Genomic DNA, 40,875 nt, shown 5'->3' with positions numbered 1-40,875 from the left:
GGGCAACCCGGCATGGATGCCGGGTTAGCCGCCCCCGGCCAGGGATGGCCGATGGCGGCGGGCCCACGGAGCAGGACCGGAGCGAGGGCATGGCGAGCATTAGCGAGCCACCGAGCGAAAGGGGCAAGAGCGCTTTGGTTACTTTGGGGCTTTTCCAAAGTGACTCGCCGTAAGGGCGAAACCAATACCAGCCATCACAAAAAAAACGGATATACCCCCAACCTAACCCCCAACCAAGCGCAAAGCCAAAGCCTTGGCCTGACTAGCCACGTCAGTCACTGCCGTACTCTCCCACCACATCCCCCGCAACGGCGGCCCCATGGCAAACAGTCGACTCGCAACCTGCCCATCACCACCCAGCACCGCGCCATCAACCGCCGCCGCAATCCCCAGCGCCAACGGCCCCGGCCGCACCAACCCACGGGCCAACAGCTGCTGCGGCAACGGTCGCGCCACCCGTCGCCAGTCATACTCAATGCCACTGGAATTGATCAACGCCGCGCCACTGACGACAACCGTTTGCCCTTCACCACGTCGACGAATACGGATACTCACACCACCCGAAGCCGGCTCCAGCCCTTTGAACGAAGCCGCCTGAATCCGCAACCGCCCTTCCCCGTGCAATCGCGCAACCAACTGCGCACTCAACGGCGGCGACCGGTGATGATGACTTTCCCACCACGGCCGCACATGCCGCACAAACTGCCGACGCTGCCCATCCGTCGCCTGACTCCACAACCGACCGATATGCGCCCGCACCGTATCCAGTGGCGCCTGCCAGTCGACACCCTGCGCAATGGCATCCCGACAATGCCGACGCAGTGCTCGCACCAACTGTCGCGGCGTACGAATGCTGTGATCCTCGGCAAGAAAATCCACCCACGCCGGTGGTTGTCGACGCACGTGCGGCAGCAAGCCATGCCGGGAAAACACTTCGATCGGCCCGCGATGCCCGGCCTGTTCCAGCGACACCACGGCATCGACCATGGTCAGGCCCGAACCGATGATCAACACTGTCGATTGCGGATCCAGCTCACGCATCGCGGCAACATCCCAGGGATCAAGCGCCGCAGCGTTCAAGCCACTGGACTCGGTCTGTGGCGTGCGCGCAGCCGGAAACATCCCGGTCGCCAGCACCGCATAAGCGCCCCGCAACCGCTGGCCGTCACTCAAGCTCAGCCGCACCGAATCATCCAGCGTCTGCAAGTCCACCACCTCGGCCCGCACATGCTCGACCGTCGAGCCATTCAACGCCCCCAGCGCTTGCGCTTCGGCCAACCGTTGCTGCACGTACAACCCGAAAATCCCCCGGGGCGGAAATAGCTCGCTGACCGGCACATGCTGCTCATCGGACTCCGGCCAGCCACCGCCAGCGATGTACCCGGTCAGCCATTGAGTCAAATCGTCGGCGTTGTCCGGGTCGACGCTCATGCGCGCCGCGTTGCCGTTGAGCGTATGGCCCAACTCGACCGCGCTGTAGGCCTCGCCCCGTCCAAGTTCTGCCCGGGGTTCGATCACCAGCAACGAGCGTTTACCGGGCAGGCGCAACAACTGCGCCGCCAGCATCGCGCCGCTGAGGCCACCGCCGACGATCAGGATGTCCGCGTGGCGGATGGCGTCGGTCGCCTGTCCGCGTTGGGTTTCAGTCATGGCGTTCTCACTGCTCAGTGTTTACCTAGATAAAAGTCATGCAGATCGCCCCGCGCCAACAGCGACTCGCTGCTGCCGGACAACACCACCCGGCCGGTGTCGAGGACATAGGCCTGTGAGGCGTACTTGAGCGCCACATTAATGTTTTGCTCGGCAATCAGAAAGCTCACCTGCTCGTCGCGATTGAGCTGGGCGACGATCTCGAAAATCTCCTGGACGATAATAGGCGCCAAACCCATGGAAGGTTCATCAAGCAGTACCAAAGTAGGACGTGTCATCAACGCCCGGCCGATGGCGACCATCTGCTGCTCGCCACCGGACGTCAGCCCGGCCTGGGTCTTGCGCTTGGTTTTCAGGCGCGGGAACCAGGCGTAAATCCGCTCCAGATCCCGGGCCAGCTCCTGGCGGTTCAAGCCGCGCACGAAGCCGCCACTGCGCAGGTTGTCTTCGACCGTCAACTGCGGGAACACGTGGCGACCTTCCAGCACGTGCACCATTCCTTGGCGCACCCGCAGACTGGGATCGACACCCGCCGTATCGCGGCCGAGAAACTCGATCGTGCCGCGACTGACTTGCGCCCGCTCGGCCCGCACCAACCCGGAAATCGCCTTCAGCGTGGTGCTTTTTCCCGCGCCGTTGGCACCGAGCAACGCGACGATGCCGCCCTTGGGCACCGTCAGCGAAACCCCGGCCACGGCCAGGATCGCGCCGTCGTAGATCACCTCGATGTCGTTGACTCGCAACAGGTCATTGGCGGCAGTGTCGCTGGCGGCTTGGCTCATGGTTTATTCATCCCCAGTGCAGGTGCGTGGCGTCAGGCCTTTTTCCTTGGCGAACGCGGCGGATTTTTCATCGATCAACGGCCGCAACAAGGCACGGTCGGCGGCGATCCAGTCGCTGATCAGCGTCCAGTTCGCGCCGTCCCACTGCTGCACCCGCGCCGAACCGCCGCCCTCGTGATCCTTGCAGGACAATTTGAGGTTTTGCATCAGGCCGAAATAGCCCATGTCCTTGAGCCGCGCATCGTCGATGTTCAAGTGTTCCAGCCCCCAGCGGCCTTCTTCGCCGTTCAACGGACGCTTGCCGAATTTTCCTTGCGCAGTACGGATCGCTTCCACCATGACTGCGGCATTCACCAGCCCGGAGTTGTAGTAGACGCTGCCGAAATTCTTCAGGTCCTTGAGGTCGCTCTTGCCCTTGTCGAGGATGAATTGCTTGAGGCGTTTGTGGATCTCGAAATCAGCGCCAGCGGGGTATGGCGTCAGCGCCAGATAACCCTTCGCGGCGGCGCCTGCGGGCAACACGTCTTCGCTGGAGCTGGCCCAGATGTCGCCGACGATGTGGTCCACCGGGAAGCCGAAGCGTGCGGCGGTTTTAACCGCGACCGGCGTCGACACGCCCCAGGTGCGCAGGAACACCCAGTCCGGGTTGACCTGGCGAATCTGCCGCCATTGCGCCGATTGCTCGTTACCCGGATCGGCCACCGGAATCTGGATGTTCTCGAAGCCGTATTTCTCCGCCAACAGTTTCAGCGGGCCGAGGGTTTCCCGGCCATACGCGGAGTCGTGATAGACCGTGGCAATCTTCTTGCCCTTGAGTTTGTCGAAACCGCCCTCGCGCTGAGCGATGTAATTGATCAGGCTCGACGCCTCGCTGTAGAAGGTCAGCATCACCGGGAAGTTGTACGGGAACACCGTGCCGTCGGTGGCTTCGGTACGCCCGTAGCCGAGGGTAATCAGCGGGATCTTGTCGACTTCCGCGCGCTCGCTCAGCGCATAGGCCGCCGGCGCGCCGTTGGGTGAATAGATCGCCACTGGCGCGCCATCCAGGCCCTTCTTGAAGCGCTCATAGCACTCGATGCCCTTCTCCGCCGTCCACTCGGTTTCGCATTCCTGCCACACCAGTTTGACGCCGTTGATTCCGCCTTCCACGTCGTTGATGTAGTTCAGGTAATCGAGCATCCCGGCCCACACCTGCACGCCGCTGGAGGCGTAGGCGCCGACGCGATAGGTGGCCAACGGGAAGAATTGCTGGTCGGCCGAGGCCTGGACCACCGGCACTGCACTGCTGAAAACGGCCAGCGTCAAAGCGGCGCCGACCAACGAACGTTTCAAGGATGCACGCATGTTGTCTCTCTATCTAATAATGGAAAGGATTCAGAAGCGCAGCGGCCAGTGACTCAGCCGTTCACGAAGGTTGCCCAGCAGGCGGATCAGGCCTTCCGGTTCCTTGATCAGGAACAGGATGATCAGCACGCCGAAGATGATTTTTTGCAGGTTCTGCAACTGCCCGGCGTCCACCGAACCACCGAACAAGGCTTGTCCGGCGTGGCTGAGCAGGATCGGCAACAGGCTGATGAACGCCGCGCCGACGAAGTTGCCGGCGATGCTGCCCATGCCGCCGATAATGATGATGAACAGGATCTGGAACGACCGGTTGATATCGAAACTGCTGGCGCTGGCAGTACCCAGGTAGGCGAAGGCCCACAGCGCACCGGCGATGCCGAGGTAGAACGAACTGACGGCGAACGCCAGGTGTTTGTAGCGCACCACCGGAATGCCGATTACCGCTGCGGCGGTGTCCATGTCGCGGATCGCCATCCAGTTGCGGCCGATCTGGCTTTTCACCAGATTCACCGCCACCCAGGTCAGCAACAATACGATGGTCAGGGTCAGCAGATAACGACCGAGTGGCGTATTCAGGTCGTGGCCGAACAGCGCCAGTTTCGGCGCGGAAATGGTCCCGGACGAACCGTAGTTGTAGAACCAGGGGAATTTGACGAACAGCCACTCCAGGAAAAACTGCGCCGCCAGCGTGGTGACCATCAGGTAAAAGCCTTTGATCCGCGAGCTCGGCAGGCCGAAAACAAACCCCACCACCGCGCTGATCAGCCCGCCGCCGAGCAGCGCGACGGGCAAGCCCAGTTCAGGCAAGCGCAGCAAAAATCCATACGTGGCAAACGCCCCGACCGCCATGAACCCGGCCGCGCCGACCGAGGTCTGGCCGGTGTAACCGGTGAGCAGATTCAGGCCGAGCCCGGCCAGGGACAGCACCAGAAACGGGATCAGGATTGCGTTCAGCCAATAGTCGTTGCCGGTCAGCGGCACGATCACGAAAGCGATCAACAACAAAGCGAGCAATCCGAACGGTATACGACGCTGGATCAACACCGACGGCGCGGTTTCGCGGGCAAGGGAAATGGTCATGGGTTCAGACTCGCTCGATGGCGCGCTCGCCGAACAGGCCGGCGGGACGGATGTACAGGAAGGCCAAAGCCAGGACATAGGCGAACCACGGGGTGATGCCGCCGCCGATCAGCGGACCGACGTAGACCTCGGCGATGTTCTCCGCCGCGCCGACAATCAGTCCGCCGACGATGGCCCCGCCAATCGAGGTGAAGCCACCGATGATCAGCACCGGCAACGCTTTGAGCACCACCAGCGACAGCGAAAACTGCACCCCTTGGCGAGCGCCCCAAAGCAGTCCCGCCACCAACCCGACAACCCCGGCCACGGCCCAGACGATCTGCCAGATCCGGTTGAGGTTGATGCCGATCGACAACGCGGCGGTGGTGTCATCCGCCACCGCCCGCAACGACACGCCGATGCGGGTCTTGTTGAACAGCAACGCCAGCACCGTCACCAACACAATGGCCGCCGCCGCGGCGATCAGGTCGAACTGGCTGACCATCATCCCGCCGATGAACACCGGCACGTCGTCTATCCCTAAGTCCAGCGCCCGCACTTGCGAGCCCATCAAGCCTTGTGCCAGGCCTTCGATGATGAAGGACAGCCCAAGCGTGGCCATGAACAAGGTGATCTGCGAGCGATTGACCAATGGCCGCAGCACCAGCCGTTCGATCAGCAACGCGCCGATGATCATCACCACCACGGTCAGCAACAACGCCAGGGCAAACGGCACGCCCTGATCGTGCAGGCTGACGAAGGTCAGCGCGGCGAACAACAGCATCGCGCCCTGGGCAAAATTGAACACGCCGCTGGCCTTGTAGATCAGCACGAAGCCGATAGCGACCAGCGAATACATGGTCCCGGCGAGCAAGCCGCCGAGCAGGGTTTCGAAGAAAAATGTCATCAGTGCACCACTCCCAGATACGCCGCGATCACTTCGGGATCGGCCTGCACTTCGGCCGGCGTGCCGTCGCCGACCTTGCGCCCGTAATCGAGGACCACGACGTGGTCGGACAGGCCCATGACCACGCTCATGTCGTGCTCGATCAACACCACCGTGGTGCCAAGGTCGCGGTTGATGTCGGCGATGAAACGGGCCATTTCCTGTTTCTCTTCGGCGTTCATTCCGGCCATCGGCTCATCCAGCAGCAACAGGCGCGGGCCGGCGATCAAGGCGCGGCCGAGCTCTACGCGTTTTTGCAGGCCGTAGGACAGATTGCCCACCGACACATCGCGATGCGCCTGCAGCTCAAGGAATTCGAGAATGCCCTGGGCTTGTTGGCGGAAAACTTCCGCCTCGCGGCGTGCTCGCGGCAGGTTGAGTGCCTGTTCGATGAAGCTGCTGCGCAAGTGCCGCGACAGGCCGGTGAGGATGTTGTCGATCACGCTCATTTTCTTGAACAACGCGTTGTTCTGGAACGTGCGGCCAATGCCTCGGCGCGCAGCGGTCAACGGGTCGATGCGTTTGAACGGCTGTTGCTCGAAGACAATTGAACCGGCGTCGAAGCGGTACACGCCGTTCAGCACGTTGAGCAGCGAACTCTTGCCCGCGCCGTTGGGGCCGATCAGCGCGCAGATCTCGCCCCGACGCACGTCGAAGGACAGCTCGTTGATCGCTTTCACGCCTTTGAAGGACAGGGAAATGCCGCTGACTTGCAGGATGGAATCGGTCGAAGTCATGCGATGTCCCGTTTGAATTCAGTGAGCCAGGTTGGCGCGGCTTTCACCTCAGGCGTGCGCGTGGCTTGCCAGATGTAATGCAGGTTGTGAAAACCGAGCAGTCGCCGAACGCGGTTCTTGATCAGGCGTTGCAGGCCTTTTTCCGGGTGAGCGATGGCCCACTCGCAAAGACGTCGACGCCAGGTGCCTTGCGCGGCGAGGCGGCTGTCGATTTCCTCGGCCAGCAGTTGCAGGCGTTCGGCCGACAACAGCAACCCCGATGGCGCCACCTCACGCCGGTCGCGACTGGCACTGCCGGGGCTTTCCGGGAAAGCCAGGGATTGGCCGCTGCTCAGCCATTGCTCAAGCAACACCGTCAGGCCGGCCTGCCATTGCGTGCCCTCTTCGCTCCACAGTTGCGCGCTCTGGCGCCAACGGTTGAGGCGCTGCGGAGTGTCCACCGGGCCAAGCAGGTCGTTGAAGTTGAGCAGCGTTTGGCCCTGATTGAGCCACAGTTGCCGGGTCTGCCGGCCCTGAACGAAGGCGTGCGTGGGCCCGCTGCGCCAGAGGGTTTTGTGCAGGGATTCGGGGTCGAGGTTGTCCGGCAGGGTCAGCAATTGCCCGCCAATGTGTTGTGCGGCCAGGGCCAGCAGCAACAGATTCGGTTCGAACGCACCGCTGAGGGCCAACCTCGAATCTTCGGTAAAACCTTGTTGGCGCAAGCCGTCGGCCAAACGCTCGACATCGCGCAGGGCATCGATCCAGCGCAAGACAAACCACTGGCCGTGGCGCTTGTGACGCAGCGCCGGCTGCAACGGACTGACCTGCGCCCAGTGACGCAATTGCTCCAGCGCCGTGGGCAGCTCGACCCGCCACTCGGCGGTGTCCGCGAGGGGCGGACGTTTGAGTTCATGCACGCTCATGGGTTGACCTCCTGTTCATGGGCAAAAGCGTGCGGTGGTCCGCTGGGCCAAAAAATCTCTAAATCACCACCATCCCCTGTAGGAGCCGGCTCGCCGGCGATAGCGGCGTGACAGCCGACACCAATGCTGGATGTACCGGCCTCTTCGCGGGCAAGCCTCGCTCCTACAGGGTTTTGTGTCGTCCACGGAAATCACCGGCAACACGAATCCTGTAGGAGCCGGCTTGCCGGCGATGGCGGCGTGACAGCCGACATCAATGCTGGATGTGCCGGCCCCTTCGCGAGCAGGCTCGCTCCCACAGGTTTCGTGTCGCCAGCGATATTTGTGCACGACACAAAACCCTGTAGGAGCCGGCTTGCTGGCGATAGCGGCGTGACAGCCGACATCAATGCTGGATGTACCGGCCTCTTCGCGGGCAAGCCACGCTCCTACAGGGTTTTGTGTCGTCCACGGAAATCACCGGCAACACGAATCCTGTAGGAGCCGGCTTGCCGGCGATGGCGTCTAGGCAGACACCACTTTCTTCCCCTGCTGCCGCAACCCCGCCAAATCCCGATACCCCGCGCCCGGATGTATCTCCGGCAACCGCGCGCCCTCCCCGAACAACTTCTCGCGCAAGGTCCCCGGTGCGTACTCGGTCTTGTAGACCCCACGCTTCTGCAACTCCGGCACCAGCAGTTCCACGGCGTCGATAAAGGTTTCGTGCGTCAGCGCATAGGCCAGGTTGAAGCCGTCCACATCGGTCTCTTCAACCCACTCCTGCAAAAGATCGGCAACCGTCTCGGGGCTGCCGACAAACAGCGGACCAAACCCGCCAATCCCGACCCAGTCGGCCAGTTCATTCGGCGTCCAGACCTTGTTCGGATCGGCCGTGGAGAACGCTTCCACCGCCGATTGGATGGCGTTGGTGTGCACATGCTTGAGCGGTTCATCCGGTTTGAACTGACTGAAATCGATCCCGGTCCAGCCCGAAATCAATGCCATCGCACCTTCATAGCTGACCCAGGTTTTGTATTCCTCGAACTTGGCTTTGGCCTTGGCGTCGGTCTCACCGAGGATCACCGTTTGCAGGTTGAAGATCAGGATCTTCGACGGATCACGCCCGGCCTCGGCGGCGCGACGACGAATGTCGGCCACGGTCTTTTTCAGCAGCACTTTCGACGGCGCTGCCACAAACACGCATTCGGCATGTTCAGCGGCGAACTGCTTGCCGCGACTCGATGCACCGGCCTGGTACAGCACGGGCGTGCGTTGCGGTGACGGTTCGCAGAGGTGAATGCCCGGCACCTGGAAGTGTTTGCCGACGTGCTGGATTTCGTGGATTTTGCTCGGATCACTGAAAATCCGACGCTCGCGATCGCGCAGGATCGCGCCCTCTTCCCAACTGCCTTCCCAGAGTTTGTAGCAAACCTCCAGGTACTCTTCGGCGAAGTCGTAGCGGGCGTCGTGTTCAGTCTGGTTTTTCTGCCCGAGGTTCTTCGCACCGCTTTCCAGATACGAGGTGACGATGTTCCAGCCAGCGCGGCCCTTGGTCAGGTGATCGAGGGTCGACAGGCGTCGGGCGAACGGATACGGGTGCTCAAACGACAGCGACGCAGTCAGGCCGAAACCCAGATGTTCGGTGACCAGCGCCATCGGCGGAATCAGTTGCAGCGGATCGTTGACCGGCACCTGCGCCGCCTGACGGATCGCCGCATCACCGTTGCCGTTGTAGACGTCGTAGATGCCGAGCACGTCGGCGATGAACAATCCGTCGAACTTGCCGCGCTCGAGGATTTTCGCCAGGTCGGTCCAGTATTCAAGGTCTTTGTACTGCCACGAACGGTCCCGTGGGTGCGCCCATAAACCGGGCGACTGGTGACCGACGCAGTTCATGTCGAAAGCGTTGAGGCGGATTTCACGAGGCATCAGGCAATACTCCTGAAAACCGCGCTGATGAAATAAGGATAAAGCCGGGGGGTGGCAGAGGTGATCGACATGATATTAAGGCTCCAGATGGATATAGGAGTCTTAATGCACAAGTCAGGCCAATAGAGATGAGGCGCGTGGTTTCGATACTTTGAGAAGTATCGACGTGAGATATTGATCTATTCAACAACACAAACTGTTTTAGTACTGTTTGTGGGGCAACACCTATAATTAGAAGTGCTCAAATCTTCAGCGAAAAAAGAGCACTCATTGTTATGGCTTTTAGAATCTCAATAAGGAATAAGTGGCATCACCGCACCTTCAGACTCAGTGCTTCCAGACTCTGTCCTGCGGGTGCAAACGAAAATGACGGGGTTGGGGAGGCCCTGAGTGTTCCATGCAAGCTGAGCGCTAAGCCCTTCACCATCTCTCAGAGCTATTTTGTGGGCAAAAGTAATGAGCGCGCTGTCTTTAACGTATTGCAAATAAATTTCATTTCCAGACCTAATCTCGCTGTTAAAAGATTCAGTCGTGGTAGCCACGTAGACCTTCTCTTCCCGCAAGGCCACTACTTTAGGTGCATCCAGATATCCCGCCATTTCGCAATCCTCTTAAAATCATCAACAATGGTTTCCCACAGCTCTTGGCTGAAGTTCTCCGCTGTTCAGCGCACCCATTGCACTGGATCATGATTTAAGGCCCATGACAAATAACTGTCTACTGTCAAAAGTAACAGGCATGCAGGGATATTGGACGGACGGTAATTTGCAGTCAGATCAAAATGCGGTGCAAAAACTTCAACGCGACAACGCCTGTCGTTGCGACAGGCGTGAGGTCGATAAGCAGCAGAAAACTGCTGAACTCATCAGGGGTCATCCGTGAATTAGGCAAACTTCGCCGGATGTATGCCATTCAGTCGAAAATTGCCAATAAGGTGAAGCTTCCAGCGCAACGGATCCTGCAGAGATCCAGGCAACACAGTGCGCTGCCCAGTCAGTTCGAATTCAGCATCGCTAACCGCGCTCAGCGCCTCTGCACTGGCAAGGTGAGACTCGGCAATGGCGACGCTGACCTCAGTGGCGTCTTCATGGCTATTCAAAAACTCCTCCGCACGTTCGAGCAGCGCGGCGGCGACTTCGATGCGGATGTGCACATCGCCGAAACGGCTGATGACAAACGGATCGTTCGTGGTTTTGCTCTGCTGACGAACGAAGCGCAGGGTCGCATCGAGCAAACTGCGGGCGTTGTGCAAGTCGTGCTGACTTTTGGCCAGGGGTTGTCCGGCAGCAATCGGTTGGGTCAAGGCATTCATGATGGACTCCTCAGTTCCAGGCGTGGCGCGCAGGCTTGACGCCGTTGAGCAGGTAGTTGCCGATCAGGTGGTATTTCCAGCGGGCCGGGTCGTGCAGCGTGTGGGTGCGGGCGTTGCGCCAATGGCGGTCAAGGTTGTGCTTGCCGAGCACCGAGCGGGTCCCGGCCAGTTCGAAAAGTTTGCTGCTGGCGAGCAGCGCGATTTCCGCCGAGAGAACTTTGGCCTGGGCGACCACCACCGACGCGTGGGCCACCGTGTCTTCATTGGGATTGAGCAACGCCGCGTCAATGGCTTGCCCGGCTTTCTTGAGGATCGCTTCGGTGCCGTGGACCCGCCATTCGAGATCGCCGATGGCGGCGATGCTGAACGGGTCCTGCCAACCGTGATCCTGTCCGCTGTCGATCCATGGCCGGGATTCACGGGCATAGCGCTTGGTTTCTTCCAGCGCGCCGACGGCGATGCCGGTGTCCACTGCGGCTTGAATGATCTGTGAAATCGGGCCGTCGGCAGTGGGTTCGTCAAACGCTTTGTGAGCAGGGATCACCGCACTCAACGGCACCTTAACCGCATTCAACGTGACGCCACCGCTGGCGGTGGTGCGCTGGCCAAAACCGTCCCAACTGTCGATCACGGTCAGGCCGGGATTGTCGCGCTCGATGAACGCGATGAACGCCTGGTTCTGCTCGTTGACCGCCACCGCCGGGACGATGTGCGCAAACAGCGCGCCGGTGCAGTAGAACTTCTCGCCGTCGATCTGCGCGGTGTCCTTGTCGAAACGAATGCGGGTTTCAAAGGCCCCGGCGTTTTTGCTTTTGGACTCGGAGAAAGCGTTGCCGAAACGGTAACCCTGCAAGACTTTGCCGAAGTAGTAGCGCTTCTGCTCTTCGCTGGCGGTTTGCAGCAGGATGTCGAGCACGCCGAGGTGGTTTTGCGGGATCTGGCCAAGGGAAGAATCGGCGGCGGATATGATCTTGATCACTTCGGCGACGGTCACGTAGGAAACACCGGCGCCACCGTATGCCTTGGGAACGGTGATGCCCCAGAGGCCGCTGGCGGAAAACTCGTCGAGCTCGGCGACCGGCAAGCGGCGCTCGCGATCACGCACGCTGGCCTCGACGGCGAAGCGTGCAGCGAGTTTGTGAGCGACGGCGATTGCCTCGGCATCCGAATGGATGACGTGGACGGTGCGAGGGGGTTGGGCTGAGATTGTCATTACGCGACTCCAGCGTCAGGTGAATACCCAAACACCTCTACAGAAGTCGTGCCAATATTTTGAATCCTTATTAATCAGCACGTTACCGAAAAAACTTAAATGACTTAACTAAATGAAGCGAGACAATCTGTGGATTTACTGTTGCTCGACAAACACTTCTGACAGCAAAACGCTCGCCCCTTTCATAGAGGTCGAGCGCTTTGTTATTCCACTCAATCAAGAACGCAAGATCTCGTAATTTATTGAATCAGAGAGGTCTCCGGTCGCGTCATGCCAGATGATGTATTTGAACTGCTTGTTCGGCCCTACATGATCAAGCAAAGTACTTTTTGGTACTTTTACTTGATAATAGCCATCGGTCGGCACGCCGAGCTTCAGCAGATACTCCTGACGCTCAATAAACACGCTGACATCTTCACGGGGAAAATTATTGTCGGGCTCAGGAATGAGGGCCGTAGCGCCATCCGCCGGAACATCTGTAAGTTTAATCACCCCACCTACAGCTTCTTTCATTTGGAGCGCTGGTAATAAAGCCATTTATCCAACTCCGTTCAGTGGACGGTCGGGCAAACCCTACCCGGCAGTCAGGGCAAGTCACGAGTACAACGTACTGAACGATATTTAAAGAACAATCACCCCGCCCGCCTACTGTCATAAATAACAGGTAGCGCATCATTTCAGATGAGCGGTATCCGAAATCAGATCACCACATTTCGCACAAATCGCGTCGCCACTTCCCCATCGTTGCGATAGGAATGAGGCTGGTTGCTGGCGAACATGAAAAACTCCCCCGCGCCGATGTTATGTGGCGTGTCGCGCACCATCAGCGTCAGGCAACCTTCGAACACGTAAATCTGTTCGCTCCAACCTTCTGCATCCGGTTGCGACGGATAAATCTCCCCTGGTTGCAGGCACCACTCCCACTGTTCCACTTCGCGGGTGGCGGTGGCTTTGGACAACAACACGGCTTTGCTGCCCGGAATCACCCCGGCCCAGGCCACTTCATTGATGCGGCTCGGGTCGCGGGCGTCCGGTGCCTGGATCAGATCGCTGAAGGCCACGTCCAGCGCTTCGGCCACGCGGTCGAGGGTGGTCAGGCTGACGTTCTTCTCGCCGGCCTCGATGGCCACCAGCATGCGGCGGCTGACCCCGGACTTTTCGGCGAGCGCGGTCTGGCTCATGTCGGCGGCGTGGCGCAGACGCCGAACGTTCAGGCTGACGTGCTGAAGAACCGAAGCCCGCTGCGTTGAATCTTTGTGCACTATATTGCTCACTTGGTGGAGTTGGGCAGTATACTGCGCAACATTCGGCGCATTGTGCGTCGCCCTCAGGTAGCGCGCAAGGTCATGACGTCGTTGAACTCCTCCCCGGCTTCTTCCCGCAAATTCAGCAAGGCCGAGTGCGTGCTGGTGCTGATCACCATGGTCTGGGGCGGGACCTTCTTGCTGGTGCAGCACGCGATGACCGTCAGCGGCCCGATGTTCTTCGTCGGCCTGCGCTTTGCCGCCGCCGCGTGCATCGTCGCCCTGTTCTCCTGGCGTCATCTGCGGGAAATGACCCTGTTCGAACTCAAGGCCGGCGCCTTTATCGGCGTGGCGATCATGCTCGGCTACGGCTTGCAGACCGTCGGGTTGCAGAGCATTCCAAGCAGCCAGTCGGCCTTTATTACCGCGCTCTACGTTCCCTTCGTGCCGTTGCTGCAATGGCTGGTGCTGGGGCGGCGTCCGGGGTTGATGCCGAGCATCGGGATCATGCTGGCGTTTACCGGGTTGATGTTGCTGTCGGGGCCGGCGGGGGCTTCCTTCAATTTCAGTCCGGGTGAAATCGCCACGCTGATCAGCGCCATCGCGATTGCCGCGGAGATCATTCTGATCAGCACCTACGCGGGCCAGGTCGATGTGCGCCGGGTGACGGTGGTGCAATTGGCGACCACTTCGGTGTTGTCATTCTTGTTGGTGGTGCCGACTCAGGAAGTCATTCCTGACTTTTCATGGTTATTGCTGTGCAGCGCCCTCGGCCTCGGCGCGGCGAGCGCGGCGATTCAGGTGGCGATGAACTGGGCGCAGAAGAGCGTTTCGCCGACGCGGGCGACGTTGATCTATGCCGGTGAACCGGTGTGGGCCGGGATCGTCGGGCGGATCGCCGGGGAGCGGTTGCCGGCGATTGCGTTGGTGGGCGCGGGGTTGATTGTGGCGGCAGTGATTGTGAGTGAGTTGAAGACCAAGGGTAAGGCTGCTGCGATCGAGGAAGAGTTGGAGCGCGAAACTCAGGGGTAAACCTCACTCAAGATTTGAAGCGCCTGATAAATCGTCTTCGCCCCTTGCGACCACGTCGACCTTCACCTCTTTGCCGTACAGCCGGCATCCCGCTGCTCGACGCTCTGGAACATGCCAAACATATGATCGGCACCGCGCTGGTGCAGGCCTCTATTGACGGCATGCACGCCGCTCAAGCGGAAGGTGACGCATGAACCCGCCATATAGATGACCAACAATGATTGCGATATTCCAGTGCTGCTGGTCGCCATATACACATCCCTCCTGTAGGAGCCGGCTTGCCGGCGATGGACGATAACGCGGGCTGTCTGAATGAACGCGTCGTCCGGTCGTTTTTTCGCGGGCAAGCCTCGCTCCTACAGGGAGTCACGTTTGCTTTTGATTTCCACCACTCATCAGGCCGAGCGTTAGCTCGCCTTCAGCTTTTGATCTGAGCGCCCCCTCGAGAGGCCGAGTGGAGGTTCTGCGCAGTGGGCAACCCGGCATGGATGCCGGGTTAGCCGCCCCCGGCCATGGATGGCCGATGGCGGCGGGCCCACGGAGCAGGACCGGAGCGAGGGCATGCCGAGCATTAGCGAGGCACCGAACGAAAGGGGCAAGAGCGCTTGGTTACTTGGGGCTTTTCCAAGTGACTCGCCGTAAGGGCGAAACCATAAGTGGCCGTCACCGCAGCAATGGATATGTACACCATCAAAGAAACACGCCGGCCATTAGGACGCCATCGTCGGAACGCCGCCCGCAGCAAGCCGGCTCCTACAAGGGATCGGATGTATCCGCAAAACCTCGCCTTAACCTGTGGGAGCAAGCCGGCTCACAAAGGGTCCAGCCCCACTGAACACAGCCCCCTGAAACAATGTGAATCAGGCATTTTCCGTCTACCTTGTAGGATTCTGCCACAGCTTGCCGTTTGGTGATCCGGGGACTGGCACGTATGATGCTTCACAAACTTCCGCAGATTAGAAGCCTATGTCCCTGATAGTTCTACTGCTTCTGCCCTTTGTCGGCAGCTGTCTGGCAGCCGTGCTGCCGCACAACGCGCGTAACACTGAATCTTTGTTGGCTGGCGTCGTTGCCCTCATAGGCACCGTCCAGGTTGCACTCCTGTACCCGCAGATCGCCCATGGTGGCGTCATTCGTGAAGAGTTTTTCTGGCTACCCAGCCTCGGCCTGAACTTCGTTCTGCGCATGGACGGGTTTGCCTGGCTGTTCTCGATGCTGGTGCTGGGCATCGGCACGCTGGTGTCGTTGTATGCCCGCTATTACATGTCGCCGGATGACCCGGTGCCGCGGTTCTTCGCGTTTTTCCTGGCGTTCTTGGGCGCCATGCTCGGCCTGGTGATTTCCGGCAACCTGATCCAGATCGTGTTTTTCTGGGAGCTGACCAGCCTCTTTTCATTCCTGTTGATCGGCTATTGGCACCACCGCGCCGATGCGCGACGCGGCGCTTACATGGCGCTGATGGTCACCGGCGCGGGCGGTTTGTGCCTGCTGGCGGGGGTCATGCTGCTTGGCCATGTGGTCGGCAGCTATGACCTGGATAAGGTCCTGGCCGCCGGCGAAATGATTCGCGCACATGCCCTCTACCCTCTTCTGCTTCCCCTGATTCTGATCGGCGCCCTGAGTAAAAGCGCGCAATTCCCCTTCCACTTCTGGCTGCCCCACGCGATGGCGGCGCCGACACCGGTCTCTGCTTATCTGCACTCGGCGACCATGGTCAAGGCCGGGGTGTTTCTGCTGGCGCGGCTGTGGTGGTCGTTGTCCGGCAGTGAGGAATGGTTCTACATCGTCAGCGGCGCTGGTGCCTGCACCCTGTTACTCGGCGCGTACTGCGCGATGTTCCAGAACGACCTCAAAGGCCTGCTCGCGTACTCGACCATCAGCCACCTCGGCCTGATCACCCTGCTGCTGGGCCTGAACAGTCCACTGGCTGCCGTGGCCGCCGTGTTTCACATCCTCAACCACGCCACCTTCAAGGCGTCGCTGTTCATGGCCGCCGGGATCATTGACCACGAAAGCGGCACCCGCGACATTCGCAAACTCAGCGGCCTGATCAAACTGATTCCGTTCACCGCGACGTTGGCCATGGTCGCCAGTGCCTCGATGGCGGGCGTGCCGTTGCTCAACGGTTTCCTGTCGAAAGAGATGTTCTTCGCCGAAACGGTATTCATCAACGCGACCGCCTGGATCGAGTTGACCCTGCCCATCGTCGCGACCATCGCCGGCACGTTCAGCGTCGCCTATTCGCTGCGCTTCACGGTTGATGTGTTCTTCGGCCCGACCGCCACCGACCTGCCGCACACCCCGCACGAACCGCCACGCTGGATGCGTGCACCGGTGGAATTGCTGGTGTTCACCTGCCTGATCGTGGGGATTTTCCCGGCACAAGTGGTCGGCTCGTTACTGGCTGCCGCTGCCCTGCCCGTCGTTGGCGGCACCTTGCCTGAATACAGCCTGGCGATCTGGCACGGCTGGAACGCGCCGATGATCATGAGCCTGGTCGCCATGTCCGGCGGCATCGTGCTCTACCTGCTGCTGCGCAACCAGTTCAAGTACGGGCGTTTCAAATACCCGCCGGTGATTGGCCTGTTCAACGGCAAGCGCCTGTTCGAGCGCAGCCTGGTGATCATGATGCGCCTGGCCCGTCGCCTGGAGCGGCGGATCAGCACCAGACGCCTGCAAACCCAGCTGTTCCTGATGGTGCTCGCCGCCGTGCTGGCCGGGTTGATCCCGATGCTGCACAGCAGCCTGAGCTGGGGTGACCGGCCGAAGATTCCGGGCTCGATCGTGTTCGTGACCTTGTGGCTGCTGGCGATTGCCTGTGCCCTCGGCGCGGCGTGGCAAGCCAAGTATCACCGGCTCGCGGCACTGACCATGGTCAGCGTCTGTGGACTGATGACCTGCGTCACCTTCGTCTGGTTCTCCGCGCCCGATCTGGCGCTGACGCAACTGGTGGTTGAAGTGGTGACCACGGTGCTGATCCTGCTGGGCCTGCGCTGGTTGCCGCGACGGATCGAAGAGGTCTCGCCGCTGCCGAGCAGCCTGCGCAAGGCACGCATCCGGCGTCTGCGCGACTTGCTGCTGTCGATCGCTGTCGGCGGCGGCATGGCGTTGCTGTCGTACGCAATGCTGACGCGCCAGACGCCCAACGATATTTCCTCGTTCTACCTCAGCCGAGCCCTGCCGGAAGGTGGCGGCAGCAACGTGGTCAACGTGATGCTGGTGGACTTCCGTGGCTTCGACACCCTCGGCGAAATCACCGTGCTGGTGGCTGTGGCGCTGACCGTGTTCGCGCTGTTGCGACGCTTCCGCCCGCCGAAAGAAAGCCTGCAACTGCCGGCGCAACAACGCTTGCTCGCGCCCGACGTGGTCACCGATCTGGTCAACCCGCGTCACGCCAGCGACACCGCGCTCGGCTTCATGATGGTCCCGGCGGTGCTGGTGCGCATGCTGTTGCCGATTGCGTTCGTGGTCTCGATCTACCTGTTCATGCGCGGCCACAACCAGCCGGGCGGCGGGTTTGTCGCGGGGCTGGTGATGTCGGTGGCGTTCATCCTGCAATACATGGTCGCCGGCACGCAGTGGGTCGAGGCACAAATGAGCCTGCGCCCACTGCGCTGGATGGGCACCGGTTTGCTGTTCGCCACGGTCACCGGGCTCGGGGCGATGGCAGTCGGCTATCCGTTCCTGACCACCCACACCTGGCATGCCGAACTGCCAGTATTGGGCGACATTCACATCGCCAGCGCACTGTTCTTCGACATCGGCGTGTACTCGGTGGTGGTCGGCTCGACGCTGTTGATCCTCACCGCCCTCGGCCACCAATCGGTACGCGGCCATAAAACCGCTGCCCAGCCCAGATCCGTCGCCACGAAAGGAGCCGTCTGATGGAAGAAGTCATCGCAATCGCCATCGGCGTACTGGCCGCGTCCGGTGTATGGCTGGTGCTACGGCCACGGACGTTCCAGGTGGTCATGGGCCTGTGCCTGCTGTCGTACGGCGTCAATCTGTTCATCTTCAGCATGGGCAGTCTGTTCATCGGCAAAGAGCCGAACATCAAGGACGGCGTGCCGCAAGATCTGTTGCATTACACCGACCCGCTGCCACAAGCGCTGGTGCTGACCGCCATCGTGATCAGCTTCGCCATGACCGCGCTGTTTCTCGTCGTGCTGCTGGCTTCGCGTGGTTTGACCGGCACCGACCATGTGGATGGCCGGGAGCCTAAAGAATGAATGCGATGACGCACCTGATCGCCGCACCGATTCTGTTGCCGCTGCTGACCGCCGCCATCATGCTGATGCTGGGCGAGAAGCACCGCCCGCTGAAGGCCAAAATCAACCTGCTCTCCAGCCTCTTGGGGCTGGGCATCGCCGTGCTGTTGCTGCAATGGACGCAAACCACTGATGTGCCCGGCTCCATCGGCGTCTACCTGCCGGGCAACTGGCAAGTACCGTTCGGGATCGTGCTGGTGGTCGATCGCCTGTCCGCGCTGATGCTGGTACTGACCGGGATCATCGGCGTCAGCGCCCTGCTGTTCGCGATGGCCCGATGGGACGGCGCCGGTTCGAGTTTCCACGCGCTGTTCCAGATCCAGATGATGGGTTTGTATGGCGCGTTCCTGACGGCGGACCTGTTCAACCTGTTCGTGTTTTTCGAGGTGCTGCTGGCGGCATCTTACGGCCTGATGCTCCACGGTTCGGGCCGGGCGCGGGTGTCGTCGGGGTTGCATTACATCTCGATCAATCTGCTGGCCTCTTCGCTGTTCCTGATTGGCGCGGCGCTGATCTACGGCGTCACCGGCACCCTGAACATGGCTGACCTGGCGCTGAAAATCCCGCTGGTGCCGGAAGCCGATCGCGGCTTGCTGCATGCCGGCGCGGCGATTCTCGCCGTGGCGTTCCTGGCCAAGGCCGGGATGTGGCCGCTGAATTTCTGGCTGGTGCCGGCCTATTCCTCGGCCAGCGCGCCGGTGGCGGCGATGTTCGCGATCATGACCAAGGTCGGCGTCTACACCTTGCTGCGCCTGTGGACCTTGCTGTTCTCCGGTCAGGCTGGCGCGTCAGCTTATTTTGGCGGCGACTGGCTGATCTACGGCGGCATGGCAACCATCGTCTGCGCCGCCGTGGCGATTCTCGCCGCGCAACGTCTGGAGCGCATGGCCAGCCTGAGCATTCTGGTGTCGGCAGGGATTCTGCTGTCGGCCATCGGTTTTGCCCAGCCGAACCTGATCGGCGCGGCGCTGTTCTATCTCGTCAGCTCGACCCTGGCGTTGAGCGCGTTGTTCCTGCTGGCCGAGTTGATCGAACGTTCGCGCTCGGCCAATGAAATGCCGTTGTTCGATGACGCCGATCTGATTGCGCGGCCGATGGAATCCCTGCAACCGCCCAAAGGCATCAACCTCGACGATGAACAGAAAGCCGTGGTCGGCCAGGTGATTCCATGGACCATGGCGTTTCTCGGCTTGAGCTTCATCGCTTGCGCGTTGCTGATCATCGGCATGCCGCCGCTGTCCGGCTTTATCGGCAAACTCGGTTTACTGCACGCCCTGCTCAACCCGCTGGGCCTGGGCAATGGCGCGGATGAACCGGTGTCAAACGCCGCGTGGGGTTTGTTGGCGTTGCTGATTCTCTCCGGGCTAGCGTCGTTGATTGCCTTCTCGCGTCTGGGCATCCAGCGTTTCTGGACGCCTGAAGAACGGCCATCACCCTTGCTGCGACGGCTCGAATGTGTGCCGATCATTGCACTGTTGGGCCTGAGCATTCTGCTGACCTTCAAGGCCGAGCCGCTGCTGCGTTACACCCAGGCCGCCGCACAAACCTTGAACAATCCGCAGCAATACGTGATGGCGGTGCTTGGCACCCGGGCAGTTCCGAGTCCGGAAGCCAAAGCGGCCGTCGCGGAGGTGCAGCCATGAGGCGTCTGTTTCCTGCACCTTGGTTGTCGCTGGCGCTGTGGTTGTTGTGGCTGGTGCTGAACCTGTCGATAAGCCCCGGCAATCTGCTACTGGGCGCCGTGCTCGGTTTTTGTGCGCCGTTGATGATGCGCAAGTTGCGCCCCCTGCCGATCCGCATTCGGCGTCCCGGCGTGATTCTGCGGTTGTTCTTGATCGTGGGTCGCGACGTGCTGGTCTCCAACCTTGCTGTGGCCTGGGGTGTCTTGAACGCCGGCCGACGCCCGCCGCGCTCGCGATTCATCAAGGTGCCGCTGGATTTGCGCGACGCCAACGGCCTGGCGGCACTGGCGATGATCTGCACGGTGGTGCCCGGTACGGTCTGGTCCGAACTGGCGCTGGACCGCAGCATTTTGTTGCTGCACGTCTTCGATCTGGATGACGAAGCGCTGTTCATCGAGCATTTCAAGGTGACCTACGAACGCCCGTTGATGGAGATTTTCGAATGAGCCCGTTGCTGTCGAATGCGGTTCTACTGAGCCTGTTCATTTTTTCGCTGGCGATGGTCCTGACCCTGATCCGCCTGTTCAAAGGGCCGTCGGCGCAGGACCGGGTTCTGGCGCTGGATTACCTGTACATCATCGCGATGCTGATGATGCTGACACTGGGTATTCGTTATGCCAGTGACACGTACTTCGAAGCGGCGCTGCTGATCGCACTGTTCGGCTTCGTCGGCTCGTTTGCCCTGGCGAAATTCCTGCTGCGTGGCGAGGTGATCGAATGAACGCAGAACTGTCTCTGTGGGTGGAAATCCCGGTGGCGATCCTGCTGGTACTCAGCAGTGTTTTTGCGCTGATCGGGGCGATCGGGCTGGTGCGTATGAAGGATTATTTTCAACGCATGCACCCCCCGGCGCTGGCCTCGACATTGGGTGCGTGGTGCGTGGCGCTGGGGTCGATCATCTACTTTTCGGCGCTCAAGTCCGGGCCGGTGCTGCATGCCTGGCTGATCCCGATTCTGTTGGCGATTACGGTGCCGGTGACCACGCTGCTGCTGGCGCGGGCGGCGTTGTTCCGCAAGCGCATGGCGGGGGATGATGTGCCGGCCGAGGTGAGTAGTCGGCGGACTGAGAGTGGGAGTTAAATCCGGGGATTTGTGTTGATTGTTCGAGCCTCATCGCCGGCAAGCCGGCTCCTGCAAAGGGTTTGTGTTCACCTGTAGGAGCCGGCTTGCCGGCGATGCTTTTCAAATCCAGGCAACGACCAACAGCCCCGCCCCCAACACCACACACAACGGCGAATACACCCACGTATCCAGCCGGGCAAATTCCGATCCCTTGACCTGCTTGAAAAACCCCACCAGGTTCGAATCGCCAATCGCCCGGGCGAACATCAGCATCGCGATGGCGCTGATCACCCATTGCAGCGATTGATGGGACACCGCCGGCACCCACCAGCCAACGCGCAAACACACCAGCGCTGCAATCAGCAGCAAACCGAAAGCCACCAGCAACGTCAACCACCCCGAGGGCTTGAACGCAGGCTGCGATCTCGCGCTGCCCTCCACCGGCACCTGCGGCACGGCCGCCACGGCAGCCCACTGGCCACCCAACGCCCAGTAGACATGGATCAGGCTGATCACCGCGAAGATCGTCACCAGCCCTTGAGCCAACACAAACGTCATGTCGAGGATCCTAGAAAAGTATTTAACAGAATCATCCTAGTCGGCATTTTTAGAAGTGCGCGAATGATCAACGATGTTAAAGTGCCGCCCCATGAAACTCGCCCGAACCGATCGCTCACTCATTGCATGGATGCTTTATTGCTGCGTCCTGTTCAATGTGTTCGCCTGCAGCATCGGTCACGGGCAAATGGTCGGGGCGCAGCTCAACGGCCTCGGTGGCCAGTTCTGTACGGTTGACCCGCGCACTCAGGCACCTGCGTCCTCAAACACGTCCGAAGAGCAACTGCCGACCCTGTCGAAAGCCTTCGGCTGCCCGTTGTGCTCCACCGGCGGCATGGGCCCGGCGCTCAATTCCAGCCTGACCCTGGCGGTCCTCCCGCAAACACACAGCCCACCCTTGGCGGTCATCGCCAACGCTGACCTCCCTGCCCGCTTCACCTGGCCTTCGGCCAACCCCCGCGCCCCGCCGTTCGCCTGAATCCTTCGCCATTCAATCAGCTCACTTCGCCAACGCGAGGCGTTCGCCTGTGCGCTGTTTCCTAGCAAGCATTCAGGATTCATCGATGAAAACCATTCCTTTGCTGGCCAGCCTGATCGGCTGCCTGTCCGTTAACGCCTGGGCACAATCCACAGTGGACCTCGCACCAATCACCATTGATGGCGAAGCCATCGCCGAGCCGGGTCTGAGCCTGGACCAATCCAGCGGCATGGCCTCGCGACTGGGGCTGAGCGTGCGTGAAACCCCGGCGTCGGTGGCGATTGCCAACCGCAATGACATCGAACGCCACGGCGCGCAGAACTTCCAGGATGCCGCCAACACCTTGCCCGGTGTGAATGCCAGTGCGCCGCCGGGTTTCGGCGGGTTCGTCTCCTACCGTGGTTTCACCAGCAGCCAGATCACCCAGATGTTCAATGGCGTCAACGTCTCCGGCGGCCTTGCCCGGCCCGTGGATGCGTGGATCTATGATCGGGTGGAACTGGTGGGCGGCCCGTCATCGCTGATCAATGGCGCCGGCTCCGTGGGCGGTTCGCTGAACTACGTGACCAAACTGGCGACCCGTGAAGAGCAAGCGGTCGAAGGCCGGGTCAGCTACGGCAGTTACGACACCACCGAGACCGCGTTCGGCCTTAATCACGCGCTCAGTGAAGCCAGCGCGGATGTGCAGCACTACGCGCGGCTGGATGTCAGCCACAACACCGGCAACGGCTACATTGATCGCCAGGAACGCGATGCGTGGAGCGTGGCGTTTTCGCTGCTCAGTGACCTGACGCCAAACCTGTCCCACACCCTGGCCCTGGAATATCAGGATGAACACGAAGACAGTCCGTACTGGGGCACGCCGGTGCTGAATCCCAAGGCCGGTGAACTGAAGATCGACAAGCACAACCGCTTCAACAACTACAACGTCGAGGACGGCCGTTACGAGCAACGCACAATCTGGGTGCGCTCGATCATCGATTACCGGATCAACGACAGCACCACCTTGCGCAACACGCTTTATCACCTCGACAGTCAGCGCGATTACCGCAACCTGGAAACCTATCAGTACAGCGCCAACAACCGCGCAGTGAACCGCTCCACGGCGTACCAGGTGCGCCATCAGGGCGAGCAGAACGGCAACCAGTTCGAACTGCGTCACGACAACATGTTGTTTGGCCTGGACACCACCTGGTCCGGCGGTTTCGAGTACAAGGTCAACCAGACCACCAATTCGCCGCTGAACGTCAAAGGCGCGAGCACGATCGACCCGAACAACTTTCAGCCGGGGCATTTCTACGACATCCCGGGCACCCGGCCGGGGTTTGTCAGCGACAAGACCAACGAAGTCACCACCAAGGCGCTGTTCGCCGAGAACCGCCTGGCGCTGACCGATAAATTGTCGTTGCTGACCGGCCTGCGTTACGACGACATCGATCTGGACGTGACCAACCACCGGGAAGTGACCGCCAGCAATCCACGTCATCTCAAACGTAGCTGGGAGCCCGTGACCGGTCGCGTCGGCCTGACCTACCAGTTCATCCCTGACGCCAACGTCTACGTGCAATACAGCACCGCCGCCGAACAACCCAACGGCACACAGGATTTTGATGTCTCGACCGGCAAGCAATGGGAAGTCGGCAGCAAATTCGACTACCTGGACGGTCGCGGTTCGGCGACGCTGGCGGCGTACACGATTGAGCGCAAAGACTTCGCGGTGACCAATCCGCAGGACCCGACGCTAAGCATTCCAGTGGGCCAGCAGACGTCCAAAGGCATCGAGCTGGCCAGTTCGTTGCGGATCACCGACAAGCTGTTGGCCGAAGGTAACTTTGCCTGGGTTGACGCTCAGTACGACGAGTTCACCGAGAAGAATGCTGCGGGTGTGGTGGTTTCACGCAAGGGCAACACACCGACCAACGTGCCGGACCGGGTCGGCAATCTGTGGCTGACCTATGACTTTGCGCCGCAATGGCAAGGAGGTGTCGATGCGCGGTACGTCGCCTCGGTGTTTGCCGACAGCGCCAACACGATGACCGTGCCGTCTTACACGCTTTACGGCACGTTTCTCAGCTACAAGGTCGATCGGCGCACCACCGTCACTGGTCGGGTACGCAACCTGACCAACGAGGTGTATGCCGAGTTTGCGCACGTGTCGCCGGCGTATTACCTGGGTACACCGCGGACCTTTGAGCTGGCCGTGCAAACCCGGTTTTAGTGCTCGATCCACACTCCCTGTAGGAGCCGGCTTGCCGGCGATGAGGCCCGAAAGTTTTGCATCGGTTTGGAGGTCGCCATCGCCAGCAAGCTGGCTCCTACAAGGGGTGTTGTGGCTGGCCTGAATAAAGTGAACAACACGATCCACTGTAGGAGCCGGCTTGCTGGCGATGAGGCCCGAGCGTTCTGCATCGATTTCGAGGCCGCCATCGCCAGCAAGGGATGTTGTGGCTGGCCTGAATAAGGTGAACAACACAACCCACTGTAGGAGCCGGCTTGCCGGCGATGAGGCCCGAGCGTTCGGCATCGATTTCGAGGTCGCCATCGCCAGCAAGCTGGCTCCTACAAGGGATGTTGTGGCAGGCCTGAATAAGGTGAACAACACGATCCACTGTAGGAGCCGGCTTGCCGGCGATGAGGCCCGAGCGTTCGGCATCGAATTGGAGGCCGCCATCGCCAGCAAGCTGGCTCCTACAGTCCGGTGATATCAGCGGCACCCATCATTTCAACTCGGCGGAGACTTTATCCGCCACATCCTTCGGCAGCCACGCCTGCCACACATCCGGGTGCGCCTTCATGAACGCCTCCGCCGCCTGGCGCGGTGGAGTGTGTTTCTCGCTCATATCAGCCAGCGCCTTGTTCAACGGGCCGATGGGGAAATCGACCTTGCTGAAGAACTCGGCAATCTGCGGATACTGTTTCTGGAACGGTGTGGACACCCCAATCGACAGCTTCGAGGGCAGTGAGCGCGTCGGTTTCGGATTGGGGTTGTCGGCGTCGGTCAGGGTTTTCCAGGCTTCGGCATCGAACGGCGGCTCTTCCAGCTGAACCAGTTTGAAGCGCCCGAGCAAGGGTGTCGGCGACCAGTAATAGAACAGGACCGGCTTGCCACGACGGATCGACGAACTGATTTCCGCATCCAGCGCCGCCCCGGAGCCGCTGCGGAAATTCACATAGCTGTCGTTCAAGCCATAGGCCGTGAGCTTCTGCTTGTTGACCACCTCCGAGGTCCAGCCGATCGGGCTGTTGAGGAAGCGCCCCTTGCCCGGGCTTTCCGGGTCACTGAAAACGTCCTTGTATTTCGGCAGGTCACTGACACTGCGCAAGCCGGGGGCCAGCGGCTTGATACCCTTGGCCGGATCGCCCTTGATTACATATTCGGGTACCCACCAGCCTTCGGTGGCGCCCTTCACCGTATCGCCAAGACTCGCGACTTTGCCTTCGGCTTCAGCCTTGACCCAGACCGGGCTGCGACCGGCCCATTCTTCGCCAATGACCTGAATGTCATTGTTGGCCAGGGCGGTTTCCAGGGTGATGGTCGTTCCCGGCAAGGTATCGGTCTGCAGCCCGTAGCCCTTCTCGACAATGATCCGCAGGATATCGGTGATCAGACTGCCGCTTTCCCAGTTCAGGTCGGCGAAGTGGATCGGCGCCTGGGCGGCGAATACGGGAATGGGTGAACCCAGACCGAAAGCGACCAGAACAGTGGCCAGCAACCGTCGAAATCCGTTCATGCTTTTGCACCTCGTGCTGTTCACAGCAATAGCAGGATGGCCTGATAAAGACCGCAAGCCTCAAAATACTCAGTCAACTGACTGTAGTAGAGGTTCCTGCTTTCGAGGGGCGAGGATTATTTTTCGGAAATTTCCTGCAAGCGCGCCAGCTCTCTTCTGACCATGCTGGCGTATTCCGCCGGGCGTAACGTGTAGATCTGCGACGCCACCCACCCCAGCCAGGCCCCTTGCAGGATGGCCTTCTGTTCGAACAGTCGCTGGGCCTCCACCTGGGCGCTGGCCTGGTTCTGTATGTGAAAATCGGCGCGGGTCAGGGGCATTACTCGCTGGCCTTGAAGGTTACCAGTTCACCCTTGCGCCACTTGGCGGCCTTGGCCGTCACGGCTTTCAGGGTTTTGGTCAGGCCTTCCTGCAATTGTTGGTGGGCGGCGAATACCATCACCACGCTGTGACCTTCCTTGAACACGATCCCGTGACCGTCGGCGGTGGTCACGAACGCGTAATCGCCCAAGCCATACACCGTCAGTTTGATTTCACGGAACTTGATGTCCAGCTTGCCGCCTTCGCGACTGGGCAAAACCGAAGCGCTGAAATGATCGCCGACTTTAAGTTTCAGGCCTGGCTTGTCGTCCACCACCAGTGCTGATTCGGTGTCGATCTCGGCAATGTAAATGCCTTCAGCGTTCTGTTCGGTGATGTAAACAAAACGTGACTGGAACTGCTTGACCAGCTTTGCGCGCAAATCACCCAGCACGAACAAAGCATGCATATCGAGATTACTTACTGCCAAGGAAACATCCCCACATCTGAAAATGATGCCGCACGCCTGCAAACAGCGCACAGCAGAAAAAAGCGGCAATGCCGAAGGTGTCGCCAAATGACCCGTGTTGAAATCCTGAAACGAGCAGAGGGCTCATTCATCGCGAGGCGTAAGAAGACTAATGGAAAGTCACTCGCGTCGTCTTGCCTGGAGTTCGTCAGAGGTTGAAGGAAAAAGCCCTTCTGACTGCCAGAAAAAACGGATTACCAACCTTAGGGAAAAAACTCTTTAAAAAAAGCACTTTTCCGACATATCGCCGGCAAAAAATTGCTTTAGATAACCATCAATCGCCCACCAGTGACGGTGATTCTAGAGCAGCGATGCTCTTCGAGACTACCCAAAACGATGTACACACGTCGGCAAAATAACGAAAAGGACTTCATATGTGCACCCTGACACACTTCGCCCGTCCCCTGGCGCCTTACTCAAGCAACCCGTCGACGCTGTACGCGGCGGGGTTTCAACACCCTGAACTTGACCCTGAAACGCTTGCCACACCGCGTTTTCAGGTCGTTCTGGCCGGTAATGCGTTCTTCCACATCAAAGAAATTTCCACTGGCCATGTCAGAGGTTTCCGCAGCGACCACAACGAAGCATGTGCACTCGCCCGCCAGCTCGAATTACATCGCTAAGCGTTACGCTCAGTCCCTTCTCATAGACGTTTCGTCATGCCGACGACTTAACTCAGCCGTCGGCAGGCAACTACTGCCATACTGCCGAACCAATGAAACCCGTTCCCAAGTCGGACGGCGTTCAACACAACAGGATATTTCCAGGGGAAGGCTGCTACGTGACGGAATTTGATATCGGTGAATTTTTTATCCGGGGCGAAGCCAGAGAAGTCGAAGGCGAATTCCAGGCGGTCATAGTCATGCGCGCCAAACCACCGCTGACCGCGGTGACGTATCACCAGGTCGAGAAGGATCGTTGGTTCAAAACCTCGGACGTCGCCGAAATCGCCGCGAAGGAAGCCGCCAAGGCACTGAAGCTTGCGGTCGATGATGGGGCATTGAAAGCCTGAAATGGGGGTGGACAAGTTCGGGAGCCGGCGCTGGACAGCGCGATTTTCATGACCGCCAGCGCGCTGTATCAGGCCAGAACGGGCCTCGCCGACAAGGTCGGCACCTCGGCCCGAGAGGTGTCAGCGGCGTGCCAACCTTGCACAGGTTGCACGCCGTCATAGCGACAATCGATCAGATCAGCTTGCGCTTGACCGCTTCATCCAGCGTGCTTTGGGTCAAGTGCTTGAGCAACACGTCCCCTCGTTCATTGAACGGCGCCCCGACAATCAGCAGAATCTGCAACCAGGTGCGAGTGCTCTCCTGCTTGACGATTTTGCCCAGCACGTTGCCTTCCTGATCCTTGAACACCGTTTCCAGCGTGAAGGTATTGCTGTACGTAGTCGGGATCACGAAAAACGTGAATCCCGTCAGCCAGGCACTGGCGATATTGCCTTGTTCGTTGTTGGTCAACGTACTCGTGACGTACAAGTTCGAGTCAACTTTGTCCGTGGTCACGCTTTTGAACTGTCCGGATTCCTTGAAGGTTTCCAGCATGTTCTTTTCCACCAGCGCCGCATTGTCCCCGGCGCCCGACAGTTCGCCGTTGAACTTCTGCTGAATGGTCACGTGCAGATAAGCACTGGGCTTGTCTTGCCGGGCCTGGGCCGGTGGCCACTGATCCACCGGTGGCAAGTTGTGCTGGGAGTAGGAAATGCAGCCCGTCAGGGCGCTGCTGGCCATCAACAGCAAAACCAAAAGGTACTTATTCATGTGCAGCCAATTCCTTTGACACTGTACGCAGTTGAGGGGTGGCACCGGCCAGCAATTGAGCGATCAATTCGCGCAGCTGAGTACCGCCCAGGCGGGGATTGAGATAATCGGCATTCCACATGCCGACATTCTTGTCGAGCTTCACCTTCTCGACCGACCTGGCCAGTTGCTTGCCCTGACGGTCTTCGATGATCAGTTCACCCGCGAGGTCGTATTTGTCGACGTAAATCGGACCGTCGACCCAGATCCAGAGGGTCAAGGTCAACAGCGCACCTGGAAGGTAAGCCGGGTGCATGGTGCGTTTGCCTGCCAGCGAGGTCAGGTTGAACTTGAGCACCACGTCGTCCTCGCCGGCCTTGGCCGGGAACGCCACGATTCGCTTGAAGTAATCGCTTTTGTCGACATAGACGCTGATCTGCTCGGTCAACTGTTGGCTGCCGGCGACACGCACCTTGTCGTCCAGATCGGGGGCGGAAATCACGACGTCGCTGATCTCGGCACTACGATCAAGGGTGGATGGCGCGGGGTTCAAGGGTTCGCCAATGGGGCCCAGCGGTGTAAACGACACACAACCGGTCAGCGACAGGCCAAGCGCGATGGCCATCAGAAAAACAAGACGCTTCACTGCTTACATCCTTTTCATACGGGATCGGGGACGCGTCGACTCGAAAGAAAATCGCGCAAGGGATGGGCAATTCAGCACTGAAAGGCGGAAATCCTGGGGGAGCGAGTGTCGCCTACATCCTTGTTCGAACTCTTTGAATGGCGGCTCTGTGACGCCAAAAACGCGACAGCATCGTAATCGTTGAGGCCCCGACAGACAATAGCCCATTGCCATCATTGTGGCGATTCCGGAGAAAGCTGCTAAACCCCTATCGAACTCTTGGTGCGCGGCTCCCTCAGATGCAATGACACTGCATTGCCGATTCCACACTCGATGCGACTGAATGACCTCAAGGAGATGCAGATGGATTCACCTACACACGACTTGAAAGGCTTGTTCGACCAACTCGGCCTGGACTCCAGCGAGAAGGCCATCGACGACTTCATCGCCAGGCATTCGCCTATGCCCTTTGATAAAAAGCTCATTGATGCTGAGTTCTGGACGCCGCAGCAGGCCGGTTTCCTGAAAGAACAATTGCGTGAGGACGCTGATTGGTCACGGGTGGTTGATGACCTGAATCTGCGTATGCATCAGGTTCACTAGTCAATGCAGGCTGTCGGGGGCTTCGGCGCTTAATTGGGCCAACCAGGCAGCCTTGCACTCCTCCGCTTCATCGCGACGGGAGAATGCCGTCCCCCGGCGTTCGCCGTTCAGCAGCACGACCCAGCAGACGCTCTGCCCCTGCGCTCGCAAACTGGCGGGCACACCGCTGCCGATCATGACGGCGACATCGACTTTGCTTTGCATGCTGACCTCTTTGACTTCATTAGCAACCTAACTATGAGGGTATGGTAATGAGTTCATGTGTGAGGAAACAGCGACTGTGTTGCATAGATTAGTTGCTGGAATCGCAATAATGGTGGGGTTGGGGGGCATATCCGTTGCTGCGGTGATGGCGGCTATTGGTTTCGCCCTTACGGCGAGTCACTTGGAAGAGCCCCAAGTAACCAAGGGCTCTTGCCCCTTTCGTTCGGTGGCTCGCTAAGGCTCGCCATGCCCTCGCTCCGGTCCTGCTCCGTGGGCCCGCCGCCATCGGCCATCCATGGCCGGGGGCGGCTAACCCGGCATCCATGCCGGGTTGCCCACTGCGCAGAACCTGCGCTCGGCCTCTCGAGGGGGCGTGTACCTCAAGATCAAAAGCTGAAGGCGAGCTAACGCTCGGCCTGATGAGTGGTGGAAATCAAAAGCGTATGGGATTCCCTGTAGGAGCCGGCTTGCCGGCGAAAAGCGTCGGGGCAACGCGTTCATTCAGACAGCCCGCGTTATCGTTGACGCCCATCGCCAGCAAGCTGGCTCCTACAGGGGAAATGCATAGGTGTCTGGAGAAATACAATCCCTTGTAGGAGCCGGCTTGCTGGCGATAGCGGTGGGTCAGTCGACGTTTGTATTGGCTGGACGGACGCCATCGCCAGCAAGCCGGCTCCTACAGGGATTGGTGTACATATCCGGAATGAGGGAACGCGCGCACCAAAGAGCCAGGTCGGCTTTCAGGCCGCCTCGGCGGCTGTGGCGGTAGTCGCCCCCTCGAGAGGCCGAGCGGAGGTTCTGCGCAGTGGGCAACCCGGCATGGATGCCGGGTTAGCCGCGCACGGCCAAGGATGCCGGGTTAGCCGCGCACGGCCAAGGATGGCCGATCGCGGCGGGCCCACGGAGCAGGACCGGAGCGAGGGTATGGCGAGCATTAGCGAGCCACCGAACGAAAGGGGCAAGAGCCCTTTGGTTACTTTGGGGCTTTTCCAAAGTGACTCGCCGTAAGGGCGAAACCAATAGCCGCCATTACCACAGAAACGGATATACACACGCCCCCTAATACAATGTCTATCAACGAGCCCCCTGCGGCTTATACCCCAACCGCAAACCACCCCAATGCCGCCCCTTGAGCATGATCGGCACCGAAAGATCGTGCATCAACTCCCCCGTGTCCCGCGTATAGGTTTGCAACAAAACAGCCTGTTGATGACTGCCACAACGAATCCCGGTACGGTCGGCAAATTTGCGTTTGGTGCGGTTTTGCAGCGTATCGACCTGCGCATCACCAGTCAGTGGCTGACTGAAAACCTTGTTATGGGTCGGCACATAACCTTGCTGCGTGCAGGCGATGGCAAACACCAGGCCTTCATGGCGCGGCAGCAACGGTTCCTGAATCGCCGGCAAAACCTTATCGGTGTAGCGGTCGAAACGGGTCTGGTACTTGGCCGGACTGGTGTCAGGAATGGCCTGATAACTGCGGTCGAACAAGTCATCGAGACTGACAAGCCCCTGGTCGATATCCGCCTCGAAGCGTGCCGTAATCTGACGCGCGCCTTCGCGGGCCAGGTCATAAATCCGCTGGTGATAGTCATCCAGTCCGACCTCGGCCAGACGCTCGCTGATGGTTTCGGCCTGACCTTCCATTTGCACCGCGGCTTGCGCCAGACGCTGAGTCTGTTGATCGCTGATCGCCAGATCGCTGCGCATCTGCTCGATGGCGTGAAACAGGCTGTCGAGTTGTTCGCGGTTGGTGTCGGCGCCCTTGGCAATATCGCCGACCTGACTTTCGACGCCTGCCGCGAGGCGGGCAATGTTTTCCAGGTGCTGGCCGGTGTGCTCGACCTGCTGGACACCGATGTCGAGGTCGCTGGACAGCTGCCGGATCTGCTCCACCACTTGCGCGGTGCGTTGCTGGATATCGGCAACCATCTCGCCGACTTCGCCGGTCGCCGTCGCTGTGCGCGCGGCCAGGCCGCGAACCTCGTCGGCGACGACTGCGAACCCGCGACCGTGCTCCCCGGCCCGTGCCGCTTCGATGGCCGCGTTCAATGCCAGCAGATTGGTCTGGCTGGCAATGGACTGGATCACCAGCGTGACCCGCTGGATATCGTCGCTGCGCAGGCTCAGGGCTTCGATCAGCTCACGACTGTTGCTCGCGCGCTGACTGAGTTGATGCATGCGGGTGATGGATTCGACCAGCTCCGTGCGCCCTGCCACGCTGCTCTGATGCGCTTCGCTGGCGGCACTGAGGGCCGTTCGACTGAGTGTCGAGGTGGCTTGTTCGGTGGCGATCATCACTTCAGCGTTGCTGACAATCTGTGCCGCGGCACCGAGTTGCGATTGCAGTTTGTCGGCCAGTTGCTTGACCGAAAAGGCCACGCCGGCGGCCGACAAGGCGTTATGACTGGTGGTGTAGGAAAGATCGCGAGTCAGTTCGGCGATGGCGCTGGAGTTGTCGGCAGATGGTTCTAAGGGAATGGCACGAGAACGGAGCCGAGGAAGCCAGATAATCAGGACGGCCAACGGCAAGCCAACGTAAAGCGGCCAGTCACCCAGCGTCATGCCGCACAGCAAGAGCATCAGGGCGATGCTTTGCAGCGTCGGCGTCAGCCAGCGGGTCTTCGGTGCAAACACTGGTGCAGGCAATGCCCCAACCAGAGATCCGTCTCTCGTCATCTTCGTCACCCCATGCGTCTTCTAATTGTTGTGACTGCATTAAACGCCACTAGAGGGCCATTATCCATGGTCCATTAGTAGTGGTCGTTGCAGCAGATCAATAGAAGTGCGCGAGGTTTTTCGCAGACGAAAAAAAGCATCGCGGGCAAGCCTTGCTCCTTCAGGAGTGAGGCTTGCCCGCGATGCGGGGCGCTACGAAATCAGGCCTGACGCTGGTGCTTGTCGATCTGTTCGTGACGCTCTTGCGCTTCGATGCAGTACTTGGTGGTCGGACTGATCAGCAGACGCTTCAGGCCAATGGCCTCGCCGCTGTCGTCGCACCAGCCGAAGCTGTCTTCCTTGATGCGCTCCAGCGCCTGTTCCAACTGAGGCAGCATGCGCTGGTCGCGATCGATCGCGTTCACCAGCCAGGTGCGCTCTTCTTCGACAGAAGCTGCGTCAGCCGGATCGGCCGGGGTGTCCAGGCTTTCGATGGCGATGCGGTTCTGTTCGATGCGCTCATGGGTTTCGACTTTCATGTTCTGCAACAGCTCAGAGAAAAAAGCATGTTGCTCGGCATTCATGTAGTCATCCGCCGGCATGGCCAGCAACTTGTCCTTTGTCATTGATATCTCTATAAAAAAACGTGCATTAAGGCGAATTAGGGAGCGTTCCGGCGGACCTGGTCTGGCCATCGGAAAGGCGCCGTTTATTCCAAGCGCCACCCGGCACTCAATTTACGAGGGGCGGCAGTCTAAGGCCGACTTGAGGCCTCAGCAACTGAAAAGACAGCGAATTTGTCCGACAAAGCCCCGAAAGTGCTCTATGTCAGCCTTTACGGTGGTTATCGGAGTGCGTTTATAGCAAGAAATTCAACCGAGCGGCTGTATATAGAAGACAAATGGCCTCAACGGTGGTGTTTACCGAGCACATTTGCAGGGCAATGAACCTCAGCTAAGGTTGTCCTCCCGAAATGGCAAATCTTGAGGAGAGGTTCAATGAAGCTGATCGGCATGCTGGATTCGCCCTACGTGCGACGCGTTGCCATTTCCGCCAAACGCCTGGGCATCGACCTCGATCATCAGTCGGTTTCGGTGTTTCGGCACTTCGAGCAGTTCCAGCAGATCAACCCGGTGGTCAAGGCGCCGACGCTGGTGCTGGATGACGGCGAGGTGTTGATCGACTCGACGTTGATCATCGATTACCTGGAGGCACTCGCCGGACCGGGTAACAGCCTGATGCCAGAGGACCTGAACCAACGCCTGCGTTCGTTGCGCTTGATCGGCCTGGCGTTGGCAGCCTGCGAGAAGTCGGTGCAGCTTTATTACGAGCGCAACCTGAGGCCCGCGGAAATTCAGTTCGAACCGTGGGTGGAACGGGTCGAGGGGCAATTGGCGGCCGCGTATTCGGCACTGGAACGGGAGCTGGAACTGCGACCGTTGAAGACTGACGGTTCGATTGATCAGGACGGGATTACATTGGCGGTGGCCTGGAGCTTTACCCGTCTGGTGGTGCCGGATCAGGTGGATGCCTGGCAGTTTCCGCTGATCAGTGCGTTTACCGACTATGCCGAGGGGCTTGAGGCATTTATGAGTACACCGATTGAATAGTGTTGCACCTGACAGCAGGAGAACGCGGTCTGCTGTAGGAGCGAGCCTGCTCGCGATTTTTTATGCATTGCAGATGAGCTACTTGCGCTTGTAGCTCTTGTTGCCGCTGGGTGTCAGGCAATACACCCCGCCTCGTGGGCCGGTGCAAAACGAACCTGAGCCGCAGGTGCAACCATCGGAGCTCTGCAATAAGGTTTGCGGGCGAGCCTGGCTTGAACCGCCATAAAGTGCCGAGCAGCTTTTCTTCGAGGCGCTGATAGAGCCGTCATTACACAGGAACAGGTCGCCATCACAACGATCGATACCGCCCTTCTTCCCCGAACACGGAGTGTTTCCCGCCAAGGCACTCCCGCTGATGACACACAGCAACAACACAACAATCGACATCCCGCCACGGCGAATCAAAGTGCACACAGTCGAACTCCCTTTCAAGGTTATGGCCAGATGATATCAATGTTCCGGGCCGCTCCATGAGCCACATGAAAGTTAATTTAAAAAGTCGCCGGCATTTCTTGGCAGAATGCCCACACACTTGCCTTGAACTGACTATCAGGTCCGCCCTATGACCCGCATCTTGACCATCGAAGACGACGCCGTGACCGCCCGGGAGATCGTCGCCGAACTGAGCAGCCACGGCCTCGACGTGGATTGGGTCGACAATGGCCGTGAAGGTCTGGAGCGCGCGGTCAACGGCAACTATGACTTGATCACCCTCGACCGCATGTTGCCCGAGCTCGATGGCCTGGCGATCGTCACGACGCTGCGGACCATGGGCGTGGCGACGCCGATCCTGATGATCAGCGCCCTTTCCGATGTCGATGAACGCGTGCGCGGTTTGCGCGCCGGCGGTGACGATTACCTGACCAAACCGTTTGCCACCGATGAAATGGCCGCCCGGGTCGAAGTGCTGCTGCGCCGGCAAAACACCGTGACCGCCCAGGCCACCACGCTGCGGGTCGCGGACCTGGAACTGAACCTGATCAGCCACGAAGCCAGCCGCGACGGCCAGTTGCTGACGCTGTTGCCCACCGAGTACAAGTTGCTGGAATTCCTGATGCGCAATACCGGGCAGATTCTGTCGCGGATGATGATTTTCGAAGAGGTCTGGGGTTATCACTTCGACCCCGGCACCAACCTGATCGACGTGCACATCGGCCGCCTGCGCAAGAAGATCGACCCGCCCGGCAATGTCCCACTGATTCGGACCGTGCGAGGCTCGGGTTATGTCATTGCCGAACCCCTCTAAAGGCTGGCGCTCTTCCAGCAGCCGGTTGCTGGCGCTCTACAGTTCGCTGTTCGTGCTCTGGAGCGGGATTCTCATGGGGGTCATGTACTACGAGGTGTCCGCCTACCTGGACAACCTGGCCAAGCATTCGCTGATGCAACGTCAGCATTTGTTTTCGCGTTTTTCCGGCGAGCAACTGCTGGACGCCCTCGCCGTCAGCATGACTTTCGATATTCGCGGCATCGACGCCTACGGCCTGTTCGATGCCGAGCATCGCTACCTCAACGGTGCCCTGCGCCACATTCCTAAAGGTTTGCCGCTGGACGGCAAGATCCACATGCTCAGCGACTGCGCCGACTCCGATGACCCGACGCTGCCCGCCGACAGTTGCGACGCCGTGGCAACCCAGACACGGGACGGTCGCTGGCTGATTCTGGTGCGCGACAACGGTTCGCTGTTCGCCGTGACCCGCATCATTCTGCACGCGTTGTTCTGGGGCGTGACCCTGACCATTTTGCCGGGCATCGTCGGATGGCACCTGTTGCGCCGTCGACCGTTGCGACGCATTCGCGGGATTCAGGCCAGCGCCGAAGCGATTGTTGCCGGTGACCTGACCCGACGCTTGCCGCTGTCCAATCGCCGCGACGAACTGGACATGCTCGCCGCCATCGTCAACGCCATGCTCGAACGCATCGAGCGTTTGATGAACGAGGTCAAGGGCGTGTGCGACAACATCGCCCACGACTTGCGCACGCCGCTGACCCGCTTGCGGGCGCAGTTGTACCGCATGCAGCAACAGGCTGGCGAAGGGTCGGCAGAAGCGACACAACTCGATTCGGTGCTCGCCGAAGCGGATACGCTGATGGCGCGTTTTCGCGGGTTGCTGCGGATCTCCGAGCTGGAGGATCGCCAGCGGCGTTCCGGTTTTGTACAGCTGGATCCGGTGCCGTTGTTGCAGGAGCTGCACGACTTTTATCTGCCGTTGGCGGAAGAAGGCGAACTGACGTTCAAGCTGCAATTGCCTGACACTCTGCCGCCATTGAATGGCGACCGGGCGTTGCTGTTCGAGGCGGTGGCCAACCTGTTGAGCAACTCGATCAAATTCACGCCGCCGGGGGGCGAGGTGATTTTGCGCGGGATCAACGAAGGTGGGCATACGCGGATCGAAGTGCTCGACTCCGGCCCTGGCATTGCGCTGGCCGAGCGCGAGGCGGTGTTTCAGCGCTTCTATCGCGCCGAGGGCGGCAATCAGCAAAGCGGCTTCGGGCTGGGCTTATCGATCGTCGCGGCGATTGTCAGCCTGCATGGGTTTACGCTCGAAGTGGGTGACAGCGAATCGGGCGGCGCACGGTTGGTGCTCGATTGCCGACAGAGCCTGATTGCCCAGACTTGACACAGCCCCCCCTGTAGGAGCCGGCTTGCTGGCGATGGCGATTTCACGGACGCCATCGCCAGCAAGCCTGGCTCCTACAGGATCGGGGGATGTTCAGGATGTTGGGTTAACACAAAACCTGTAGGAGCCGGCTTGCCGGCGATGGCGATCTTGCGGACGCCTTCGCCGGCAAGCCTGGCTCCTACAGGATCGGGGGATGTTCGAGAGTTGGGATTAACGCGAAACCTGTAGGAGCCGGCTTGCCGGCGATGGCGATTTCACGGACGCCATCGCCAGCAAGCCTGGCTCCTACAGAATTGGGGGATGTTCGAGAGTTGGGATTAACGCGAAACCTGTAGGAGCCGGCTTGCTGGCGATGGCGATTTCACGGACGCCATCGCCGGCAAGCCTGGCTCCTACAGAATTGGGGGGATGTTCGAGATGTTGGGTTAACACAAAACCTGTAGGAGCCGGCTTGCTGGCGATGGCGATTTTGCGGGCGCTATCGTCGGAACGCCGCCCGCAGCAAGCCTGGCTCCTACAGGGGATCGGGTTTACACGGGGTAGTTGGCCCGCAGGGCTTGGAGGCCACCCTGGTAAATTCCGGCAAACAACGCCGCCACTTCTTCCTCGGTCACACCGACCGGTGCAAACCGCCCCGACCAGGTCACCCGGGCGCCCTCGCCCTGCGCTTCAACGCGGATCGTCGCCAGGTAATCAGTCGCCGGAAACGGTGCCTGCAAAATCGAGTAGCTATACGTCTTCCCGGCGTTATCAAACGACTCAAGCCGTTCCACCACTACCGCGCCATCGGCGGTTTGCAGACTGCGCACACGCCCGCCTTCGCTCAGTTCGCTTTTGGGAATGAATGGCAGCCAGTCCGGCAGCGAGTTGAAGCCGCCGATCAATTGCCAAACCTTGTCGGCCGAAGCCGGGATGTCGATAAACGCTGATGCAGTTGCCATGCAGTCCTCTCTCCTCAATCAAAAAAAATTCAGATCGCCAGGCTGTCGACGACACCGCCGTCGACTCGAAGGGCGGCACCGGTCGTGGCCGATGACAGCGGTGAAGCGATGTAAGCCACCAGGTTGGCGACTTCCTCGACGTCTGCCACGCGCTGGATGATCGACGTCGGCCGGGCCTTGCGCACGAACGCATCGGCTTCTTCGCGCACACTGCGCCCCGATTCGGCCGTGGCGTCCTTGAGCATTTGCTCCAGGCCATCGGTCAACGTCGGGCCTGGCAGGATCGCATTCACCGTCACGCCAGTGCCCGCCAGCCGTTTGGCCAGGCCATGAGACACCGCGAGGTTGGCGCTTTTGGTCACGCCGTAGTTGAGCATGTCCGCCGGGATCGCAATCCCGGATTCCGAGGACAGGAAAATCACCCGACCCCAGCCCTGCTTGACCATGTCCGGCACGTAATGCCGCGACAGGCGCACACCGGAGATCACGTTGACCTCATAGAACCGCGTCCACTCGCTGTCAGGCGTGTCGAAGAAATCCACCTCGTTAAAGATCCCGAGGTTGTTCACCAGAATGTCCGCTCGCGGCTCGGCGACGAACAACTGCTCAGCACCTTCGGCGGTGCCGAGGTCGGCGGTCAGGCCACGCAGTTGCGCGCCCGGCACGCTCTGGCGGATGCTCGCCAGCGCCTGCTCGACCTTGGCCGTCTCGCGGCCGATCACCACCACCGTCGCACCGGACTCGGCCAGTGCCTTGCTGATGCCCAGGCCAATGCCGGCGGTGCTGCCGCTGACGATGGCGAGTTTTCCAGTCAGATCGATCTTCATGCTCAAACTCCTGCGAGGGGTAATGGAGCGCGTTCGGACACCAGTTTCGCGTCGCGCATGGCTTGCCAGAATGCAGCGGGAATGGCGGCTGACAACGCAGCCACATCTTCAGCAATCCGGTCCGGACGGCTGGAACCAGGAATCACGGCAGCAACGGCCGGGTTAGCGAGGGAGAACTGCAACGCAGCGGCCTTGATGTCGACGCCGTGAGCCGTCGCGATACGTTTGATCTGCTCGACTTTATGGATGATCGCCGGACTGGCCTTCTGGTATTCGAAATGCGCACCGCCGGCCAGAATCCCCGAGCTGTAGGGACCACCGACCACGATCTCGACATTCTGCGCCAGCGCGGCATCCATCAGGCGTTGCAGGGCACGGTCGTGATCAAGCAGCGTGTAGCGGCCCGCCAACAGAAAACCGTCCGGCTGGGCTTCGGTCAGGTCGAGGGTCAGCTCACACGGCTCGACCTTGTTCACACCCAGGCCCCACCCCTTGATCACGCCTTCTTCGCGCAAACGGGTCAGCACTTTGAACGCGCCGGTGCGGGCCTGGTTGAAGTATTCCAGCCATTGATCACCGTAGAAGTCCTGCGCGATGTCGTGGACCCAAACGATGTCCAGACGATCGGTTTGCAGACGCTTGAGGCTGTCTTCGATGGAACGCATCGTCGCGTCGGCGCTGTAATCGTTGACGATCTTGTTCGCGCGGCCGTGTTCGAACACGCCACTCTTCTCACCCAGATCACGGGCGGCTGCGTCTTCGACTTCATCCAGAATCACCCGCCCGACCTTGCTGCTCAGCACATAGTCGTCGCGTTTGTACTGGGACAGCGCGGCGCCCAAGCGAATTTCCGACAGGCCCGAACCGTAAAACGGTGCGGTGTCGAAGTAACGCACGCCGGCATCCCAGGCCGCGTGCACGGTCGCCAGCGCTTCTTCTTCAGGGATGGCGCGGAACATGTTGCCCAATGGGGCGGTACCGAAACCCAGGGTGCCGGGCAGTTTGTCTTTCAAACTCATGAAAAAAGTCCTCTCGAATGTCTCGTAAACCTGTAGGAGCCGGCTTGCTGCGGGCGGCGTTCCGGCGATGGCGTCCTGTCAGGCACACCTCGTCGCTTCAATCGCCAGCAAGCCGGCTCCTACAAAGAGCGGTGTTTGCTTTACCGTTGAGCCAATCCTAGATTGCGAGGATCGGACCGTCCAAGACATAATGCGCAGCACTTGAGTCCCTATAGGTCTGACATGATCGACATCCGTCAATTGCGCTACTTCGTCGCCGTCGCCGAAGAAGAACACGTCGGTCGCGCCGCCGAACGCCTGCACATTTCCCAATCGCCCCTGAGCCGGCAGATCGCCCAGCTTGAGGAACGCCTGGGCCTGACCCTGTTCGAGCGCAGCCAGCAACGCATCCGCCTGACCCGCGACGGCCAGACCTTTCTCGCCGAAACCCGCGCCCTGCTGACCCACGCCAATCGCCTGGAATCCCTCGGCAAACGCCTGGGTCGCGGTGAAGAAGGCGGCCTGTGCATCGGCTACATCGAGAACGCCATGCACGCCGGCGTCTTGCCCAATGCCCTGCGCGTGCTGCGGGTCGACCGGCCGAACGTGCACGTCGCGCTGTACAACCTCAGCTCCGCCGAACAACTCGAAGGCCTGCGTCAGCGTAGTCTCGATATCGCACTGGTCAGCGAACCGCCCGTCGCCGACGATCCGGACCTGCTGGGTTTTCAGGTGCTGGACGACCCGATGTTGCTGGCGCTGCCCGAGCATCATCCGCTGGCCTTGCAAGCGGAATTGACCCCGGCAGATCTGGCCGATCAGGAATGGATCGGCGTGCAACACCGCCAGAACTGCGCGAGCCGCGACGACTTCATCAGCGCCTGCATCCGCGCCGGTTTCACCCCGGACATCCGCATGGAGGCGACTGAGCCGTTCACCGCGCTGGGGCTGGTGGCGTCAGGGTTGGGGATTGCGATGATTCAGAAAGGCTTGAGCCGCAATGCGCCGCCCGGTGTGGTGCTGCGGGAGGTGCCGTGGATTTCATTTACCACGCCGCTGTGGGCAGCGTGGCATCGGGTGAATTTGCGGCCGTTGGTGGAGACGTTCAGGAAGGTGCTGACTGAGCCATAAGCAAGGCGGGATGATCAGGATACCCGTCTGCCAAACGCGACCCATGTAGGAGCCAGGCTTGCCGGCGATGGCGATTTCACGAACGCCTTCGCCGGCAAGCCTGGCTCCTACAGAATCGCGGGATGTTCAGGTATGGGGGTTCACACCAAAGCTGTAGGAGCCGGCTTGCTGCGGGCGG

Annotated in this window: 44 protein-coding genes; 17 read left to right on the top strand and 27 right to left on the bottom strand. The window is 60.1% G+C overall.

From position 1 onward, the window contains the following. Window positions 1–222 precede the first annotated feature (222 nt). The 13 genes from KGB27_RS19850 to KGB27_RS19790 all read right to left on the bottom strand — a co-directional run bounded on the left by KGB27_RS19850 (window position 223) and on the right by KGB27_RS19790 (window position 13,115). On the bottom strand, window positions 223–1,650 hold the full coding sequence (locus KGB27_RS19850) for an FAD/NAD(P)-binding protein (RefSeq protein ID WP_223555938.1): 1,428 nt from the start codon (window positions 1,648–1,650) through the stop codon (window positions 223–225). Window positions 1,651–1,664: 14 nt separating this feature from the next. Next, complete coding sequence (locus KGB27_RS19845; RefSeq protein WP_223555936.1) at window positions 1,665–2,432, bottom strand: ABC transporter ATP-binding protein; 768 nt, start codon at window positions 2,430–2,432, stop codon at window positions 1,665–1,667. A 3-nt stretch (window positions 2,433–2,435) separates the two neighbouring features. Beyond that, entirely contained in the window at window positions 2,436–3,776 is a 1,341-nt protein-coding gene (locus tag KGB27_RS19840) for an ABC transporter substrate-binding protein (protein WP_192496355.1), read from the bottom strand. A gap of 30 nt (window positions 3,777–3,806) precedes the next feature. Further along, the gene (locus KGB27_RS19835; protein WP_223555934.1) at window positions 3,807–4,856 is read right to left on the bottom strand and encodes a branched-chain amino acid ABC transporter permease; all 1,050 of its coding nucleotides are present in this window, start codon (window positions 4,854–4,856) and stop codon (window positions 3,807–3,809) included. A gap of 4 nt (window positions 4,857–4,860) precedes the next feature. After that, window positions 4,861–5,742 carry a branched-chain amino acid ABC transporter permease gene (locus tag KGB27_RS19830; protein WP_223555932.1) on the bottom strand — a complete coding sequence of 294 codons (882 nt, stop codon included), beginning with the start codon at window positions 5,740–5,742 and terminating at the stop codon, window positions 4,861–4,863. Further along, the gene (locus tag KGB27_RS19825; protein WP_223555930.1) at window positions 5,742–6,518 is read right to left on the bottom strand and encodes an ABC transporter ATP-binding protein; all 777 of its coding nucleotides are present in this window, start codon (window positions 6,516–6,518) and stop codon (window positions 5,742–5,744) included. Before KGB27_RS19825 ends, KGB27_RS19830 begins: the two co-directional genes overlap by 1 nt. Then, the gene (locus KGB27_RS19820; RefSeq protein WP_223555927.1) at window positions 6,515–7,420 is read right to left on the bottom strand and encodes an AMP-binding protein; all 906 of its coding nucleotides are present in this window, start codon (window positions 7,418–7,420) and stop codon (window positions 6,515–6,517) included. Before KGB27_RS19820 ends, KGB27_RS19825 begins: the two co-directional genes overlap by 4 nt. A gap of 504 nt (window positions 7,421–7,924) precedes the next feature. Beyond that, window positions 7,925–9,328, bottom strand: a complete 1,404-nt coding sequence (locus KGB27_RS19815; protein WP_207286260.1) for an LLM class flavin-dependent oxidoreductase — start codon at window positions 9,326–9,328, stop codon at window positions 7,925–7,927. A 290-nt stretch (window positions 9,329–9,618) separates the two neighbouring features. After that, the gene (locus KGB27_RS19810; protein WP_223555924.1) at window positions 9,619–9,927 is read right to left on the bottom strand and encodes a hypothetical protein; all 309 of its coding nucleotides are present in this window, start codon (window positions 9,925–9,927) and stop codon (window positions 9,619–9,621) included. Window positions 9,928–10,211: 284 nt separating this feature from the next. Next, window positions 10,212–10,640, bottom strand: coding sequence for an acyl-CoA dehydrogenase (locus tag KGB27_RS19805; RefSeq protein WP_207286262.1), 429 nt, complete (start codon window positions 10,638–10,640; stop codon window positions 10,212–10,214). A 10-nt stretch (window positions 10,641–10,650) separates the two neighbouring features. After that, window positions 10,651–11,853, bottom strand: coding sequence for an SfnB family sulfur acquisition oxidoreductase (locus KGB27_RS19800; protein WP_223480186.1), 1,203 nt, complete (start codon window positions 11,851–11,853; stop codon window positions 10,651–10,653). Window positions 11,854–12,069: 216 nt separating this feature from the next. Then, window positions 12,070–12,390: a hypothetical protein gene (locus KGB27_RS19795; protein ID WP_008043182.1), complete on the bottom strand. Its 321-nt coding sequence runs from the start codon at window positions 12,388–12,390 to the stop codon at window positions 12,070–12,072. A gap of 161 nt (window positions 12,391–12,551) precedes the next feature. Next, window positions 12,552–13,115 (bottom strand): helix-turn-helix domain-containing protein, encoded by a 564-nt coding sequence (locus tag KGB27_RS19790; protein WP_192496349.1) that lies wholly within the window; start codon window positions 13,113–13,115, stop codon window positions 12,552–12,554. On the opposite strand from KGB27_RS19790, the gene KGB27_RS19785 reads away from it, so the two are divergent. Next, complete coding sequence (locus tag KGB27_RS19785; protein WP_223555921.1) at window positions 13,110–14,129, top strand: DMT family transporter; 1,020 nt, start codon at window positions 13,110–13,112, stop codon at window positions 14,127–14,129. The two genes, KGB27_RS19790 and KGB27_RS19785, sit on opposite strands and share 6 nt — an antisense overlap. Window positions 14,130–14,191: 62 nt before the next feature. Here KGB27_RS19785 and KGB27_RS19780 read toward each other — a convergent pair whose 3' ends face one another. Beyond that, window positions 14,192–14,380: a hypothetical protein gene (locus tag KGB27_RS19780; RefSeq protein ID WP_223555918.1), complete on the bottom strand. Its 189-nt coding sequence runs from the start codon at window positions 14,378–14,380 to the stop codon at window positions 14,192–14,194. A gap of 715 nt (window positions 14,381–15,095) precedes the next feature. Here KGB27_RS19780 and KGB27_RS19775 point away from each other — a divergent pair. From KGB27_RS19775 to KGB27_RS19750, 6 genes are read left to right on the top strand one after another with little or no spacing between them, the layout of a single operon-like run. Further along, on the top strand, window positions 15,096–18,014 hold the full coding sequence (locus tag KGB27_RS19775; protein ID WP_223555915.1) for a monovalent cation/H+ antiporter subunit A: 2,919 nt from the start codon (window positions 15,096–15,098) through the stop codon (window positions 18,012–18,014). Further along, complete coding sequence (locus tag KGB27_RS19770; RefSeq protein WP_008029186.1) at window positions 18,014–18,358, top strand: Na+/H+ antiporter subunit C; 345 nt, start codon at window positions 18,014–18,016, stop codon at window positions 18,356–18,358. Before KGB27_RS19775 ends, KGB27_RS19770 begins: the two co-directional genes overlap by 1 nt. Continuing rightward, complete coding sequence (locus tag KGB27_RS19765) at window positions 18,355–20,040, top strand: monovalent cation/H+ antiporter subunit D (protein WP_192496345.1); 1,686 nt, start codon at window positions 18,355–18,357, stop codon at window positions 20,038–20,040. Before KGB27_RS19770 ends, KGB27_RS19765 begins: the two co-directional genes overlap by 4 nt. Further along, complete coding sequence (locus KGB27_RS19760) at window positions 20,037–20,525, top strand: Na+/H+ antiporter subunit E (RefSeq protein WP_008043764.1); 489 nt, start codon at window positions 20,037–20,039, stop codon at window positions 20,523–20,525. The genes KGB27_RS19765 and KGB27_RS19760 overlap by 4 nt, the downstream gene beginning before the upstream one ends. After that, window positions 20,522–20,800 carry a K+/H+ antiporter subunit F gene (locus KGB27_RS19755; protein ID WP_008029179.1) on the top strand — a complete coding sequence of 93 codons (279 nt, stop codon included), beginning with the start codon at window positions 20,522–20,524 and terminating at the stop codon, window positions 20,798–20,800. The genes KGB27_RS19760 and KGB27_RS19755 overlap by 4 nt, the downstream gene beginning before the upstream one ends. Then, window positions 20,797–21,159, top strand: coding sequence for a Na+/H+ antiporter subunit G (locus KGB27_RS19750; protein ID WP_008029177.1), 363 nt, complete (start codon window positions 20,797–20,799; stop codon window positions 21,157–21,159). Before KGB27_RS19755 ends, KGB27_RS19750 begins: the two co-directional genes overlap by 4 nt. A 102-nt stretch (window positions 21,160–21,261) precedes the next feature. Here KGB27_RS19750 and KGB27_RS19745 read toward each other — a convergent pair whose 3' ends face one another. Next, window positions 21,262–21,699 carry a DUF3995 domain-containing protein gene (locus KGB27_RS19745; protein WP_192417531.1) on the bottom strand — a complete coding sequence of 146 codons (438 nt, stop codon included), beginning with the start codon at window positions 21,697–21,699 and terminating at the stop codon, window positions 21,262–21,264. 91 nt (window positions 21,700–21,790) lie between these two features. On the opposite strand from KGB27_RS19745, the gene KGB27_RS19740 reads away from it, so the two are divergent. The 3 genes from KGB27_RS19740 (at window position 21,791) to KGB27_RS19730 (ending at window position 24,879) form a co-directional block, all read left to right on the top strand. Then, window positions 21,791–22,177 carry a DUF2946 domain-containing protein gene (locus KGB27_RS19740; protein ID WP_223555913.1) on the top strand — a complete coding sequence of 129 codons (387 nt, stop codon included), beginning with the start codon at window positions 21,791–21,793 and terminating at the stop codon, window positions 22,175–22,177. An 85-nt stretch (window positions 22,178–22,262) separates the two neighbouring features. Continuing rightward, window positions 22,263–24,395, top strand: a complete 2,133-nt coding sequence (locus KGB27_RS19735; RefSeq protein WP_223555911.1) for a TonB-dependent receptor — start codon at window positions 22,263–22,265, stop codon at window positions 24,393–24,395. A 244-nt stretch (window positions 24,396–24,639) separates the two neighbouring features. After that, complete coding sequence (locus KGB27_RS19730) at window positions 24,640–24,879, top strand: hypothetical protein (RefSeq protein ID WP_223555909.1); 240 nt, start codon at window positions 24,640–24,642, stop codon at window positions 24,877–24,879. A 15-nt stretch (window positions 24,880–24,894) separates the two neighbouring features. Here KGB27_RS19730 and KGB27_RS19725 read toward each other — a convergent pair whose 3' ends face one another. The 3 genes from KGB27_RS19725 to KGB27_RS19715 all read right to left on the bottom strand — a co-directional run bounded on the left by KGB27_RS19725 (window position 24,895) and on the right by KGB27_RS19715 (window position 26,698). Beyond that, complete coding sequence (locus KGB27_RS19725; RefSeq protein WP_207286269.1) at window positions 24,895–25,908, bottom strand: ABC transporter substrate-binding protein; 1,014 nt, start codon at window positions 25,906–25,908, stop codon at window positions 24,895–24,897. A 116-nt stretch (window positions 25,909–26,024) separates the two neighbouring features. Next, the gene (locus KGB27_RS19720) at window positions 26,025–26,228 is read right to left on the bottom strand and encodes a hypothetical protein (protein WP_008035846.1); all 204 of its coding nucleotides are present in this window, start codon (window positions 26,226–26,228) and stop codon (window positions 26,025–26,027) included. Next, the gene (locus KGB27_RS19715; protein WP_008035847.1) at window positions 26,228–26,698 is read right to left on the bottom strand and encodes a hypothetical protein; all 471 of its coding nucleotides are present in this window, start codon (window positions 26,696–26,698) and stop codon (window positions 26,228–26,230) included. The genes KGB27_RS19720 and KGB27_RS19715 overlap by 1 nt, the downstream gene beginning before the upstream one ends. A gap of 413 nt (window positions 26,699–27,111) precedes the next feature. Here KGB27_RS19715 and KGB27_RS19710 point away from each other — a divergent pair, with 413 nt between their 5' ends. After that, on the top strand, window positions 27,112–27,360 hold the full coding sequence (locus KGB27_RS19710) for a hypothetical protein (protein ID WP_192496340.1): 249 nt from the start codon (window positions 27,112–27,114) through the stop codon (window positions 27,358–27,360). 158 nt (window positions 27,361–27,518) lie between these two features. Then, window positions 27,519–27,749 carry a hypothetical protein gene (locus KGB27_RS19705; RefSeq protein WP_223437567.1) on the top strand — a complete coding sequence of 77 codons (231 nt, stop codon included), beginning with the start codon at window positions 27,519–27,521 and terminating at the stop codon, window positions 27,747–27,749. Window positions 27,750–27,921: 172 nt separating this feature from the next. Here KGB27_RS19705 and KGB27_RS19700 read toward each other — a convergent pair whose 3' ends face one another. Both KGB27_RS19700 and KGB27_RS19695 read right to left on the bottom strand, forming a co-directional pair. After that, window positions 27,922–28,500 (bottom strand): hypothetical protein, encoded by a 579-nt coding sequence (locus KGB27_RS19700; RefSeq protein ID WP_008044092.1) that lies wholly within the window; start codon window positions 28,498–28,500, stop codon window positions 27,922–27,924. Continuing rightward, on the bottom strand, window positions 28,493–29,125 hold the full coding sequence (locus KGB27_RS19695) for a hypothetical protein (protein WP_223555907.1): 633 nt from the start codon (window positions 29,123–29,125) through the stop codon (window positions 28,493–28,495). Before KGB27_RS19695 ends, KGB27_RS19700 begins: the two co-directional genes overlap by 8 nt. A 342-nt stretch (window positions 29,126–29,467) precedes the next feature. Here KGB27_RS19695 and KGB27_RS19690 point away from each other — a divergent pair, with 342 nt between their 5' ends. Then, on the top strand, window positions 29,468–29,707 hold the full coding sequence (locus tag KGB27_RS19690) for a DUF2789 domain-containing protein (RefSeq protein WP_207286270.1): 240 nt from the start codon (window positions 29,468–29,470) through the stop codon (window positions 29,705–29,707). On the opposite strand, the gene KGB27_RS19685 is transcribed toward KGB27_RS19690, so the two are convergent. The 3 genes from KGB27_RS19685 to KGB27_RS19675 form a co-directional block, all read right to left on the bottom strand. Further along, window positions 29,708–29,911: a hypothetical protein gene (locus tag KGB27_RS19685; protein ID WP_008035852.1), complete on the bottom strand. Its 204-nt coding sequence runs from the start codon at window positions 29,909–29,911 to the stop codon at window positions 29,708–29,710. 1,074 nt (window positions 29,912–30,985) lie between these two features. Then, window positions 30,986–32,209 carry a methyl-accepting chemotaxis protein gene (locus KGB27_RS19680; RefSeq protein ID WP_411736711.1) on the bottom strand — a complete coding sequence of 408 codons (1,224 nt, stop codon included), beginning with the start codon at window positions 32,207–32,209 and terminating at the stop codon, window positions 30,986–30,988. Window positions 32,210–32,790: 581 nt separating this feature from the next. Beyond that, complete coding sequence (locus KGB27_RS19675; protein WP_007907888.1) at window positions 32,791–33,195, bottom strand: TraR/DksA family transcriptional regulator; 405 nt, start codon at window positions 33,193–33,195, stop codon at window positions 32,791–32,793. Window positions 33,196–33,567: 372 nt separating this feature from the next. Here KGB27_RS19675 and KGB27_RS19670 point away from each other — a divergent pair, with 372 nt between their 5' ends. Beyond that, window positions 33,568–34,179 carry a glutathione S-transferase gene (locus KGB27_RS19670; RefSeq protein WP_223436851.1) on the top strand — a complete coding sequence of 204 codons (612 nt, stop codon included), beginning with the start codon at window positions 33,568–33,570 and terminating at the stop codon, window positions 34,177–34,179. Window positions 34,180–34,257: 78 nt separating this feature from the next. Here the strand turns inward: KGB27_RS19670 and KGB27_RS19665 are convergent, their stop codons facing one another. Continuing rightward, window positions 34,258–34,566 (bottom strand): hypothetical protein, encoded by a 309-nt coding sequence (locus KGB27_RS19665; RefSeq protein WP_223436898.1) that lies wholly within the window; start codon window positions 34,564–34,566, stop codon window positions 34,258–34,260. A gap of 175 nt (window positions 34,567–34,741) precedes the next feature. On the opposite strand from KGB27_RS19665, the gene KGB27_RS19660 reads away from it, so the two are divergent. Continuing rightward, the gene (locus tag KGB27_RS19660) at window positions 34,742–35,425 is read left to right on the top strand and encodes a response regulator transcription factor (RefSeq protein ID WP_008028105.1); all 684 of its coding nucleotides are present in this window, start codon (window positions 34,742–34,744) and stop codon (window positions 35,423–35,425) included. After that, window positions 35,403–36,797 carry a sensor histidine kinase gene (locus KGB27_RS19655; protein ID WP_223555902.1) on the top strand — a complete coding sequence of 465 codons (1,395 nt, stop codon included), beginning with the start codon at window positions 35,403–35,405 and terminating at the stop codon, window positions 36,795–36,797. The genes KGB27_RS19660 and KGB27_RS19655 overlap by 23 nt, the downstream gene beginning before the upstream one ends. 533 nt (window positions 36,798–37,330) lie before the next feature. On the opposite strand, the gene KGB27_RS19650 is transcribed toward KGB27_RS19655, so the two are convergent. The 3 genes from KGB27_RS19650 to KGB27_RS19640 are packed head-to-tail and all read right to left on the bottom strand — an operon-like array spanning window position 37,331 to window position 39,587. After that, window positions 37,331–37,741, bottom strand: a complete 411-nt coding sequence (locus tag KGB27_RS19650) for an SRPBCC family protein (protein WP_223555899.1) — start codon at window positions 37,739–37,741, stop codon at window positions 37,331–37,333. A 29-nt stretch (window positions 37,742–37,770) separates the two neighbouring features. Further along, window positions 37,771–38,568, bottom strand: coding sequence for an SDR family NAD(P)-dependent oxidoreductase (locus tag KGB27_RS19645; protein WP_223436857.1), 798 nt, complete (start codon window positions 38,566–38,568; stop codon window positions 37,771–37,773). A 2-nt stretch (window positions 38,569–38,570) separates the two neighbouring features. Next, on the bottom strand, window positions 38,571–39,587 hold the full coding sequence (locus tag KGB27_RS19640; protein WP_223555896.1) for an aldo/keto reductase: 1,017 nt from the start codon (window positions 39,585–39,587) through the stop codon (window positions 38,571–38,573). Window positions 39,588–39,809: 222 nt separating this feature from the next. Between KGB27_RS19640 and KGB27_RS19635 the strand changes: the two genes are divergently transcribed. Further along, entirely contained in the window at window positions 39,810–40,697 is an 888-nt protein-coding gene (locus KGB27_RS19635) for a LysR substrate-binding domain-containing protein (protein ID WP_223416416.1), read from the top strand. Window positions 40,698–40,875: the final 178 nt, after the last annotated feature.

It is taken from the genome of Pseudomonas sp. BF-R-01 (assembly GCF_019946615.1).
GTDB lineage: Bacteria > Pseudomonadota > Gammaproteobacteria > Pseudomonadales > Pseudomonadaceae > Aquipseudomonas > Aquipseudomonas migulae.
This window is presented reverse-complemented; position numbering and strand designations above follow the sequence as displayed.

Excerpts from the sequence above, each read along its gene's own strand:
- KGB27_RS19825 (WP_223555930.1), bottom strand. The coding sequence starts at position 6,518 with ATGACTTCGACCGATTCCATCCTGCAAGTCAGCGGCATTTCCCTGTCC.
- KGB27_RS19655 (WP_223555902.1), top strand. The coding sequence starts at position 35,403 with ATGTCATTGCCGAACCCCTCTAAAGGCTGGCGCTCTTCCAGCAGCCGG.
- KGB27_RS19690 (WP_207286270.1), top strand. The coding sequence starts at position 29,468 with ATGGATTCACCTACACACGACTTGAAAGGCTTGTTCGACCAACTCGGC.
- KGB27_RS19775 (WP_223555915.1), top strand. The coding sequence starts at position 15,096 with ATGTCCCTGATAGTTCTACTGCTTCTGCCCTTTGTCGGCAGCTGTCTG.
- KGB27_RS19755 (WP_008029179.1), top strand. The coding sequence starts at position 20,522 with ATGAGCCCGTTGCTGTCGAATGCGGTTCTACTGAGCCTGTTCATTTTT.
- KGB27_RS19760 (WP_008043764.1), top strand. The coding sequence starts at position 20,037 with ATGAGGCGTCTGTTTCCTGCACCTTGGTTGTCGCTGGCGCTGTGGTTG.
- KGB27_RS19770 (WP_008029186.1), top strand. The coding sequence starts at position 18,014 with ATGGAAGAAGTCATCGCAATCGCCATCGGCGTACTGGCCGCGTCCGGT.
- KGB27_RS19780 (WP_223555918.1), bottom strand. The coding sequence starts at position 14,380 with ATGGCGACCAGCAGCACTGGAATATCGCAATCATTGTTGGTCATCTAT.
- KGB27_RS19670 (WP_223436851.1), top strand. The coding sequence starts at position 33,568 with ATGAAGCTGATCGGCATGCTGGATTCGCCCTACGTGCGACGCGTTGCC.
- KGB27_RS19795 (WP_008043182.1), bottom strand. The coding sequence starts at position 12,390 with ATGGCTTTATTACCAGCGCTCCAAATGAAAGAAGCTGTAGGTGGGGTG.
- KGB27_RS19640 (WP_223555896.1), bottom strand. The coding sequence starts at position 39,587 with ATGAGTTTGAAAGACAAACTGCCCGGCACCCTGGGTTTCGGTACCGCC.
- KGB27_RS19810 (WP_223555924.1), bottom strand. The coding sequence starts at position 9,927 with ATGGCGGGATATCTGGATGCACCTAAAGTAGTGGCCTTGCGGGAAGAG.
- KGB27_RS19650 (WP_223555899.1), bottom strand. The coding sequence starts at position 37,741 with ATGGCAACTGCATCAGCGTTTATCGACATCCCGGCTTCGGCCGACAAG.
- KGB27_RS19660 (WP_008028105.1), top strand. The coding sequence starts at position 34,742 with ATGACCCGCATCTTGACCATCGAAGACGACGCCGTGACCGCCCGGGAG.
- KGB27_RS19765 (WP_192496345.1), top strand. The coding sequence starts at position 18,355 with ATGAATGCGATGACGCACCTGATCGCCGCACCGATTCTGTTGCCGCTG.
- KGB27_RS19665 (WP_223436898.1), bottom strand. The coding sequence starts at position 34,566 with ATGTCGATTGTTGTGTTGTTGCTGTGTGTCATCAGCGGGAGTGCCTTG.
- KGB27_RS19850 (WP_223555938.1), bottom strand. The coding sequence starts at position 1,650 with ATGACTGAAACCCAACGCGGACAGGCGACCGACGCCATCCGCCACGCG.
- KGB27_RS19820 (WP_223555927.1), bottom strand. The coding sequence starts at position 7,420 with ATGAGCGTGCATGAACTCAAACGTCCGCCCCTCGCGGACACCGCCGAG.
- KGB27_RS19675 (WP_007907888.1), bottom strand. The coding sequence starts at position 33,195 with ATGACAAAGGACAAGTTGCTGGCCATGCCGGCGGATGACTACATGAAT.
- KGB27_RS19710 (WP_192496340.1), top strand. The coding sequence starts at position 27,112 with ATGTGCACCCTGACACACTTCGCCCGTCCCCTGGCGCCTTACTCAAGC.
- KGB27_RS19680 (WP_411736711.1), bottom strand. The coding sequence starts at position 32,209 with ATGATCGCCACCGAACAAGCCACCTCGACACTCAGTCGAACGGCCCTC.
- KGB27_RS19635 (WP_223416416.1), top strand. The coding sequence starts at position 39,810 with ATGATCGACATCCGTCAATTGCGCTACTTCGTCGCCGTCGCCGAAGAA.
- KGB27_RS19700 (WP_008044092.1), bottom strand. The coding sequence starts at position 28,500 with ATGAATAAGTACCTTTTGGTTTTGCTGTTGATGGCCAGCAGCGCCCTG.
- KGB27_RS19745 (WP_192417531.1), bottom strand. The coding sequence starts at position 21,699 with ATGACGTTTGTGTTGGCTCAAGGGCTGGTGACGATCTTCGCGGTGATC.
- KGB27_RS19830 (WP_223555932.1), bottom strand. The coding sequence starts at position 5,742 with ATGACATTTTTCTTCGAAACCCTGCTCGGCGGCTTGCTCGCCGGGACC.
- KGB27_RS19735 (WP_223555911.1), top strand. The coding sequence starts at position 22,263 with ATGAAAACCATTCCTTTGCTGGCCAGCCTGATCGGCTGCCTGTCCGTT.
- KGB27_RS19720 (WP_008035846.1), bottom strand. The coding sequence starts at position 26,228 with ATGCCCCTGACCCGCGCCGATTTTCACATACAGAACCAGGCCAGCGCC.
- KGB27_RS19725 (WP_207286269.1), bottom strand. The coding sequence starts at position 25,908 with ATGAACGGATTTCGACGGTTGCTGGCCACTGTTCTGGTCGCTTTCGGT.
- KGB27_RS19685 (WP_008035852.1), bottom strand. The coding sequence starts at position 29,911 with ATGCAAAGCAAAGTCGATGTCGCCGTCATGATCGGCAGCGGTGTGCCC.
- KGB27_RS19845 (WP_223555936.1), bottom strand. The coding sequence starts at position 2,432 with ATGAGCCAAGCCGCCAGCGACACTGCCGCCAATGACCTGTTGCGAGTC.
- KGB27_RS19835 (WP_223555934.1), bottom strand. The coding sequence starts at position 4,856 with ATGACCATTTCCCTTGCCCGCGAAACCGCGCCGTCGGTGTTGATCCAG.
- KGB27_RS19800 (WP_223480186.1), bottom strand. The coding sequence starts at position 11,853 with ATGACAATCTCAGCCCAACCCCCTCGCACCGTCCACGTCATCCATTCG.
- KGB27_RS19815 (WP_207286260.1), bottom strand. The coding sequence starts at position 9,328 with ATGCCTCGTGAAATCCGCCTCAACGCTTTCGACATGAACTGCGTCGGT.
- KGB27_RS19805 (WP_207286262.1), bottom strand. The coding sequence starts at position 10,640 with ATGAATGCCTTGACCCAACCGATTGCTGCCGGACAACCCCTGGCCAAA.
- KGB27_RS19740 (WP_223555913.1), top strand. The coding sequence starts at position 21,791 with ATGAAACTCGCCCGAACCGATCGCTCACTCATTGCATGGATGCTTTAT.
- KGB27_RS19645 (WP_223436857.1), bottom strand. The coding sequence starts at position 38,568 with ATGAAGATCGATCTGACTGGAAAACTCGCCATCGTCAGCGGCAGCACC.
- KGB27_RS19840 (WP_192496355.1), bottom strand. The coding sequence starts at position 3,776 with ATGCGTGCATCCTTGAAACGTTCGTTGGTCGGCGCCGCTTTGACGCTG.
- KGB27_RS19750 (WP_008029177.1), top strand. The coding sequence starts at position 20,797 with ATGAACGCAGAACTGTCTCTGTGGGTGGAAATCCCGGTGGCGATCCTG.